This is a genomic window from Amazonocrinis nigriterrae CENA67 (assembly GCF_016056305.1).
Taxonomy (GTDB): Bacteria; Cyanobacteriota; Cyanobacteriia; order Cyanobacteriales; family Nostocaceae; genus Amazonocrinis; species Amazonocrinis nigriterrae.
In genome coordinates this window covers 1-57671 of record NZ_JAECZC010000012.1, presented here as the reverse complement: position 1 = coordinate 57671, position 57671 = coordinate 1, and the positions used below count along the sequence as shown (strand labels likewise).

40 protein-coding genes and 1 pseudogene (1 of these 41 running past the window's edge) are annotated in these 57671 nt (G+C 40.8%); 13 read left to right on the top strand and 28 right to left on the bottom strand.

Annotation, left to right across the window (positions count from 1 at the left end; all coding sequences use genetic code 11):
• Positions 1 to 1012, top strand: partial view of a GumC family protein gene (locus tag I8748_RS09390; RefSeq protein WP_198124341.1) — the 3' end only. 1202 nt of this gene lie to the left of the window's left edge; the window shows 1012 of its 2214 coding nt (coding positions 1203-2214); its start codon lies beyond the left edge, outside the window; its stop codon occupies positions 1010 to 1012.
• A gap of 202 nt (positions 1013 to 1214) precedes the next feature.
• Here I8748_RS09390 and I8748_RS09385 read toward each other — a convergent pair whose 3' ends face one another.
• The 4 genes from I8748_RS09385 to I8748_RS35010 form a co-directional block, all read right to left on the bottom strand.
• On the bottom strand, positions 1215 to 2657 hold the full coding sequence (locus tag I8748_RS09385; protein WP_198124342.1) for an alpha-L-fucosidase: 1443 nt from the start codon (positions 2655 to 2657) through the stop codon (positions 1215 to 1217).
• Between the two features lie 114 nt (positions 2658 to 2771).
• Entirely contained in the window at positions 2772 to 4988 is a 2217-nt protein-coding gene (locus tag I8748_RS09380; RefSeq protein ID WP_198124343.1) for a pentapeptide repeat-containing protein, read from the bottom strand.
• A 193-nt stretch (positions 4989 to 5181) separates the two neighbouring features.
• Complete coding sequence (locus tag I8748_RS09375) at positions 5182 to 6189, bottom strand: zinc-dependent alcohol dehydrogenase family protein (RefSeq protein WP_198124344.1); 1008 nt, start codon at positions 6187 to 6189, stop codon at positions 5182 to 5184.
• An 841-nt stretch (positions 6190 to 7030) separates the two neighbouring features.
• The gene (locus I8748_RS35010) at positions 7031 to 10282 is read right to left on the bottom strand and encodes a CHAT domain-containing tetratricopeptide repeat protein (protein WP_225896368.1); all 3252 of its coding nucleotides are present in this window, start codon (positions 10280 to 10282) and stop codon (positions 7031 to 7033) included.
• Between the two features lie 248 nt (positions 10283 to 10530).
• Here I8748_RS35010 and I8748_RS35005 point away from each other — a divergent pair, with 248 nt between their 5' ends.
• The 4 genes from I8748_RS35005 (at position 10531) to I8748_RS09340 (ending at position 19598) form a co-directional block, all read left to right on the top strand.
• Entirely contained in the window at positions 10531 to 13782 is a 3252-nt protein-coding gene (locus tag I8748_RS35005) for a CHAT domain-containing tetratricopeptide repeat protein (RefSeq protein ID WP_225896368.1), read from the top strand.
• Positions 13783 to 14623: 841 nt separating this feature from the next.
• The gene (locus I8748_RS09350) at positions 14624 to 15631 is read left to right on the top strand and encodes a zinc-dependent alcohol dehydrogenase family protein (protein ID WP_198124344.1); all 1008 of its coding nucleotides are present in this window, start codon (positions 14624 to 14626) and stop codon (positions 15629 to 15631) included.
• A gap of 193 nt (positions 15632 to 15824) precedes the next feature.
• Positions 15825 to 18041: a pentapeptide repeat-containing protein gene (locus tag I8748_RS09345; protein WP_198124343.1), complete on the top strand. Its 2217-nt coding sequence runs from the start codon at positions 15825 to 15827 to the stop codon at positions 18039 to 18041.
• Between the two features lie 114 nt (positions 18042 to 18155).
• Positions 18156 to 19598: an alpha-L-fucosidase gene (locus I8748_RS09340; protein WP_198124342.1), complete on the top strand. Its 1443-nt coding sequence runs from the start codon at positions 18156 to 18158 to the stop codon at positions 19596 to 19598.
• A gap of 202 nt (positions 19599 to 19800) precedes the next feature.
• Here I8748_RS09340 and I8748_RS09335 read toward each other — a convergent pair whose 3' ends face one another.
• From I8748_RS09335 to ilvN, 18 genes are all read right to left on the bottom strand, one after another.
• Entirely contained in the window at positions 19801 to 22014 is a 2214-nt protein-coding gene (locus tag I8748_RS09335; RefSeq protein ID WP_198124341.1) for a GumC family protein, read from the bottom strand.
• Positions 22015 to 22149: 135 nt separating this feature from the next.
• Positions 22150 to 23316 (bottom strand): DegT/DnrJ/EryC1/StrS family aminotransferase, encoded by a 1167-nt coding sequence (locus I8748_RS09330; RefSeq protein WP_198124340.1) that lies wholly within the window; start codon positions 23314 to 23316, stop codon positions 22150 to 22152.
• Between the two features lie 28 nt (positions 23317 to 23344).
• The gene (locus I8748_RS09325) at positions 23345 to 23605 is read right to left on the bottom strand and encodes a hypothetical protein (RefSeq protein ID WP_198124339.1); all 261 of its coding nucleotides are present in this window, start codon (positions 23603 to 23605) and stop codon (positions 23345 to 23347) included.
• A 102-nt stretch (positions 23606 to 23707) separates the two neighbouring features.
• Positions 23708 to 25243 (bottom strand): Rieske 2Fe-2S domain-containing protein, encoded by a 1536-nt coding sequence (locus tag I8748_RS09320; protein WP_198124338.1) that lies wholly within the window; start codon positions 25241 to 25243, stop codon positions 23708 to 23710.
• Between the two features lie 94 nt (positions 25244 to 25337).
• Positions 25338 to 26411 carry a peptidoglycan bridge formation glycyltransferase FemA/FemB family protein gene (locus tag I8748_RS09315; protein WP_198124337.1) on the bottom strand — a complete coding sequence of 358 codons (1074 nt, stop codon included), beginning with the start codon at positions 26409 to 26411 and terminating at the stop codon, positions 25338 to 25340.
• A gap of 78 nt (positions 26412 to 26489) precedes the next feature.
• Positions 26490 to 27362 (bottom strand): phytanoyl-CoA dioxygenase family protein, encoded by an 873-nt coding sequence (locus tag I8748_RS09310; RefSeq protein ID WP_198124336.1) that lies wholly within the window; start codon positions 27360 to 27362, stop codon positions 26490 to 26492.
• Positions 27363 to 27434: 72 nt separating this feature from the next.
• On the bottom strand, positions 27435 to 28547 hold the full coding sequence (locus I8748_RS09305) for an aspartate aminotransferase family protein (protein ID WP_198124335.1): 1113 nt from the start codon (positions 28545 to 28547) through the stop codon (positions 27435 to 27437).
• A 65-nt stretch (positions 28548 to 28612) separates the two neighbouring features.
• Positions 28613 to 29266, bottom strand: coding sequence for a sugar transferase (locus tag I8748_RS09300; RefSeq protein ID WP_225896367.1), 654 nt, complete (start codon positions 29264 to 29266; stop codon positions 28613 to 28615).
• A gap of 193 nt (positions 29267 to 29459) precedes the next feature.
• Entirely contained in the window at positions 29460 to 30656 is a 1197-nt protein-coding gene (locus tag I8748_RS09295) for a glycosyltransferase family 4 protein (RefSeq protein WP_198124333.1), read from the bottom strand.
• Between the two features lie 193 nt (positions 30657 to 30849).
• Entirely contained in the window at positions 30850 to 31800 is a 951-nt protein-coding gene (locus tag I8748_RS09290; protein ID WP_198124332.1) for an NAD-dependent epimerase/dehydratase family protein, read from the bottom strand.
• Between the two features lie 256 nt (positions 31801 to 32056).
• The gene (locus I8748_RS09285; RefSeq protein WP_198124331.1) at positions 32057 to 33310 is read right to left on the bottom strand and encodes a glycosyltransferase family 4 protein; all 1254 of its coding nucleotides are present in this window, start codon (positions 33308 to 33310) and stop codon (positions 32057 to 32059) included.
• Positions 33311 to 33342: 32 nt separating this feature from the next.
• Entirely contained in the window at positions 33343 to 34521 is a 1179-nt protein-coding gene (locus I8748_RS09280) for a hypothetical protein (protein ID WP_198124330.1), read from the bottom strand.
• A 115-nt stretch (positions 34522 to 34636) separates the two neighbouring features.
• The gene (locus I8748_RS09275; RefSeq protein WP_198124329.1) at positions 34637 to 35935 is read right to left on the bottom strand and encodes an O-antigen ligase family protein; all 1299 of its coding nucleotides are present in this window, start codon (positions 35933 to 35935) and stop codon (positions 34637 to 34639) included.
• Positions 35936 to 35957: 22 nt separating this feature from the next.
• Positions 35958 to 37115, bottom strand: a complete 1158-nt coding sequence (locus I8748_RS09270; protein WP_198124328.1) for a glycosyltransferase family 1 protein — start codon at positions 37113 to 37115, stop codon at positions 35958 to 35960.
• Positions 37116 to 37314: 199 nt separating this feature from the next.
• Positions 37315 to 38427 carry a glycosyltransferase family 4 protein gene (locus tag I8748_RS09265; RefSeq protein WP_198124327.1) on the bottom strand — a complete coding sequence of 371 codons (1113 nt, stop codon included), beginning with the start codon at positions 38425 to 38427 and terminating at the stop codon, positions 37315 to 37317.
• A 26-nt stretch (positions 38428 to 38453) separates the two neighbouring features.
• Entirely contained in the window at positions 38454 to 39725 is a 1272-nt protein-coding gene (locus tag I8748_RS09260; protein ID WP_198124326.1) for a lipopolysaccharide biosynthesis protein, read from the bottom strand.
• 123 nt (positions 39726 to 39848) lie between these two features.
• Positions 39849 to 41888: a polysaccharide biosynthesis protein gene (locus I8748_RS09255; RefSeq protein ID WP_198124346.1), complete on the bottom strand. Its 2040-nt coding sequence runs from the start codon at positions 41886 to 41888 to the stop codon at positions 39849 to 39851.
• 1520 nt (positions 41889 to 43408) lie between these two features.
• Positions 43409 to 43930 carry an acetolactate synthase small subunit gene (ilvN, locus tag I8748_RS09250; RefSeq protein WP_096560378.1) on the bottom strand — a complete coding sequence of 174 codons (522 nt, stop codon included), beginning with the start codon at positions 43928 to 43930 and terminating at the stop codon, positions 43409 to 43411.
• A gap of 269 nt (positions 43931 to 44199) precedes the next feature.
• On the opposite strand from ilvN, the gene I8748_RS09245 reads away from it, so the two are divergent.
• Positions 44200 to 44553 (top strand): BON domain-containing protein, encoded by a 354-nt coding sequence (locus I8748_RS09245; RefSeq protein WP_198124325.1) that lies wholly within the window; start codon positions 44200 to 44202, stop codon positions 44551 to 44553.
• A 92-nt stretch (positions 44554 to 44645) separates the two neighbouring features.
• Here I8748_RS09245 and I8748_RS09240 read toward each other — a convergent pair whose 3' ends face one another.
• Positions 44646 to 45563 (bottom strand): alpha/beta fold hydrolase, encoded by a 918-nt coding sequence (locus I8748_RS09240; RefSeq protein ID WP_198124345.1) that lies wholly within the window; start codon positions 45561 to 45563, stop codon positions 44646 to 44648.
• A gap of 566 nt (positions 45564 to 46129) precedes the next feature.
• Here I8748_RS09240 and infC point away from each other — a divergent pair.
• Both infC and I8748_RS09230 read left to right on the top strand, forming a co-directional pair.
• On the top strand, positions 46130 to 46663 hold the full coding sequence (gene infC / locus I8748_RS09235; protein WP_015111888.1) for a translation initiation factor IF-3: 534 nt from the start codon (positions 46130 to 46132) through the stop codon (positions 46661 to 46663).
• Positions 46664 to 46961: 298 nt separating this feature from the next.
• The gene (locus I8748_RS09230) at positions 46962 to 49964 is read left to right on the top strand and encodes an MFS transporter (RefSeq protein WP_198124324.1); all 3003 of its coding nucleotides are present in this window, start codon (positions 46962 to 46964) and stop codon (positions 49962 to 49964) included.
• Between the two features lie 110 nt (positions 49965 to 50074).
• Here the strand turns inward: I8748_RS09230 and I8748_RS09225 are convergent, their stop codons facing one another.
• Together I8748_RS09225 and I8748_RS09220 are read right to left on the bottom strand one after the other, a co-directional pair.
• Complete coding sequence (locus tag I8748_RS09225; RefSeq protein WP_198124323.1) at positions 50075 to 51796, bottom strand: SulP family inorganic anion transporter; 1722 nt, start codon at positions 51794 to 51796, stop codon at positions 50075 to 50077.
• A gap of 296 nt (positions 51797 to 52092) precedes the next feature.
• A complete protein-coding gene (locus I8748_RS09220) occupies positions 52093 to 52839 on the bottom strand; it encodes a ferritin-like domain-containing protein (protein WP_198124322.1) in 747 nt (248 codons plus the stop codon).
• A gap of 89 nt (positions 52840 to 52928) precedes the next feature.
• On the opposite strand from I8748_RS09220, the gene I8748_RS09215 reads away from it, so the two are divergent.
• From I8748_RS09215 to I8748_RS35000, 4 genes and pseudogenes are all read left to right on the top strand, one after another.
• Complete coding sequence (locus I8748_RS09215) at positions 52929 to 53492, top strand: thermonuclease family protein (RefSeq protein WP_198124321.1); 564 nt, start codon at positions 52929 to 52931, stop codon at positions 53490 to 53492.
• A 39-nt stretch (positions 53493 to 53531) separates the two neighbouring features.
• Positions 53532 to 53735, top strand: coding sequence for a hypothetical protein (locus I8748_RS09210; RefSeq protein ID WP_198124348.1), 204 nt, complete (start codon positions 53532 to 53534; stop codon positions 53733 to 53735).
• Positions 53736 to 53946: 211 nt separating this feature from the next.
• Positions 53947 to 54429, top strand: a complete 483-nt coding sequence (locus tag I8748_RS09205) for a hypothetical protein (protein ID WP_198124320.1) — start codon at positions 53947 to 53949, stop codon at positions 54427 to 54429.
• Positions 54430 to 54647: 218 nt separating this feature from the next.
• Positions 54648 to 54875: pseudogene (locus tag I8748_RS35000) on the top strand (SAM-dependent methyltransferase); the annotation flags it as partial.
• Positions 54876 to 54926: 51 nt separating this feature from the next.
• Here I8748_RS35000 and I8748_RS34555 read toward each other — a convergent pair.
• Both I8748_RS34555 and I8748_RS09195 read right to left on the bottom strand, forming a co-directional pair.
• Positions 54927 to 55085 carry a hypothetical protein gene (locus tag I8748_RS34555; RefSeq protein WP_214662486.1) on the bottom strand — a complete coding sequence of 53 codons (159 nt, stop codon included), beginning with the start codon at positions 55083 to 55085 and terminating at the stop codon, positions 54927 to 54929.
• Positions 55086 to 55177: 92 nt separating this feature from the next.
• Positions 55178 to 55756, bottom strand: coding sequence for a hypothetical protein (locus I8748_RS09195; protein ID WP_198124319.1), 579 nt, complete (start codon positions 55754 to 55756; stop codon positions 55178 to 55180).
• 598 nt (positions 55757 to 56354) lie between these two features.
• Between I8748_RS09195 and I8748_RS09190 the strand changes: the two genes are divergently transcribed.
• Complete coding sequence (locus I8748_RS09190; protein WP_198124318.1) at positions 56355 to 57317, top strand: toll/interleukin-1 receptor domain-containing protein; 963 nt, start codon at positions 56355 to 56357, stop codon at positions 57315 to 57317.
• Positions 57318 to 57560: 243 nt separating this feature from the next.
• Here I8748_RS09190 and I8748_RS09185 read toward each other — a convergent pair.
• On the bottom strand, positions 57561 to 57671 hold a 111-nt coding region (locus I8748_RS09185), incomplete at its 5' end, for a photosystem II protein D1 (RefSeq protein WP_198124317.1).

The window sequence follows — 57671 nt, the reverse complement described above, 5'->3', positions numbered from 1 at the left end:
AAGTCATATTGCTGAAAATCAAAATGTTGGTAATGCTAGTATCATATCTCAAGCTGAAGTTCCAAACAAGCCAAGCTCTTCACGTTTATTGACCTATTTAAGTGCTGTTTTATTGGCTAGTATAGCAAGTTTTGCTACTATATATCTGTTGGAAGCAAAAGATAAATCTATTAAGACTGTTGATGAGGCTAAAGAATTACTAGGATTGACTTTATTAGGAGTAATTCCTGTTGTTGGCAAGTTGAAAAAATATATTGGTAGCGATGAAAAAGCAGAGTCTTATAGCCAAAGGCTTATTGTTAGGGATGCTCCGCGATCGCCTATCAGTGAAGCTTACAGAATGCTCAGGGCAAATCTCAAGTTTATCAGTGCTGATAATGAATTAAAAGTGATTGTTGTCACCAGTTCTGTACCCACAGAAGGTAAGTCAACTGTATCTGCTAATTTAGCTGTGGCAATGGCTCAAACGGGGCGTAAAGTTTTACTAATAGATGCAGATTTGCGCCGTCCAGTTCAGCATAAAATTTGGGAACTGATGAATAGTAAAGGTTTGAGCAATTTGATTATTGGGCAAGCTGAAATCACAACAGCTGTCAAAAATGTGATGGATAATTTGGATGTCTTGCCTTCTGGAGTATTGCCTCCTAATCCAGGTTCTTTGTTAGACTCGCTACGAATGGCAACGTTGATGGAAACTTTTGCTAGCAAATACGATTTTGTAATTGTTGATGCTCCCTCAATCAATGTTGCTGCTGATGCTGCTACTCTAGGTCAAATGGCTGATGGTGTTTTGTTTGTGGTTCGTCCGGGAGTAGTTGATTCAGTGAATGCAGATTTTGCTCAAGAACAGTTGAAAAAATCTGGTCAGAATGTGTTGGGACAGGTAGTAAATGGTGTGATTGTGAATAACGAACCTTACAGCTACTACTATTATTATGAGGAAGAGCGATCGCACCTCACTACTACAGGTGTGAACAATACAAAAGCGGTGGCTGGAAGCAGTAACAATTGAAATGCACCCCACCCTCAACCCACTCGTGATAGGTTAAGGTAAAGTACATTTTGTCAATCAGTTAAAATACTCAAAGCTTCCTTAATAAAAAGGTAGTTGAGGAACTAGAGCGATCGCATTAACAACCCCAAGCAGCTGGGACTGATATTCACAAGTTAGCTGCTGGGGTATTGTTATTTATCCCGGCTGAATCTAAAGAGCATCAACTGGGTATATTACTGATTTTTAACGTGTAGGCTGGTGATTTTTTTTGCCTACAGCTAGACGGTAAAGTTATAAACAAGTTCTGTCCGTACTGCTCCCACTTTAGCCGTCCTCGTACACCCAACATCGTGATTGTCGTATTTCTCGACAAAATCAAACCCGGAATCGTTATCCTTTCAGTAGTTGGAGTATCAAGCAACACGGCGTACAAGTTTCCCCTGTTTGTGGTGTAGCGCACTCGCAAGCCTTCAGTAGTTACATCTTCTGAACGAATCCAGTACCGTGAACCAAATATAGCTTCGCCGTTTACATCTAACCACTTACCCAAACCAAGCAACCGTTCGACTTGCACTTTAGGTATTGAACCATCCGCAGTAGGCCCGACATTAAGCAGCAGATTCCCGTTTTTGCTGACTACATCAACAAACAAATCAACGAGTTCATCCACTGAAATCATATTTAAATCGGTATCGTTTTGATTATAGCCAAACGAATAACCTAGACCTCGTGTCGCTTCCCATTTTTTAGTCTGGATTTCCTGAAGTTGGCTATATTCTGGTGTCGAAAAATCGTAATGCAAACCGAATTGCCCACCCAAATCAAAGCGATCATTTACCACGCCGTCTCGTACATGATTGTAAAAATAGGCGATGATATTATTCGCTTCGCCAACAGGATATCCTAAATCATTCCACAGAATTGACGGTTTGTAGCGATCAATCAATTCTTGCCAATGGGCGTTAGCATATTCTGCGTAGGCTTTATCTTGAATAATTGCTGCTATCAAGGTATTGAAATCTGTGACTGTAACATCTTTCTGTGACCAATCTATGCCACCGGAGTAGTACAGCCCCATTCGCATCCCCTCAGTACGAACTGCTTGGGTCAATTCACCAACAATATCCCGCGAAGCTATACGTTCTGGCTGGGTTGTAGTTTTACTAGGCCACAACAAAAAGCCATCATGATGCTTAGTCGTTAACACAACATACCGCGCACCCACCCGTGAAAAAAGTTTCGCCCATTTTTGCGGATTCCAGTTTCTAATAGCTGCGTTGAATTTTGGGATAAAGTCATCATAGTTGAAGTTTTCGCCATAGGTTGCACGATGATAATTGTAGGTGTCGCTACCCTCAAGTTTCATCGAATTGAAATACCATTCCGCGTAGGGATTGTGCAAAAACCAATATTCCCAACCACGTTCTGCAACCACCTTATTAAATTCGCCGGTTAGTGGTGCCCAAGCAGGTACAGAGTACACACCCCAATGAATGAAAATACCGAGTTTTGCATCTGAAAACCAGTCTGGAACTTCATGCTTTGATAACGACTCGGTGGTGGGTTCGTATGACTTTTGTGCAAAAGCAGAGTTAGCTTTCATGCTCCAAAATGCACCGAACGATACTACCACAAGCAGCAAACGCACAAAATACTTGAACATTACAAGCTTCTCTATAGTTTTATTTTACTATCAATATACTTCGAGAAGTACAGTCATTAATTATACCTAACAATAATCGCCTATTTTGTTGCTGATAGAAGTCAAGTACAAGAATTACTTCAAATAAATCAGCAAGTTCAACCCTGGAATGGTGCGCGAGAGTGTCCACAAAACCAGGGTGATGTAAAGTAAACCCAGACTCCACTGATACCAAGCAAGTGTGGCGATGATACCTGGTAAATGTTCATCTCGCAGGCGAATGTCATTAAATCCCAATTTCACCAGATTATTCAAGCTAAAGTCATAATAATTCAGCCAGTTCCAACGGCGATCGCCCAACAAAGGCATATATCTTTCGCGAAATGTCGCATTTCTCGGTATCACTGGCAAACGTCCAATTAACAATCGCAACTGCCGAAAGGTACCATCTTCTGTAAAATAAGACGTGTCCATCAAGTCGTGATAACGTCCTTGTTGGTAAAGTCGAATCAATAAAGCTACGGGTACGGGGATAATAATCATTAAAAGACACCCCAGCGTCAGCCAAGGTTGTTCAGCATTGCGAAATATAGCTAACAAGCTCAAGAATTCCAAAATGCCAAAACTCACTAATATAGATGTAGTTTCGTAAAATGTGGGAATAATTGCCACAGGAAGTAGACGACGGTAGCGATCCACTAGCCAAAATAGTAAACCAAAGTAAGCGATCGCAACTCCCCCCACGCCAAAGACTAACCAAAAGTTCGTACCGTAGCCACTCAACAGCAACAGTAAACTCAACGCTAAGCAAATCCAAGCTTGCAGTAACCAGCCTCCAATAGAAAGGGGTGCAGCAACAACCAAGCGATCGCGTAATTGCATATATGTTTTTAAATCTATATCTGGCAAAGTCAGTAACTCACTACTGCTACGAAAAAATTTAATTTTACGACTTTTGGCTATTTCTTTAGCCTGAGTCGCAGAAAAACCTAAATCTATTAAACGTGCAAGATTTGCACTATTAATATTTGTCGCCACTAAACGCTGACTTAACTCTCTTAATCGCAATTTTTGTTTAATGTATTCTAGCTGATTGGCATCGGCTACTTGCTGTTGCTGACGAAAATTTTGCCCCAAATTCCGCAAAACATTTTGATTACCTTGTAAAGTTGACACCCAAAACATTCTACCAATCTCGCCGGGATTACCTAAAATTCTGGCTTTGTTAGAATTAAAAGTGAGACCACCTACCTTTAAATCAGCTTCTTTAGCAAACCAAGCATCACTAAAATCTGCTTGGTTGAGAATGCTAGCACCTTGAAGATTTACACTTTGGTTAAACTGCACTTCTCGAAAGCTGACAGCTTGCTCAAAAGTCGTTTCTATCAACAAAAGTGACTGATTAAAACTTGCTTTTGTAAACTGTACTTGATTGGCAAAACGTACATCAGAAAAATCTGTATTGCCTTGCCACTGCACATAATTAAATTTAGCCAATTGTTTAAAACTAGCTTCGTTGAAATTGCCAGTGTTTGCAAATATACTGCTCCGAAAATCAGCAGCTTCCTGAAATTGCGTTTGTTTAAAATTAGCTTTATTAAGAAAAATACTACCTTGAAAATTACTCAACTGCTGAAAAATTGCATGATTGAAACTCAAAGAACGGCTGAATCTGGTATTAGTCCAGTTAGTTGGTTGCACAAAAATAGCGCTTTGGGCATCTACAGATTGTAAAAACAACGTATTGGGAAACTCAACTTTGCCATTAAAGCGAGTTTCCACCAATGTTAAAGAACCACGAAACACAGTGATATCGCTAGATGGCGTTGCTTCAGTTGCCAAAAGCGATCGGCAGTCTTTAGAATTGGGTAAAGCGTAAACGCCTTGAGACTTGCCATCAGACATCGCCAGTGATTGCAAACATACTAAACGCAGACGTTGCAATTGTTCTAATTCCGTTGTTGTAAAAATAGGAGCCACAGCTTGAGCATACAGAGATATTCTCAAACCCAAATCACTACCCACAAAATCTCCTTGAATCAGAGAATGGCTGAGGTCTAAACCCAAAGGTTTTGCACCACTCTTTTGCAGTTCTTTTCGCAGCAATTGGTAAAAAGCATCACGGAAAGCCGCATTTTCTGGTCGCAAATCAATCACCATTCCCCGTAAATCCACTGTCAAATTACCTTCATGCAATGTCGGTGTCCGAAGTCGTTCTTGCAACAGTTCTACAGTTAAAACAGTCGATTCTACCTGTATTTCCCCAGCCCAAACAGATAAAGGTAAGCACAGAGTAAACAGAACTAATAAAACGCAGAGTAACGCAAAGATACCCACAGCACTTTTGAACATAATCTCTGCAATACTCCACCTTTAATATCAAGTTCCACTAATTACTTACGATATAGTCGGTTTGGCTGGTAATGGGTAATGGGTAATGGGTGATGGATGAGATGTGATGACTAATAGTAAAATCCAATTACCAATTACCAATTCCCAATTCCCAATTCCCACAGGTATTATAAGTGTTTAAGCGAACATGATATCATTCATCCCTAACCAGCAGAACAATTTTACCCGCGATCGCTCCACTTTCAAGTAATTGATGTGCCGCCGCTGCTTCTTCTAAGCGAAACTGATGATTAACCTGAATTTTCAACTTACCCTGATCAATCCATTTAGCACACTGTTCCAGAATATCTGCATGGTGCTGAAGACTTTCCTCCAATCCTAGCAACATCGGTGTTAACATTAATTCCAACCCAATGCGGAGATTACGCGTTCTTGCGGATTTCCAAACAGTCTTAGGATCTGGTTCCAGAATCGTCACAATATCACCATACACTCGCACAGCCGGAAACGTTTGATAAAAAGTTTCACCGCCTACAGTGTCAAAAGCTAAATCCACCCCTTCGCCATCAGTCCAATCTAAAACTGCTTGCACAAAGTTTGTTTGTTTGTAAAAAATTACATGATCAGCACCGAGTTGTCTGACAAAATTCGCCTTTTCTTCAGTACTTACAGTAGTAGAGACAGTAGCACCTTTGAGTTTTGCCAATTGAATCGCTACATGACCGACACCACCAGCACCAGCATGAATTAAAACTCGTTCTCCAGGTTCCAGTCGTCCCCGTTCATACAAAGCTTCCCAAGCGGTGATTAACACCAAAGGCGCTGCGGCTGCTTCTGCAAAAGAGATTGAAGCGGGTTTACGCGCCACAAACCTTTCATCAACAACAGTATATTCAGCATAGTTACCTTGGTGTGCGCCCAAGCCGCCATAACAAAAATAAACTTCGTCTCCCGGACGAAAACGCTCTACCCCAGCACCCACCGCCTCAACTATACCAGCACCATCACATCCTAAAATAGCAGGCATTTGCTCAGGGTAGAAAGTGCCTCGACTACGAAGTTTGGTGTCAATGGGGTTAACACCAGCTGCTACCAAGCGGACTAAAAGCTCAGTATTTCCTACGGGAACAGTAGGATTTACTACTTCCTGTAGTTGCAGAACTTCAGGACTACCAGCCGCTGTCATTAAGACTGCTTTCACGATTCTTTCCTCCTGACACTAGATGCACATTCATTTGTCATTCACTCTAACTAATTACTGGGGACTGGGGACTGGGGAATCTTAATAACTTAGAGTTACAGGAGTTGAAGCATAGTTTAGGACAGTGCTGATTGCTCAAAGCCAATAAACAACTAGGTTTATACTCAGCACTCAGCACTCAGCACTCAGCACTTTGCTATAAAATAAACCCTGTGGTTATGAATGAACAAGCTGTGGTTACCACAGAATATCCATTGATAAGGAACCTTTAAGCTGTCGTTACCACGGCTTAAGCTGTGGTTATGGATGAATAAGCTGTGGTTACCACAGAATATTCATTGATAAGGAACCTTTAAGCTGTCGTTACCACGGCTTAAGCTGTGGTTATGGATGAATAAGCTGTGGTTACCACAGGGTTTAATTAATAAGTAAACGTGAGTTTGACAAGTGCTGTTTTAACCTCTCCCCCGGCCCCTCTCCTACAAGGAGAGGGGAGTAAAACCCTTATTTTTTCGTTCCTCCTCCCTCGCCTTTTAGGAGCTACGGTGTACACACAAGTCAAAAAACCTTGTCCATAAAAGATTTCAGCCAGTAGGGTGCGTTATGGACTCTTGTCCTAACGCACCGAAAATCTCTGGCGGTGCGTTATTGCGCCAGCATAACGCACCCTACAAAACTTGATATAAAAGTCTCCCCTCCCCGTTCACGGGGAGGGGTTGGGGGTGGGGTGCAATGACAGTGGGAATTATAACTATTTATCCGAACTTGATATACTTAATATAATAGTAAAATCCAATTCTCTTTTTCCCAATTACCAATTACCAATTACCAATTACCGACCTCATTTACCAGAAAGTGGAGTCCAATCACCAGAGGGAACAAAGCTTGCCCAGTAGAAGGGGTGTTGATATTTGGGGTTAGAAAGAAATTCAAGCTGTACCTCTCGTAGTGCTTCATGTCTGCCTTTGCCTGCTTTTAACTTTTGGTAATACTTCACCATCAGTTCTTTAGTCCCACTATTGTCTACCTTCCACAGACTCAACAGTTGGCTTTGACTCCCTGCAATCACTAAAGCACGGCGCAACCCATACAACCCATCACCAACTTTCACATCTCCTAGTCCAGTTTCGCAAGCAGATAGCACTACTAACTGTGTTCCACGTAAATTCAGCCCTGCTATTTCCAAAGCTGTGAGTACACCATCATCATAGCTGGAGACTGCTTTGGAGCGATTGTTAAAACCTGCTAAAGCTATTCCTGAACGCAACAAGGGATTTTCCAGGTTTAAGATTTTTGGCTGTTGTAAATCAAACTCGTTTGGCAGTAATTTTACTTCTTGATCTGGGAGAAAGAAGCCGTGAGTTGCTAAGTGCAAGATACTGGGGGCGGAAAGTTGTTTTATAGCTGTTTCTGTGGCTAGCTTTTGTGATATGATTTGTGTTTGCGGAAAAACTGCTTTAATACTTTCTGCTTCTTGAATTGTGGCTTGCAGTGAACTAACATGCAAACTAGCTAAGTCAGTGGAGCGTCGGTTATCAAAGCTGCGTGTGTCATCAGATTTCGGCTTAACAGCGATCGCATTTTCTTGTTGATTGTAATCGATGTTAGCAAACACCACAGGAGCCGAGGTGCTACCAGCATATAATTGTAGCCTGAGCAAATCTCGCCCACTGCTGAAATAAGAGAAAGCATAATGCCCAATCAGGTATTTACCTTGTTCATCTTGTAAGGCTTCAAAAGGAATCAATGACAACTGTCCATCGGGTGAAATCAACAGATGACGCGTATCACCCAACAGTGGACGAATAGGTGCCATGACTTGCTGATCTAATGTCCGCGCGAGTTTTTGCACAGATGCAACATCGCTAACAGGCTCAACTTTAAAGATTGAGCGATCGCTTTCTCTTCTATCATTTTCTTTAATGGCATTATTTTTATTCTCCTGATTCGTTTCTAAAGGAGACTTGGTTGCCAAAGCTTCTCGCAGATTCGTCACAGACTTGTCAATAGCCGCAGCATCACCCAAGTCAACCCACTTTGGTTCACCAGAAGAACGCAGCACCGCCGCAGCATAACGCGGTTTGCCGTATTTTTCAGTCAATTTGGCTTTGGGATTAAAGGGTTTATACAACACAATTTCTACCAAAGCTGCATCTGGTGGTATCTTAGCTTGGATAGCTGCTAACTCTACTGGCTGGGTGGTGGTGCGGAACTCGCCACTAAGAGCGCTGATAGCGTCTTCTAAGCGTTCTTTCTCTGCTTGTAGTTGTTGAAATTGCGCTTGATATTTTTCAGGTGTTTGTTTTCCCAGTCCCCTGTATACCAGTGCAGATAACTGTTGCAGTACATTCAACCATTCATCTAATAATTTTTTCGTTTCTGGCTTAATAGCTAGTTGACTGCGTAGCGTTTGTATGTTGTCTGCAACGGCATCTAGTACCAGCCCTTTACGGCGTAACACTGTTGTTAGTGCCAGGCGTGATACTGTGGGATTATTGGCAGCTTTTTGGAAGGCGAGAGAAGCAGCAAAGTAAGTTGATCCTGCGAAGGTTTTAGCGTAGTTTTGTTTTCTCTGTTCTGAACCGACAGCAAAGATGAGTGGCAAATTATGCTTTTCAACTTCTAGCCCGCGATTAAAAAAGTCAGTAGTACGAGTAATGTCACCTTGCGCCCAATACAGTACTGCCAAATTGTTGAAGCTAGCGGCGATAGAGGGATGTTCTTTACCCAGTACTTTCTCTCTAATTGCCAGAGAGCGCAGATACAGAGGTTCTGCTTTTTCATAGCTTCCCTGTACTCGGTAAAGTTCTGCCAAATTGTTGAGGCTATTGGCGACATCAGGATGTTCTTTACCCAGTACTTTCTCTCTAATTGCCAGAGAGCGCAGATACAGAGGTTCTGCTTTTTCATAGCTTCCCTGTACTCGGTAAAGTGCTGCCAAATTGTTGAGGCTTTGTGCGACAGAGGGATGTTCTTTACCCAGTACTTTTTCTCTAATTGCTAGAGAGCGCAGATACAGAGGTTCTGCTTTTTCATAGCTTCCCTGTACTCGGTAAAGTTCTGCCAAATTGTTGAGGCTAGTGGCGACAAAGGGGTGTTCTTTACCCAGTACTTTTTCTCTAATTGCTAGAGAGCGCAGATACAGAGGTTCTGCTTTTTTATAGCTTCCCTGTTCTTGGTAAAGTGCTGCCAAATTGCTGAGGCTAGTGGCGACAGAGGGATGTTGTTTACCCAGTACTTTTTCTTTAATTGCCAAAGAGCGCAGATACAGAGGTTCTGCTTTTTCATAGCTTCCCTGTACTTGGTAAAGTCCTGCCAAATTATTCAGGCTAGTGGCGACATCAGGGTGTTCTTTACCCAGTACTTTCTCCCAAATTGCCAGAGAGCGCAGATACAGAGGCTCTGCTTTTTCATAGCTTCCCTGTTCTCGGTAGAGTACTGCCAAATTGTTGAGGCTAGTGGCGACATCAGGGTGTTCTTTACCCAATACTTTCTCTCTAATTGCCAGAGAGCGCAGATACAGAGGTTCTGCTTTTTTATAGCTTCCCTGCTGTTGGTAAAGTTCTGCCAAATTGTTGAGGCTAGCGGCAACATTAGGATGTTCTTTACCGAGTACTTTCTCAAAAATTGCCAGAGAGCGCAGATACAGAGGCTCTGCTTTTTCATAGCTTCCCTTTGCTCGGTAAAGTTCTGCCAAATTGTTGAGGCTAGCGGCAACATTAGGATGTTCTTTACCGAGTACTTTCTCAAAAATTGCCAGAGAGCGCAGATACAGAGGTTCTGCTTTTTTATAGCTTCCCTGCTTTTGGTAAAGTCCTGCCAAATTGTTGAGGCTATCGGCAACATCAGGATGTTCTTTACCCAGTACTTTCTCTGTTATTGCTAAGGCGCGTTCTGCTAGGGGGATGGCTTGACTGTATTTACCTTCGTTATATAACTGAATGACTTGTTGATTCAGTCGCTCGGCTTCCTCCAATTCTGCTGACTGTTGTGCTGAGAGTGGCGGCTGAGGTTGTCCTGTCACTTCTCTTGGAATGCTCACCAGCAACCCTAATGCCATTGCTGCTGTCATTGACCAGCAAAGCAATTTCATCCTACCTGAGATTTGAGTTTTTGACTTTGAGAACCGTCGAGACACTTACCTAAGCTCCCTGACTAAGTTGGGTAATAATGATTTTTTTAGATCTTGCTTCTTCCCCTGAGTACGCCTTGAACTTAAGTTCAAGGCGTACTCAGGGGAAGAAGCAAGATCTAAAAAAATCATTATTACCCAACTTAGTCAGGGAGCTTAGGTAAGTGTCTCGACGGTTCTCAAAGTCAAAAACTCAAATCTCAGGTAGGATGAAATTGCTTTGCTGGTCAATGACAGCAGCAATGGCATTAGGGTTGCTGGTGAGCATTCCAAGAGAAGTGACAGGACAACCTCAGCCGCCACTCTCAGCACAACAGTCAGCAGAATTGGAGGAAGCCGAGCGACTGAATCAACAAGTCATTCAGTTATATAACGAAGGTAAATACAGTCAAGCCATCCCCCTAGCAGAACGCGCCTTAGCAATAACAGAGAAAGTACTGGGTAAAGAACATCCTGATGTTGCCGATAGCCTCAACAATTTGGCAGGACTTTACCAAAAGCAGGGAAGCTATAAAAAAGCAGAACCTCTGTATCTGCGCTCTCTGGCAATTTTTGAGAAAGTACTCGGTAAAGAACATCCTAATGTTGCCGCTAGCCTCAACAATTTGGCAGAACTTTACCGAGCAAAGGGAAGCTATGAAAAAGCAGAGCCTCTGTATCTGCGCTCTCTGGCAATTTTTGAGAAAGTACTCGGTAAAGAACATCCTAATGTTGCCGCTAGCCTCAACAATTTGGCAGAACTTTACCAACAGCAGGGAAGCTATAAAAAAGCAGAACCTCTGTATCTGCGCTCTCTGGCAATTAGAGAGAAAGTATTGGGTAAAGAACACCCTGATGTCGCCACTAGCCTCAACAATTTGGCAGTACTCTACCGAGAACAGGGAAGCTATGAAAAAGCAGAGCCTCTGTATCTGCGCTCTCTGGCAATTTGGGAGAAAGTACTGGGTAAAGAACACCCTGATGTCGCCACTAGCCTGAATAATTTGGCAGGACTTTACCAAGTACAGGGAAGCTATGAAAAAGCAGAACCTCTGTATCTGCGCTCTTTGGCAATTAAAGAAAAAGTACTGGGTAAACAACATCCCTCTGTCGCCACTAGCCTCAGCAATTTGGCAGCACTTTACCAAGAACAGGGAAGCTATAAAAAAGCAGAACCTCTGTATCTGCGCTCTCTAGCAATTAGAGAAAAAGTACTGGGTAAAGAACACCCCTTTGTCGCCACTAGCCTCAACAATTTGGCAGAACTTTACCGAGTACAGGGAAGCTATGAAAAAGCAGAACCTCTGTATCTGCGCTCTCTAGCAATTAGAGAAAAAGTACTGGGTAAAGAACATCCCTCTGTCGCACAAAGCCTCAACAATTTGGCAGCACTTTACCGAGTACAGGGAAGCTATGAAAAAGCAGAACCTCTGTATCTGCGCTCTCTGGCAATTAGAGAGAAAGTACTGGGTAAAGAACATCCTGATGTCGCCAATAGCCTCAACAATTTGGCAGAACTTTACCGAGTACAGGGAAGCTATGAAAAAGCAGAACCTCTGTATCTGCGCTCTCTGGCAATTAGAGAGAAAGTACTGGGTAAAGAACATCCCTCTATCGCCGCTAGCTTCAACAATTTGGCAGTACTGTATTGGGCGCAAGGTGACATTACTCGTACTACTGACTTTTTTAATCGCGGGCTAGAAGTTGAAAAGCATAATTTGCCACTCATCTTTGCTGTCGGTTCAGAACAGAGAAAACAAAACTACGCTAAAACCTTCGCAGGATCAACTTACTTTGCTGCTTCTCTCGCCTTCCAAAAAGCTGCCAATAATCCCACAGTATCACGCCTGGCACTAACAACAGTGTTACGCCGTAAAGGGCTGGTACTAGATGCCGTTGCAGACAACATACAAACGCTACGCAGTCAACTAGCTATTAAGCCAGAAACGAAAAAATTATTAGATGAATGGTTGAATGTACTGCAACAGTTATCTGCACTGGTATACAGGGGACTGGGAAAACAAACACCTGAAAAATATCAAGCGCAATTTCAACAACTACAAGCAGAGAAAGAACGCTTAGAAGACGCTATCAGCGCTCTTAGTGGCGAGTTCCGCACCACCACCCAGCCAGTAGAGTTAGCAGCTATCCAAGCTAAGATACCACCAGATGCAGCTTTGGTAGAAATTGTGTTGTATAAACCCTTTAATCCCAAAGCCAAATTGACTGAAAAATACGGCAAACCGCGTTATGCTGCGGCGGTGCTGCGTTCTTCTGGTGAACCAAAGTGGGTTGACTTGGGTGATGCTGCGGCTATTGACAAGTCTGTGACGAATCTGCGAGAAGCTTTGGCAACCAAGTCTCCTTTAGAAACGAATCAGGAGAATAAAAATAATGCCATTAAAGAAAATGATAGAAGAGAAAGCGATCGCTCAATCTTTAAAGTTGAGCCTGTTAGCGATGTTGCATCTGTGCAAAAACTCGCGCGGACATTAGATCAGCAAGTCATGGCACCTATTCGTCCACTGTTGGGTGATACGCGTCATCTGTTGATTTCACCCGATGGACAGTTGTCATTGATTCCTTTTGAAGCCTTACAAGATGAACAAGGTAAATACCTGATTGGGCATTATGCTTTCTCTTATTTCAGCAGTGGGCGAGATTTGCTCAGGCTACAATTATATGCTGGTAGCACCTCGGCTCCTGTGGTGTTTGCTAACATCGATTACAATCAACAAGAAAATGCGATCGCTGTTAAGCCGAAATCTGATGACACACGCAGCTTTGATAACCGACGCTCCACTGACTTAGCTAGTTTGCATGTTAGTTCACTGCAAGCCACAATTCAAGAAGCAGAAAGTATTAAAGCAGTTTTTCCGCAAACACAAATCATATCACAAAAGCTAGCCACAGAAACAGCTATAAAACAACTTTCCGCCCCCAGTATCTTGCACTTAGCAACTCACGGCTTCTTTCTCCCAGATCAAGAAGTAAAATTACTGCCAAACGAGTTTGATTTACAACAGCCAAAAATCTTAAACCTGGAAAATCCCTTGTTGCGTTCAGGAATAGCTTTAGCAGGTTTTAACAATCGCTCCAAAGCAGTCTCCAGCTATGATGATGGTGTACTCACAGCTTTGGAAATAGCAGGGCTGAATTTACGTGGAACACAGTTAGTAGTGCTATCTGCTTGCGAAACTGGACTAGGAGATGTGAAAGTTGGTGATGGGTTGTATGGGTTGCGCCGTGCTTTAGTGATTGCAGGGAGTCAAAGCCAACTGTTGAGTCTGTGGAAGGTAGACAATAGTGGGACTAAAGAACTGATGGTGAAGTATTACCAAAAGTTAAAAGCAGGCAAAGGCAGACATGAAGCACTACGAGAGGTACAGCTTGAATTTCTTTCTAACCCCAAATATCAACACCCCTTCTACTGGGCAAGCTTTGTTCCCTCTGGTGATTGGACTCCACTTTCTGGTAAATGAGGTCGGTAATTGGTAATTGGTAATTGGTAATTGGGAAAAAGAGAATTGGATTTTACTATTATATTAAGTATATCAAGTTCGGATAAATAGTTATAATTCCCACTGTCATTGCACCCCACCCCCAACCCCTCCCCGTGAACGGGGAGGGGAGACTTTTATATCAAGTTTTGTAGGGTGCGTTATGCTGGCGCAATAACGCACCGCCAGAGATTTTCGGTGCGTTAGGACAAGAGTCCATAACGCACCCTACTGGCTGAAATCTTTTATGGACAAGGTTTTTTGACTTGTGTGTACACCGTAGCTCCTAAAAGGCGAGGGAGGAGGAACGAAAAAATAAGGGTTTTACTCCCCTCTCCTTGTAGGAGAGGGGCCGGGGGAGAGGTTAAAACAGCACTTGTCAAACTCACGTTTACTTATTAATTAAACCCTGTGGTAACCACAGCTTATTCATCCATAACCACAGCTTAAGCCGTGGTAACGACAGCTTAAAGGTTCCTTATCAATGAATATTCTGTGGTAACCACAGCTTATTCATCCATAACCACAGCTTAAGCCGTGGTAACGACAGCTTAAAGGTTCCTTATCAATGGATATTCTGTGGTAACCACAGCTTGTTCATTCATAACCACAGGGTTTATTTTATAGCAAAGTGCTGAGTGCTGAGTGCTGAGTGCTGAGTATAAACCTAGTTGTTTATTGGCTTTGAGCAATCAGCACTGTCCTAAACTATGCTTCAACTCCTGTAACTCTAAGTTATTAAGATTCCCCAGTCCCCAGTCCCCAGTAATTAGTTAGAGTGAATGACAAATGAATGTGCATCTAGTGTCAGGAGGAAAGAATCGTGAAAGCAGTCTTAATGACAGCGGCTGGTAGTCCTGAAGTTCTGCAACTACAGGAAGTAGTAAATCCTACTGTTCCCGTAGGAAATACTGAGCTTTTAGTCCGCTTGGTAGCAGCTGGTGTTAACCCCATTGACACCAAACTTCGTAGTCGAGGCACTTTCTACCCTGAGCAAATGCCTGCTATTTTAGGATGTGATGGTGCTGGTATAGTTGAGGCGGTGGGTGCTGGGGTAGAGCGTTTTCGTCCGGGAGACGAAGTTTATTTTTGTTATGGCGGCTTGGGCGCACACCAAGGTAACTATGCTGAATATACTGTTGTTGATGAAAGGTTTGTGGCGCGTAAACCCGCTTCAATCTCTTTTGCAGAAGCAGCCGCAGCGCCTTTGGTGTTAATCACCGCTTGGGAAGCTTTGTATGAACGGGGACGACTGGAACCTGGAGAACGAGTTTTAATTCATGCTGGTGCTGGTGGTGTCGGTCATGTAGCGATTCAATTGGCAAAACTCAAAGGTGCTACTGTCTCTACTACTGTAAGTACTGAAGAAAAGGCGAATTTTGTCAGACAACTCGGTGCTGATCATGTAATTTTTTACAAACAAACAAACTTTGTGCAAGCAGTTTTAGATTGGACTGATGGCGAAGGGGTGGATTTAGCTTTTGACACTGTAGGCGGTGAAACTTTTTATCAAACGTTTCCGGCTGTGCGAGTGTATGGTGATATTGTGACGATTCTGGAACCAGATCCTAAGACTGTTTGGAAATCCGCAAGAACGCGTAATCTCCGCATTGGGTTGGAATTAATGTTAACACCGATGTTGCTAGGATTGGAGGAAAGTCTTCAGCACCATGCAGATATTCTGGAACAGTGTGCTAAATGGATTGATCAGGGTAAGTTGAAAATTCAGGTTAATCATCAGTTTCGCTTAGAAGAAGCAGCGGCGGCACATCAATTACTTGAAAGTGGAGCGATCGCGGGTAAAATTGTTCTGCTGGTTAGGGATGAATGATATCATGTTCGCTTAAACACTTATAATACCTGTGGGAATTGGGAATTGGGAATTGGTAATTGGTAATTGGATTTTACTATTAGTCATCACATCTCATCCATCACCCATTACCCATTACCCATTACCAGCCAAACCGACTATATCGTAAGTAATTAGTGGAACTTGATATTAAAGGTGGAGTATTGCAGAGATTATGTTCAAAAGTGCTGTGGGTATCTTTGCGTTACTCTGCGTTTTATTAGTTCTGTTTACTCTGTGCTTACCTTTATCTGTTTGGGCTGGGGAAATACAGGTAGAATCGACTGTTTTAACTGTAGAACTGTTGCAAGAACGACTTCGGACACCGACATTGCATGAAGGTAATTTGACAGTGGATTTACGGGGAATGGTGATTGATTTGCGACCAGAAAATGCGGCTTTCCGTGATGCTTTTTACCAATTGCTGCGAAAAGAACTGCAAAAGAGTGGTGCAAAACCTTTGGGTTTAGACCTCAGCCATTCTCTGATTCAAGGAGATTTTGTGGGTAGTGATTTGGGTTTGAGAATATCTCTGTATGCTCAAGCTGTGGCTCCTATTTTTACAACAACGGAATTAGAACAATTGCAACGTCTGCGTTTAGTATGTTTGCAATCACTGGCGATGTCTGATGGCAAGTCTCAAGGCGTTTACGCTTTACCCAATTCTAAAGACTGCCGATCGCTTTTGGCAACTGAAGCAACGCCATCTAGCGATATCACTGTGTTTCGTGGTTCTTTAACATTGGTGGAAACTCGCTTTAATGGCAAAGTTGAGTTTCCCAATACGTTGTTTTTACAATCTGTAGATGCCCAAAGCGCTATTTTTGTGCAACCAACTAACTGGACTAATACCAGATTCAGCCGTTCTTTGAGTTTCAATCATGCAATTTTTCAGCAGTTGAGTAATTTTCAAGGTAGTATTTTTCTTAATAAAGCTAATTTTAAACAAACGCAATTTCAGGAAGCTGCTGATTTTCGGAGCAGTATATTTGCAAACACTGGCAATTTCAACGAAGCTAGTTTTAAACAATTGGCTAAATTTAATTATGTGCAGTGGCAAGGCAATACAGATTTTTCTGATGTACGTTTTGCCAATCAAGTACAGTTTACAAAAGCAAGTTTTAATCAGTCACTTTTGTTGATAGAAACGACTTTTGAGCAAGCTGTCAGCTTTCGAGAAGTGCAGTTTAACCAAAGTGTAAATCTTCAAGGTGCTAGCATTCTCAACCAAGCAGATTTTAGTGATGCTTGGTTTGCTAAAGAAGCTGATTTAAAGGTAGGTGGTCTCACTTTTAATTCTAACAAAGCCAGAATTTTAGGTAATCCCGGCGAGATTGGTAGAATGTTTTGGGTGTCAACTTTACAAGGTAATCAAAATGTTTTGCGGAATTTGGGGCAAAATTTTCGTCAGCAACAGCAAGTAGCCGATGCCAATCAGCTAGAATACATTAAACAAAAATTGCGATTAAGAGAGTTAAGTCAGCGTTTAGTGGCGACAAATATTAATAGTGCAAATCTTGCACGTTTAATAGATTTAGGTTTTTCTGCGACTCAGGCTAAAGAAATAGCCAAAAGTCGTAAAATTAAATTTTTTCGTAGCAGTAGTGAGTTACTGACTTTGCCAGATATAGATTTAAAAACATATATGCAATTACGCGATCGCTTGGTTGTTGCTGCACCCCTTTCTATTGGAGGCTGGTTACTGCAAGCTTGGATTTGCTTAGCGTTGAGTTTACTGTTGCTGTTGAGTGGCTACGGTACGAACTTTTGGTTAGTCTTTGGCGTGGGGGGAGTTGCGATCGCTTACTTTGGTTTACTATTTTGGCTAGTGGATCGCTACCGTCGTCTACTTCCTGTGGCAATTATTCCCACATTTTACGAAACTACATCTATATTAGTGAGTTTTGGCATTTTGGAATTCTTGAGCTTGTTAGCTATATTTCGCAATGCTGAACAACCTTGGCTGACGCTGGGGTGTCTTTTAATGATTATTATCCCCGTACCCGTAGCTTTATTGATTCGACTTTACCAACAAGGACGTTATCACGACTTGATGGACACGTCTTATTTTACAGAAGATGGTACCTTTCGGCAGTTGCGATTGTTAATTGGACGTTTGCCAGTGATACCGAGAAATGCGACATTTCGCGAAAGATATATGCCTTTGTTGGGCGATCGCCGTTGGAACTGGCTGAATTATTATGACTTTAGCTTGAATAATCTGGTGAAATTGGGATTTAATGACATTCGCCTGCGAGATGAACATTTACCAGGTATCATCGCCACACTTGCTTGGTATCAGTGGAGTCTGGGTTTACTTTACATCACCCTGGTTTTGTGGACACTCTCGCGCACCATTCCAGGGTTGAACTTGCTGATTTATTTGAAGTAATTCTTGTACTTGACTTCTATCAGCAACAAAATAGGCGATTATTGTTAGGTATAATTAATGACTGTACTTCTCGAAGTATATTGATAGTAAAATAAAACTATAGAGAAGCTTGTAATGTTCAAGTATTTTGTGCGTTTGCTGCTTGTGGTAGTATCGTTCGGTGCATTTTGGAGCATGAAAGCTAACTCTGCTTTTGCACAAAAGTCATACGAACCCACCACCGAGTCGTTATCAAAGCATGAAGTTCCAGACTGGTTTTCAGATGCAAAACTCGGTATTTTCATTCATTGGGGTGTGTACTCTGTACCTGCTTGGGCACCACTAACCGGCGAATTTAATAAGGTGGTTGCAGAACGTGGTTGGGAATATTGGTTTTTGCACAATCCCTACGCGGAATGGTATTTCAATTCGATGAAACTTGAGGGTAGCGACACCTACAATTATCATCGTGCAACCTATGGCGAAAACTTCAACTATGATGACTTTATCCCAAAATTCAACGCAGCTATTAGAAACTGGAATCCGCAAAAATGGGCGAAACTTTTTTCACGGGTGGGTGCGCGGTATGTTGTGTTAACGACTAAGCATCATGATGGCTTTTTGTTGTGGCCTAGTAAAACTACAACCCAGCCAGAACGTATAGCTTCGCGGGATATTGTTGGTGAATTGACCCAAGCAGTTCGTACTGAGGGGATGCGAATGGGGCTGTACTACTCCGGTGGCATAGATTGGTCACAGAAAGATGTTACAGTCACAGATTTCAATACCTTGATAGCAGCAATTATTCAAGATAAAGCCTACGCAGAATATGCTAACGCCCATTGGCAAGAATTGATTGATCGCTACAAACCGTCAATTCTGTGGAATGATTTAGGATATCCTGTTGGCGAAGCGAATAATATCATCGCCTATTTTTACAATCATGTACGAGACGGCGTGGTAAATGATCGCTTTGATTTGGGTGGGCAATTCGGTTTGCATTACGATTTTTCGACACCAGAATATAGCCAACTTCAGGAAATCCAGACTAAAAAATGGGAAGCGACACGAGGTCTAGGTTATTCGTTTGGCTATAATCAAAACGATACCGATTTAAATATGATTTCAGTGGATGAACTCGTTGATTTGTTTGTTGATGTAGTCAGCAAAAACGGGAATCTGCTGCTTAATGTCGGGCCTACTGCGGATGGTTCAATACCTAAAGTGCAAGTCGAACGGTTGCTTGGTTTGGGTAAGTGGTTAGATGTAAACGGCGAAGCTATATTTGGTTCACGGTACTGGATTCGTTCAGAAGATGTAACTACTGAAGGCTTGCGAGTGCGCTACACCACAAACAGGGGAAACTTGTACGCCGTGTTGCTTGATACTCCAACTACTGAAAGGATAACGATTCCGGGTTTGATTTTGTCGAGAAATACGACAATCACGATGTTGGGTGTACGAGGACGGCTAAAGTGGGAGCAGTACGGACAGAACTTGTTTATAACTTTACCGTCTAGCTGTAGGCAAAAAAAATCACCAGCCTACACGTTAAAAATCAGTAATATACCCAGTTGATGCTCTTTAGATTCAGCCGGGATAAATAACAATACCCCAGCAGCTAACTTGTGAATATCAGTCCCAGCTGCTTGGGGTTGTTAATGCGATCGCTCTAGTTCCTCAACTACCTTTTTATTAAGGAAGCTTTGAGTATTTTAACTGATTGACAAAATGTACTTTACCTTAACCTATCACGAGTGGGTTGAGGGTGGGGTGCATTTCAATTGTTACTGCTTCCAGCCACCGCTTTTGTATTGTTCACACCTGTAGTAGTGAGGTGCGATCGCTCTTCCTCATAATAATAGTAGTAGCTGTAAGGTTCGTTATTCACAATCACACCATTTACTACCTGTCCCAACACATTCTGACCAGATTTTTTCAACTGTTCTTGAGCAAAATCTGCATTCACTGAATCAACTACTCCCGGACGAACCACAAACAAAACACCATCAGCCATTTGACCTAGAGTAGCAGCATCAGCAGCAACATTGATTGAGGGAGCATCAACAATTACAAAATCGTATTTGCTAGCAAAAGTTTCCATCAACGTTGCCATTCGTAGCGAGTCTAACAAAGAACCTGGATTAGGAGGCAATACTCCAGAAGGCAAGACATCCAAATTATCCATCACATTTTTGACAGCTGTTGTGATTTCAGCTTGCCCAATAATCAAATTGCTCAAACCTTTACTATTCATCAGTTCCCAAATTTTATGCTGAACTGGACGGCGCAAATCTGCATCTATTAGTAAAACTTTACGCCCCGTTTGAGCCATTGCCACAGCTAAATTAGCAGATACAGTTGACTTACCTTCTGTGGGTACAGAACTGGTGACAACAATCACTTTTAATTCATTATCAGCACTGATAAACTTGAGATTTGCCCTGAGCATTCTGTAAGCTTCACTGATAGGCGATCGCGGAGCATCCCTAACAATAAGCCTTTGGCTATAAGACTCTGCTTTTTCATCGCTACCAATATATTTTTTCAACTTGCCAACAACAGGAATTACTCCTAATAAAGTCAATCCTAGTAATTCTTTAGCCTCATCAACAGTCTTAATAGATTTATCTTTTGCTTCCAACAGATATATAGTAGCAAAACTTGCTATACTAGCCAATAAAACAGCACTTAAATAGGTCAATAAACGTGAAGAGCTTGGCTTGTTTGGAACTTCAGCTTGAGATATGATACTAGCATTACCAACATTTTGATTTTCAGCAATATGACTTTCTTGCAGCTTTTGTAGCAGAAGCGAGTAAGTAGATTGAGCAGCTTGTAATTTACGTTCTAACTGTCGTTGATATTGCTCTAATTTTGGCATAATATTCAAGCGTTCCTTGTAAGCAGCTTGCAACTTTGATAAAGTAGCAGTTTGGTTTGCCAAACCCAAACGATTAGACTCTAATTCCACAAGCTTGGCAGCAAGTTGTTGCTGCAAAGCTCCTAGTTGCATGTTGTTATTGAATTGTGGTTGACTTGTGTCTGCAACTATTTTAACCCGCTGTTGCAATAGCCCATTTAAAGACTTTAATTTCTCTTGTAAATCTATGATTTGTGGATGCGTATCTTGTAAAACAGTCCGCCTACCTGCCAGTTGTGATTCTAGCTGTTGGATTTCTTTAAGAATATCTTGCACCCCTGGAGTTTGGCTAAGGGAAGCCATCATGAGTGCCTGCTGAGAATTCATATCCAATTGCTTGCGAACTGCTAGAGACTGTGCATCAACATTGGCAAGATTAGATTGAACATCACTCATTTGTTTTTGTAACTCTCCCATGACTGCCACAGACTGAGTTACTTCTTCTTGTAAAGAAACAAGTTGATACCTTTCTTTAAACCTGGCTAATTCTGCTTCTGTTTGTTGAACAACTGCTTCTGCATTTGGCAGTTGTTTTTCAATGAATTTGCGGGCTGTTGCTGTTTCGATTCTGAGTAAATTTACATTTTGCTCTAAATAAATTTTTATCAGAACATTAACAACCTTTGCAGCTTGGACTGGATTGGTATCTTTATAAGATATACTTAAAATATCTGTTTTATTGACATTTTTTACCGTCAAATTATCCAAAAAGTCTTCAGGTGTTATGATTAAACCACTATTATCTTTAAGCTGGAGTATACTGATAGTCTTTTGCACAACAGGGAGAGAACGTATAACTTCTGCTTCTGTATTGAGAGGATTAATTTGATTATCCTCCACTACTGGTTCTAACTTTCCGATTTCTGTTCCTACTCCTGTTAATGTCGAAGTTGCATTATTTCTTTGAAACCGTAGTTTTGCTTCTGCTACATAAGAAGGCTTTTGCAGCACAAACGCAGCCATAATTGAAAGCAATAATACAGAGAAAAAGATGTTTATGGCAGGTATGTAACGTCGCTTCCAAATTTGCAAATATTTATTTGCTTGTAAAGAGTTTTCTTGGGATTCCATAATTACCTGTTTATTTTTGAGGAATTGAATTTGGAAAATAATTTTTCTGATACTAAGTTGCAGTTTGAAGTAGTACGATTTCTTCCCCCTGCTTCCTCTACCCCCGAAACTACTCTCTCTGGCTGAGTAAGCTAACTATTTAAGATGGTGTAGAGAAAATTGATATTTTTCACTCTCATAGTGAATTTCAGTAATTGCATTAATAACTCTCTCTAAATCTTCTGTTGTAAGATTTGATCCGGAAGGCAAACAAAGACCGTATGTAAATAAATTTTCAGCCACCGTTCCTTTGATGCGTTCACACTCAGAAAACACAGGTTGGAGATGTAAAGGTTTCCACACCGGACGAGTTTCTATTTGTTGTTTGGCAAGTGCAATGCGGACTTGTTCTCTATCAGCACCAAAAGCTTTTGGATCGATTGTTAAACAAGTTAACCAGCGGGTTGCACGCCCATAAATAGCTTCTGGCATAAATTCTATGCCTGGCAGATTTCCTAAAGTCTTTTGGTAAATTTCAAAGTTATGCCGTCTAGCTGCAACTCGCTCATGCAAAACACATAATTGACCGCGACCAATGCCAGCCAAAACATTGCTAAGGCGATAGTTATAGCCAATTTCTGAGTGTTGGTAATGGGGAGCTAAATCACGTGCTTGAGTTGCTAAGAAACGAGCTTTTTTCACTAATTCTGCATCATGGGAAACTAACATTCCCCCACCAGATGTAGTGATGATTTTATTACCATTGAAGGAGTAAATGCCAATGCGCCCGAAAGTGCCAGGAAAATGTCCTTTGTAAGTAGCGCCTAAAGCTTCAGCTGCATCTTCAATTAAGGGAATATCGTAGCGATCGCAAGCTTTGAGAATTGGCTCAATATCTGCACTTTGCCCATATAAATGTACAACTACCACAGCTTTGGGTAATTTGCCAATACGGGCGCGGTGTTCTAAAGCTTCTTGCAACAATTGGGGGTTCATATTCCAGGATATGCGATCGCTATCGATAAATACTGGTTTTGCCCCTAAATAAACCACCGGATTTGCAGTAGCTACAAACGTCAAAGTAGAGCAAAAAACTTCATCCCCAGACTCTACACCTACTAATCGTAAAGCCAAATGTAAAGCTGCTGTTCCAGAACTAACAGCAGCAGCATAACCAGCCCCAGTTAGTTGACAGAATTCTTGCTCAAAAGCATCTACATGTGGCCCTACTGGCGCAATCCAGTTAGTATCAAAAGCTTCTTTGACGAATTCTATTTCTTGCTTTCCTATATGAGGAGTTGAAAGGAGAATTGGTTTTGTCATTGTAGCTTAAGTTATAGAAAATATAAATTTAGTAGCGTCCGGTAAAACGATAGTGTTTGTGTGGATATTTCCAACGCAGGAAATTTTTAATCACGGGATTCATCTCAACCTTGGCTGGAATTTGTACGACTGGAAAACCCATTGCTTCTTTGTAGGCAATTAATCCTGGATCTTCAGGAATATGTGGGCTATGGACAACTTCACAAATTTGACCGGAACGACGACAAGCTTGAACAAACTCAAAGGTTAATCCATGACTGATGTAGTTTGCTAATGCCTCGGTAGTCATATGAATATATTCAAGATAAGCAGTCCTATCTATAGACGTTATTGCAATTTTTACAAATTACGTTGAACGATATTGCCAGCATAAATAGTTCAGTTGCATAACCTAAATCCGCTTAGTATTAAGTAACTTACATTTACCGTTAAGGCATTTTCCTGTCTCCAGGTCGAACTCATAATGATGACTAAGACAGCGCAGAATTCCTCCTGGTAAAATCTCGCCTACTTCTTGTAAGTCAACGCCAGCATGAGGACAGTAGCGCTGTACTTTATAAGTCTGTCCCTCAGAGTGAATCGTAATTTGCTGTTGAGCATCTATTGAATTTTCATAATCTTCTACAGCTTGTAAAGATTGGGGAGAAGCGAATTTCAGTAATCCTAAAAGATGGTCGTTGTAAATATCTGGATTGCGCCAAGCAACAAATCGCAGAGATAAAAAGAAGTCTTCCCAAAGCAACTTTCCATCTAATAAGGGTGGAAGCCATCTTGATGCAAAACGATAACCGTAGCTGCATTCTCCTATCTCGTTATATACGCCTTCCCAACCCGGTCGAAAATCCACTGCCCATTTTCCACCACCTGCTCCTGTAATATCAAACCCAACTCTCATCCCAATTTTTTGGTTGAAGTAGGAATTCATTGCTAAAAGACTTTGGAAATATTCGCAAAATGGTTCCCAAAGAGATTTTTTAGGTTCTGGATAATGAGCTTTGAGGTTAGCAATGTGAGTTGTTCTTTGCTGGGCATAATTTTCAATGTAAGAGTTGCGATCGCTAAATGAAAAATCACTCCAGATGGGATCGGCCTTTTTAGATTCTTGCGTGACATCGAATACATCTCCAGGCAACAAAATCTCAGTGTTATGCACACCCTGGTGATGCAGCCAGTCTACTACCTGCTGTTGGTCTGGAAAAATGCCATTTTCCATTTCCGAATTAATTGCAGCCAGTTCTGGATCGAGAAAGCAAGGAGGCCCAGCAAAGGGAATGGCTGTTACTGGTTTTACAGATGCGATCGCTCGTTCTAGGTAACTGAATTTAGCTATGCGCTTGCGCTGGGAAAGTTCTTGTTTGCGCTCTGGGGAATATTCATAGCACATAGGATACCAAGAAGCTCCAGCCCCTTGCAAGGCTAACACATCGATTACTCCACCTACTTTGGTGCGGATGCTGCAAAGTTGCGCTACTGACAACCGCGCATCATTGAGGTCTAGCAATATCTCCCCATCACCAACAATCACCACAGCAGAATCCTGGTTCATGGGTGACTCTTCTGATACAAAAAATATACTGATTTCTTCCCCTAGTTGTACTGTTTCCCACTGCGGCACTTCAATAATTTTTTTTAAACCTGTAGCAGTAATTTTCTGCTTGAGAATTGGCGAGGGATAGCGCGGGATAATGATGGGTGTCTCTGGCGGTACTTGGGCTAAAAACCAAGGGTCAAGGTGGTCTAAATGTTCGTGAGAAATAGCGAGCGCAGTTGGTTGCAGTAATGCGGGTGTCACCAAATGTTCATTACTGGGATACTGAAACCATGACGCCAGAAATGCTCCTTCTGGAGATAGCCACGGATCTACAAGTAATGTAATATTATTTGTTTCTACTTTTAAACCTGCGTGACCAAGAGAAGTAATCTTCATAGTTGTTTATCTAATAATTCATCAGTTAAATTTGCTTATTTTTGGTGGTCTACAGTTTTGTACAAATCTTAGATAATTGCTTGTTAGTTATTCCTTAATGAGGAGAACGATAGGCAGGAAAAAATTTTGATTCCATCATTTTTTCAGGTGGAATATTTAAATATTTTGCCCGTAATTCAACTAAATAACGATATTTCTCTTCATCTAAAATTAACCGTAGTGTCATGAAATTATGCTTGAGTTGAGAGAAACCAGCTTTAAATGCATAAACACTATCTTTTGACGCACCAACTCCACCTCCCAAATGCAAAAATTCATTGCCACGTTCCTTAGCCCAATATCGAGCAAAATCTGTTTCTAAAGTGCTAGGAGATAAGCTAACAAACTTATTTTTAGTCCCCCCCAAAGTACTTTGTACTATGCCACAAACTTCTGTATATAAGCCAACACAGGCAACCTCATTTTCATACTCAACAATACATAAATGCAGTTTTTCTCCTAACGCCTTATACATTTCGTAATAATATGTAAAATCAAAGCTGTAAAATCCTTCGGTAGCATCAACTCGATCCATAGTTTCTTGATAAATAGCAGTAAATTCATCAAGATATTCTTCGATACTAACCATTTTTGGGATCATTCCCAATCGCTTACATTTATTAATTGTGCTTTTATGACCTTTCCTGGTATTTGTCCAGATTTGAGACTCAGAGATTCTTAAGTCAACAGAAACAGTTTCTCCATTGACTAAAAATGTATTTGGTTGAAAAATATCACAAAAGTTTTCGTTTAAAATTGGATGTAATCTAATAAAAGCTGAACATACACGCTTGTCACATAATATACGCTTAAATTCACTCATGGCTAAATCAGGAAAACCAGGCGTATTCACAGCTGCTTCGCTTAATAAAATTCCTGTATAGCCATAAGGAGACTTAATGTCAAAAGTTTCTATAATCGTTTCATCAACGACATCATCACATTTCGACAGCAAATAAGGCACGAAAAATATTTTGTCACCATCAGTTATAACAATCGCTTCGGGAATGCCTTTAATTCTACTTCTCTCTAATAAAATATACTCCGGTAATTGATAAACATCATGTCTAATTTTATGCAGTGTTTCCATCCATAAGGGATTTGATAGATCAATTACTTGAGTCTTCATTAGTTTAATCCTTATTGAAGTAACAGAACTTTCTCACACAAATTCATCATTAATCAAATTAATTGATGAATCTCCCTATTACTCTGTCCACAAAACAGGAAATATTGCTGGATCGCTATAGTCTGGATAGCCGTTTGGCAGTTTGCGACACATACGGTCAAGAAAGTGATGAATTTGTTTTCCGTTATTCCAGAAAGGTTGATATCGGTTGTCATAATCTTGTAAATATAAAGCGAATGCTAAGCGGGGTAAATTGCTGTGATTAGGATAACTACCGTGAATAGTCAAACTATGATGAAAACTAACTTGACCTTTTTTCATAATTATGGGTACTTCCACAATCTTTCGCCCTTCTTGAGCAAATGTGTTTTCTATCTCTTTAAGATTCTGATTATTGAATGATCGCATATGTTCAGTACCTGACCATTTATGACTACCATCAATTACAACTAATGGTGATCTATAAACATCAGTATCGTGGAAGGGAATCCAAGCAGAAAGCATTTTATTAGAGGTGCAGTTAGAAGAGTAAGAGTAATCAGTATGCCAACCAACTACCCCCTCACCTTCATTAATTGTTGGTGCTTTGTAAACTAGCGTATCTTCAAACAGCCGAATTCCTCTAGTCCTAGCTAGTTTAGCAGCGATCGCCCCAATCATTGGGTGCAAGAGCTTACGTAGTTCTTTCTTACGATAAGAAACATGTTGATTATTGCGTACAGCGTTCCCATCTCCAGGTTGCCAATCACTATAACCAGTTTTGTAGGGAAGAGTTGCATCTCGTTCTCCACGATAAAATTTTTCACTACCCAAAATTGCTTCATCAATAATTTCGTCAGGAATCACTTTTTGAGAAATATACCAACCGTGTTCCTCATAAAAAGCAACATCCTCATCTGTTGGTAAAAGAGCCATTTGCTCTTGTGATAAACGCTGAGTTAAAGCTTTCATGTAATCTCAAATCTCCTTGCTTCCAAGCTTGAAAATAATTGGGCGATCGCTAAATATAATAGACTTCTTGAGTTACTTCCCAATCAGAGAGTAAGTCAGCTTGCCAGATTGTTTAAAAAAATCAGTAATTTTTGCTGCCACACGAGCAATATCATCCAAGGAATAACGTTGATCTGTGGGAATTGTCAGAATTCGATTTGACAATTCTATTGCTAAGGGATCATTGGATGATTTGTCTGGTGTAGTTTGTAACCAATGAATTGCTGGAAAAATATTTTGAGCTATGAGATATTTACGTAAATTATCGCGGATGTCTTGACTTTGACAAACTATTACACTGTTAAATGGTACAGAACTGATAGGCCATGAACTAAACAGAGGCATCCAATTCGGATGCTTTTCAGTTAAGCTCCAATTTAAAAAATGTCTAATGTTAGTTTCCCTTAGTTGCCTAAATTTTGCAATGTTCAAGCAACTCAATATCACAGAAGTGAAGGTTGAAGCTACACAATTAGTTTCATCATCAAATTCTTCCTCACTTTCAATTTCTAGCTGTCGAAATATATCTTTCGAGATATTGGCACCACTAAGATAGGCTCGCTTTAATAGCATTGCAGTCAGTCTTTTATCGGCAGCCTGTGACTTTGAAGAAGAAGCTTTGGGCAGCTTCATATTTTGCGGTGACCAGATAATACCCCCATCTGGAATTGGCAGAGTTTTTCGCAAAGATGCTATAGCATAGTGAGCTGTACTCTGCTGCGCCCAAGAAGAAAAAGGATCGTGGGTATGGTCTTCAATTAAGATAATATCATCATGCTGAAATAGCCAATCTTGCCAAACTTTCCCTTGCCTGATGCCAAATAAATTAACTGCTAGTACTAAATCACCAGGTAAAGTATTAAGCGTGTTAAAATCTGGGGATTCTTGAGTAGGTAAATCTCGATACCAACATACATCAAAAACTGTTTTGAGTTTGGCTACAAAATGCATACATAAGAACGATGGTATATGCAGCCTTAAGCGATGTATTTGGTGCTGTTGCAACAGAGTTGCCATAGAGAATAAGCAAGCTGTGCCAGTGGAAAATAACTCGTAAGATTCAGGTAATAAAGTTTTTGCCGCTGATAGCATTACCATATCATTTGACCAATCAAATTGCGAGCCTACTTCCCATCGATTTTTCATGTGTATTTACCTCAAACACAGCTGCTTTTGCGATTAATTGCCATCATCTAACAAAGCGTGACAGTTCATTGTCCAGTTTTACTGCCTTTAAATTCTTCGCCTGTAGCATGACCTGGTTGGCTAATTGCTTCTTGTTGCAAAACTTTCAATATCGTGAGCAAAAGAATTTTGAAATCAAGCCATAGACTCCAGTTATTTACATACCAAACATCTAATTTGAATTTCTTTTCCCATAATCCATCTAATATTCGGCGACCATTAATTTGTGCCCAACCTGTAATACCTGGTTCAACTTCATGGCGACGTGCTTGTTCAGGGGTATAACGGTCGAGGTACTCTACTAGTAAAGGACGCGGCCCAACAAAACTCATATCTCCTTTTAAGACATTCCAAAGTTGTGGGAGTTCATCGAGACTAGTTTGGCGCAGGAATTGCCCAAAGTTTGTGAGACGTTCTTCATCAGGAAGAAGGTTGCCTTCAGCATCGCACTCATTTGTCATAGTGCGGAATTTGTAGAATTTAAAAATTCGAGCTTTTTTACCAGGACGTGGTTGAGTAAAAATTACTGGACTACCCATTTGGAAATAAATAGCTATCCCAATTATTAGCATCACTGGAGATAGAATCAACAGAGCGATCGCTGCTACAACTCTATCTAAGACAGACTTAACTACTCTGCTATATTTTGTGTGATTAACTTGCAAATTTTTAGCATTCATACACACATATCTCATTATGAGTGAGCCAAAAAACTCTAGTCAATATGATATTGTTACGGAATAAATTTACCTACAGAAATGTATGCAGGGTAAACAGCAAATTATCTATTAGTGATAACTCTATTGCCGTATTCCACACCCATTTTTATGAAGAGTATTTTGGGTGGTTAATCTTAGCTAATTATAGCTACATTTAAAAATTATTAATTGCCAAATTGGTACTTGTTTCATCTAAATGAATACCTAATTTCTGATAGAAACTTGCCAGTCTTTTAAAAACTAGTTCTTCATCATATTCAGCTTCAATGCGCTCACGTCCTGCGTTACCATAGGCTTGCCTTAATTGATTATTAGACAGGAGTATTGCCAAGGCTTCAGCTAACTTATTACTATCTTGAGGTGGCACAATTAAACCTGTTTGTTGATGCACCACAGCTTCTCGACAGCCTCGAATATCTGTGGCTACAACTGGTAAATTCATTGACATTGCTTCTAGAATAGACCGGGGTAATCCTTCATGAGTAAACGTAGGTAGGGTAAAAATATCTAAAAGCCCCAAAATCTCTGGTATATCTTGACGTTCACCTGTCAAGGTAACGTGTTGCTCAATTCCCAGTTTGTGAATTTTTTCTATAAGTTCTGTATGGAAAGGTTCAGGGTCTGTGCTGAGTTGACTGCCAATCACTAGAACGTGCAAATTAGGAAATTGAGGTAGTAGTTTGGCTGTGGCTTCAATTAAGTATCCACTTCCTTTTTTACGAGTTAAACGCCCAATTGTGCCAATTATTAAGTTAGCAGTTTCAGGAATATCGAGGGCTTTACGTAATTGGCTTTGATGGCTCGGATCAAGGCGATCGCGATGGAAACGATAAGTATCTACTCCATTGCCCAGGTAACGTAATTTATCTGATGGACAAAGACCTAATTTTTTTGCTGTGGCTATATCTTCATAATTTTGACTGAGAATCAAATCAGTGATGAAAGCAACGAGTTTCTCAACAGTAAAGTAAAAACGATACTGTATTGGAGATGATAAATCGTGGAATGGCAAACCGTGGGAAGTATAAACAATACGTTTAGTACCTGCAATTTTAGCCGCAATACGTCCTAAGACAGCAGCAATTGGTGTATGTACATGAACAAGGTCATATTGATTATTCCGGATTAGTCTTGCCAGATTATAAATACTTCTCACATTAGAAATCAAAGAAATTTTCCGGTCAATTTGAATTGAATGAACTATGTATCCCTTCTCTCGTAATTTTTTTGTTTCTACTCCTGAAGAACAAGCTATTTCTACTTGGAGATTACGAGACAACAAATATTTAATTTGTGGAAGTAAAAGTGTTTGTGCTGTGTCATCTACTGCACAAATATGCAAAATTTTCATTTGATTTCTCTACTTAGAATGATTTGATTTTGCTCAGTAATTAGATACCAAATATCTGATGTGATTAAGTAGGTAGCTAAAAATAAACATGACTATGTTACGAAACGTAAATATGCCTGAAACTCTTACAACTGACAACTGACAACTAACAACTGACAATCCTCACTAGTCACCTTTATTCGCATCAACCTACTTATGTATACAAAGACTTAATCCACTGCCATTCTTGAGTTAAGCCGTCTCTGAGAGAAACCCGCGGCTGATATCCTAAAATTTTCTGCGCCTTAGACACATCAGCAGCCGTGTGACGTGCGTCTCCCATGGCCTTTTCTATATAGTTCTTTTTGATTGGTTTACCAATGATTTCTGCCATTGTGTCTAAGATTTCTGCTAAAACCACTCTGCTACCGCCACCAATATTGAAGATTTCGCCTACTGCTTGGGGTACGGTAGCGGCAGCTAAATTTGCAGCGATCGCATCACTCACAAATGTAAAGTCCCGCGTTTGTTGTCCATCACCGTAAATGGGAATTGTCTCATCTTGTAAAATAGCTTTGAAAAACTTATGAAACGCCATATCGGGGCGCTGTTTGGGGCCATAAACTGTGAAATAGCGCAATGCTACAAAAGGCACACCAAAGTTTTTGTAATACAGTCCACATAACTGTTCAGCGGCTAGCTTAGTAATTCCGTAAGGAGAAACAGGTTGTGGACAAATCTTTTCGTGGGTGGGTAATGTTTCTGCATCACCATAAACACTAGAAGTAGAAGCAAATACTAACCTTTTTAAGTGTTTAGCATCCTTGGCTGCTTCCAGCAAAATTTGTGTTGCATTAATATTTCGTTCAGTGTAAGCGCAAAAACCTCGGCCCCAACTTGCTCTTACCCCCGCTTGTGCTGCTTGATGAAAAACAACATCAACATCCTTAAGAAGAATATGCCAATCTAAAAACTGTATATCTCCTGTGATTAAATTAAAGCCAGGATAATTTTGTAAATGGGCAATATTCTTATACTTTAAAGCAGGGTCATAGTAATCATTGAATTCATCAATACCGATAACTTCTTGACCTTGTTTTAATAACGTTTCTACAAGGTGAGAACCAATAAAACCTGCGGCTCCGGTAACGATGGTTTTAATCATAAATACTGAAATTAGTAAGGTTTATCAAACTAGACCTCAAATCACAAATTATTCTAGGAGTAGTACTGCTACATTCACCAAGGAGTCGAGTTTTTCAGCAATACAGTCTGCTGATTACTGTTGTTTAACGTGAGTCTCCAACGCAGGCGCACCTACGGGAATGGCGAAAGAAAACTGCGTTTTCTTAGAAGTTCGATGAATACTGTTTCGACCTCTCCCCCAACCCCTCTCCTACAAGGAGAGGGGAGTAAAACCCTTATTTTTTCGTTACTCCTCCCTCGCCTTGTAGGAGAGGGAGGCCGGGAGGAAGAGGTCTGTCAAACTCAGGTTTGTTTAACCAAAGTTCTGTCTGATTACGCACATATTTATAAAAAGCGATGCGCTGCTCAGACAAAATTTCATCTATATACTCTTTAGCTGTCTCTAAGTTGCGAGCTGACATGGAAGCCATACGTTCTGCATCAGTTACTACCTCTCGAATTTTTTGAGCTAAAGCAGTCACATCACCAGGAGGTACCATATCCTCAGGAGGTAGTAGTTCAGGTATGCCGCCCACTGTTGATCCGATGCATGGTAGCCCCCGTGCCATTGCCTCAATCATCGCCCTCGGTAAACCTTCTTGATAGGATGGCAAAACAAATAAATCGGCTTGATCTAAATCAGCACGAACAGCATCGCTAGATGAAAGTTGACCTCGAAAATAAATACGTTCTTTCAAACCTAGCGCCGTTGCTTGCGCCTCCAATTCTGTACGATGCTTACCATCTCCTACCATAATTAACTTCAGGTCTAAACCCTCTTGTACGCAAGCTGCAACAGCCTTAATGAGGATATCTGGAGCTTTATATAGTTGAGCCATTGTACCAACAAAAACTAGCCGAAAACTCGTAATTCCTTGACGAAGAGGACGGGGCGCACTTAGGACTATTTCTTTTGGTAGGCATACATCTGATACTCCATCTGTATAGTTAGGGCAAGGATATCGTTGCTGCAAAGCTTTTTTAGTTACATAGAGTGCAGCAGGTGCCTTAAAGCATTGTTGCTTCAATTCGTGAGAAAATAACCGACGGAATATCGGACTCAAGGGATGTTGGACAGAACCTGGTGCAAAAACATCGTAAGGATCGGCAATAATCTCAACACCGTATGGTCTTAGTGATGGTAATAAACGCCAAACTTCTGAACCTATTGTGCAAGGTAGACGTAACTGTATAGCTTCAGCGTTTTTGACTGCCTCACTAATAGTTTTTCTGACGCTGATGTATTTTTTGATAAACTCCCACGGCCCTACAAAATAAGGTACTGGAACCGCCTTGATTCCTGGCCCGGTTACTTTTTTCCATCCACTTGGTGGAGTTAAATGTAATTTGGCACGTACAAGTATATGAACTTCATCATAAACATTTAGATATCTGCTCCACAATTTATAAGCTTGCGACTCACTTTGAGACCATAGATTCCCGTCACTGGTTAGGGCAAAACGAGCTGGTGCTGAAACTAAAACTCGCATTTATGATTTCCTCAATTTTTTATTTGCCTACTCTATCTGCACCACGGGGCTTTCACGATTTTCTTACACTTCTTCAGCGCTTTGTCTATAGCAGAATCGATATTGAATTGGAGTGATTCTCCTTTTTGAATCTTGGCTTTGGCGCGTCGGATAGCGTCTTCTGCACCTTTGGGAATTCGATTCTGCCACCAATCCATATTTTCGCTACGTATCCACACATACTGATCTGCCGTGCGGAGTCCGTGGTAAGTGTTGTGTTCTAACAACTTTAGTCGCTCATTGGGTGAAAGAAAGTGTGGCATTCGGACACCATACCAGTTGTTATCAGTACTATTTGTAGGCTTTTCAAACAGGTCAAGTACGAGATCAACATAGACTGCTTGACCAATCTTGACGTGGCGATCGTATTTCGCCTGATTCACTTTATCCACAAGTACCCGTGCATCTTTGCGGATAATCTCGCGTATGCCATCAAACCAAGCAGCACGGTATAAGTAGTATGCTTGTTCATGTCCATCAATAATATCGGAGTCTGACTGAACTGCATCTAACATCCCATTGACGAAAGCTGGCCATAGCCCATAATCATCATTGACGAGTCGCGACTGCAACTTAATTGGGTCAGTTGTCTCTGCTAGCAAACCCTTCATCCAACTCAATAGACCAAGGGCGAACACTTCCATATGAGGTTGCGTTGTTTGTAAAATTCTCATAAATTGGGCACCACGTTTTCGTACCTGCTTTTGATACTCTTCAAACGTCTTGCTGTCATGTTGGAGTTGATCTTTGTAATACCAAGGACTCTCGCCGTATGTTTCTGGATCTAAGGCAATGCCTTTAAATCCAGCAACTTTGGCTGTTTTAGCAAAGTTACGAATGTTGCTTTCAGCAGTTGTCCAATCAGTATCGTTGAACCAGTCCCACCCTTTCTCCATAGTTGACCACATCAACACGAAATTATTAGTAAGTTTAGAGGTAGTAGTAGCAGCAAGGTCTTTTCGGTTTTGGGTAAAAGCTGTTTCTGGATAAGACGTTTTCCTAAATACTTTTTTCCCCGCATCGAGTTTAATAATTATGCCATCAAATGGAGATTTCTCCATCTGCTTAATATGCTGCTGAAAAAATTCAGGAGTCGGTGCATCCCAGCCGTACTCGATCAATTTCTTAGTGCTTGATTGGGGTTCTGCTGGCTTGATTAGCAAGTGCATCATTAGTGTAACTATGAGGAAGGTGCAACCTAAAAGAAGTTTTTTATTGATTTTTTTATTTATCCTACGCATTTTTTTAAAACTTTCAAATTAGGAGTATATATTTACTTGTCAACAATTATCTTTGATAGCTAATAATTTTATGTTGCCGCTGAGATGCACTAACACCATAATTCAAACATAAAGCACCGAATAAGAACATCCACCATAGGGTACTAACTGTTGTAGCCTTAAAAAGAAAAAAATCAAAAAACATTGAAAAACCTGATGTAAAAATTGCACAAAAGAAAATTGGATATCGTGCGCCTCTAAAATTTTCAAATAAGAGCTTAACTAGAATAAACCATATAAATGCAAAATAAATTAGGCCAGGAAGTCCTAATTCAACAATACATAAGAGAAAGGTAGAATGAGGATGGTATAAAAGAGAGCCATAAGGATTCCATACTAAATCAAAATATTGACCAGTTTCACGGGGATTTTGAGTATCAGGAATATACCAAGGCCAATAAGAACCATAACCAGAACCAAAAATATTAGTTAGTTCGCTACGATTTTCAATTATTTGAAAAGATGTTAAGTATGTATCTTGACGACTTGTATCTTCTAGAGACTGAAGACGATCTGTCTTAGCTCTGGAATAAAAGAGTAACATTGTAGATGTCGTCACAATTAACACTATCGCTAAAGAAATAACAGCATACTTTCTGTTTTTGATAAACAGAACTAAACATGTAAGCAAAACACTAAGAAGTATAAACGCACTACGTGAGCCTAAACTGATAATAGTCAGTAAAAGTGAGAAAACAATGCTGAGTTTTAATAAACGTTTGCTTGGATTTTGAAGTATTTCATCAATAGCAAATCCTAACGCTGGCACTAACATAAAATATCCAGTGGTGGAACCAAACAAAGGCCCGCGTACTCGCTGTATACCGAAATCGTTTCCTTGGGAATCATTGAGGGTTGTCCATCCCAAAGAAAAGAAGGACTGTGCTGTGTATAATAACCCTACTAATGCCACAAAAATAGTTAGTCTCCATAAAAAAGAATGCAGTGATGTAAATTTAATTTTTGCAATTAAATAATAAGCAAGCAAACATGCTGAACCTGTCAAAACTAGTGTGTAAAGCATTGCCATACAATTGCTTTTATCCATGCCGCTCCATTGTATAGATGTTGCTGCATAAATTAGCAAAACAACTGTGAATAGAGGTAAGTAATGATGCCAATGTTTTAAACGAGTATTAATCGGATGCTTGTTTTTCACTTGCAGTAAAAAGTAGAAACCAGCTATTGGAATAATTAATAAATCTTTGAGACTAATTGGTATAGATTCAATTGTGAACAAAGAAGTTTGGGTGGAAGGTAAAAACGACCAAGATAGAAGAATTAACCAAAATGGTAGTTCTAACATAAATTATGAAAAATTATTTATTTTATTGCTTGGATAGACTTGTCTGATAGATTTTTTCTAGCTTTCTCACACCTACTTCAATGTTGAAAGGGCTTTTTTCTACAGCAAGTAAAGCATTGGCTTGAGAGATAGTTGCAGCTGATGCTTTTGCAGCCAAAACCGTCTTTGCCCAGGTGGATGCTGATTCTGATAAGGACATTCTTTGCATTAGAGGTTTAACTACATCTGCCTCATCGGGAACAACATCTGAGAATACACAGACTAACCCTGCAGCTTGTGCCTCGATTAGCGCCAATCCTAGACCTTCGTGCAAGGACGGAAACAGAAATATATCCATGGCTCCTAACATGAGTCTGGGTACATCAGGACGAAGACCAGTGAAGATGACACGATCTGCTAAGCCCATCTGAATGACTTTCTGTTCTATATCTGGGCGTAATAATCCGTCACCTATTAGTAAGAGGTGCATTTTTGTTTCTTGCTTAGCTATCTCTGCGACAATATCTAACAAAAACTGATGATTTTTTTGTTGCTCAAATCTGCCGACATGACCAATTACAAAAGCTTCTGGGGGTATACCTAGCTCAGCGCGAACAGCTTGCCGATCAGTTTGGTTGTGAAATGGCAGCAAGTCCATGCTACAGCAAAACGTCTGCCAACGTTTGTCAGTTTGCCAGCTTGAACCAAATAGATTAACTGCTGCTTTACGGCTAGCTGCTAAGCCCAAGGTGGCATATTGAGTAATCCACCGTTTCATCAAGATTAAATATAATTGTCGATATAATCCTGCAACAGCTTCTTTTAAAGATGTATCGTTATGAGAATGGGCTATGCAAATAGGTACACCTGCTTGCCGTGCTAGACGGAGAACATAGCCACTAAAGTGATGAACATGACTGTGAACAATATCATAAGAACCATACTCGTCTAGTATACGTTTGAAATTGTTAGCGTAGAACCAGGGTCGTGATGGATGAAGGCAGGGAATAACTTTACTACCAAGGGCACGAATTTCTTCATCGTAAGCACAGGGCTGGGTTGTGTGAACTAGGAAATCCATGTGGAAGCGATCGCGATCAATGTGTCGCAAAATGTGCATTAGCCAAGTTTCAATCCCTCCCCGATTCATTCCCCCAACAACATGAAGGATACGTATTGAAGATTTGTCACCTAATGTCATGATTTTATTTTTCTCCCTATATACTCATGGCGCTTTGCAGTGCATAAAAAATAGACCTCTTTCATAAATCTTTTTTTGCCTCACGCATAAAACTGTAGTGGTGAGCCAGTAGGGTATTGGGGGTTCGTTTTTTCGTTAATTTAGCTTTAGCTCAAGATAAGAATAAGTATCTAGTTATCATTAACCTAATTTTTTATTACTAACTGATGGTAGCTAATACTTGCGATACTTTCTTACCTATTACATCCCAGTTTAATTGAGTTTTGACTTTGTGTTGTGCATTTAATGACATAGCTTTTAACATAGAAATATTACTCAGTAAATTGATAATTTTTACAGCCAAAATATCAGCAGTCGGTTCTGGAATCACAATACCATTTACTCCATCATCAACAATGTCTGGCATCCCATCATTATCTGAAACAATGCAGGGAACTCCATAATTGAAAGCTTCTACTAAAAACAAACCATAAGGTTCACAATAAGCAGGTGCTACTACTAAATCTGATTTGAGAAAAAGATTTTGCTTTTCATCTGCTGATGAAATATATCCCGGATTCTCAACACCATTTTCACGGATCGCTAATTTTTCGCCGATAATTACTAATTTGGCTTCAGGTAATACTTTTTTTACCTGCCTAAATGCTGCTAAAACCAAGCTTCCACCCTTTCTTTCAAATTCTGAACCATTAAATAAAATTTGCTTGCTCCCGAAACTCTTTTCTCCTTGATAAAGTTTTTGAGAACGACTTGAAGAACCAACAACAGTAATTTTTTCAGATTGGATTCCATAGTCTTCTATCAAGGATTTCTTGACAATATTACCCAAAGTAAAAATATGAGTAGCTTGTTGATAAGCTACTTTTTCACAGTCTAACCAATCAGTAAATTCTTTTTCGTCCTTAAAAGGTGCCCAAGGAGACCAATTTTTTTTAGCTAAACCCATCGTGTAATCTAAATAAATCACATAAGGGATATCAAATTTATCCCAAAAGGGGCAAAACATACAAAAGACATGAAATACTAAATCTGGAACATATTCTAGTTGCCTAATTTTACGCTCTGTATTACGTGATCTAGTGATAAACGTCTTTTGATTTTTCGCAAATCTATCAGCTGTATTAGGTGAAATACGTTCTAAGATTTTGTTGTAATAGCCTCTAGCTAGTATATCTAATACTTTGAATTGAAATAATTCACCCGATGGCAGACATTCTACACGCTCAAAGTATAAAGACATTGCTTGAAATAAACCTTGACGGCGATTTATATATTCACTAGCACCTGTGACTAAAATCCTTTTAATTACCATAGTGGTTTATCCTTGCTTAAAAGATATTACTTATTTTCAATTAATTTAATAGATTGGGGGTGTTTATGCAGAGCATGAATAATTACTACTGAACTGAAAACGACTTGTACAATTGCTGCGATAATTAGTGCGATCGCTGCTCCTATCAATCCCATTCTTGGTAGCAACCATAGACAAGCTATGGCTGAGATAGTTACTACAGTACTAAACAAAGGCATTTGAATCCGAAAGTACCTAGCAGCCGTCATTCCATACCCTAAGAAAGACGATATGTAGTTAATGCCAGCAACAACCATCAACCAAGTAAATAGATTGGTCTGTTCAGCATATTCAGGTCTATATAAAAAAGTCAGGACATGCCGTCCACCAATTACAGCTATTAAGACACCAGTTCCACCTAATAAAGCAGCTATTCCTACCAACTTGAGTAAGAGTGTGCGAAAAGCTATGTAATTTCCTACTGCATAATACTTGGCTAGTCTAGGGCTAGCTGACTGCCCTAAAGCACTCACTACCATACCTCCTGCCACCATCAAATAGGCTAAAGCTGCAAAAATTCCTAGTTCTCTCTCCCCCAAATAATGCTCAATAAAGTAGCGAGGAATATTGGTATTGAGTGAAATTAGCATCATCACAAATCCTAAAGGCAAACAAAGCCATACCAAGTTTGTGAGAGTCTTCAGCTGCCAAGATGGTTGTAATTTTGACCTCTGCTTGAGTATTAACAGACCACTACCAATGTCATAACTAAACAACACAATAGCCCAAGCAAAAACTAACCCAACTGCACCCCACAAAACACTACCGGATATATATACTCCAATGCCTAGTAGTAGCAGTGATAGAGAACCCTTAATCATCAGCGACACTGCAATTCTATCCATGCGTTCGTGCTGCTGAATTAACCCATAAAATACGTCGCTAATAGACTCAAATGTCTTTGCCAAACCAATTAATAAAATAACTAGAGATGTTTCCCACCGATATCCTCCTGATAAACTGATGACTACAATAATCAGCAGTGCTAAGGCTACCGAGGTTAGTCTTAAACCTAGATAATCGCTGAAAAAATACTGTTTTTTGGCATCTGTTGCTTGGACAGTTCGTAGTTGGAGATTTGTAAACATAATAACGGGAGCTGTTACCGCCAGTCCCAAGGTAAATTGCCCTACCATCTCTGGACTACCGAGTTTAGCCAAAACTACAAGCATTCCCCACTGACAACCTGCATAAACAGCATTACCAATGAATGTCCAGGAAAAGTTGCGACGTAGTGTTAGTGCCTTACTTTCTTGCATACACTTAATTGGGAATTGGGAATTGGGCATTGAGAATTGGGAATTGGGAATTGGGAATTGGGAATTGGTTATTTATTCTTCCTCATCTTTCCCTGCTCCCCTGCTTCCCCTGCTCCCCTATGTCTAACTGATTGTGCCTTTTGCCAAAACATTTATATTTGAATTTGTGAGAACTACACTATTTGTTGTGGCGTGTATTGCCAGATTATTTTCTAAATATTTTGGTTTGTATCCTGCTACTACTTGTGCTAGCAAAAATAAGATAGAATTTGCATCATTTTTAGCTGCTACCGTACATAATTGTTCTACAGTTATAGCTAGGTTATCTGGAATAATTCGGCTGGCATTTTTGACAACTAATAGCTTTTTATGTTGGGTCGGTTCATACTCTTCACCTTCAACAAAAAGTTCCTCAAATAACTTTTCTCCAGGTCTTAAACCTGTAAATACAATGTCAATGTCTTTGTTGACTTCATACCCCGAAAGGCGAATTAGTTCTTCGGCTAGGTCAACAATTTTTACAGGTTCACCCATATTCAGCATTAAAACTTCACCACCACGACCAAGGACTGTTGCTTGTAAAACAAGTTGAACTGCTTCGGGAATAGTCATGAAATAACGACAGATATCGGGATGGGTAACGGTTACTGGCCCACCTGTGGCAATTTGTTTTTTGAAAGTCGGAACTACACTACCACGACTACCCAAAACATTGCCAAAACGCACAGCAACATAATGATTTCCACTTTCTTTAGCAGCTTGCAAAACTAACATTTCGGCAACTCTTTTACTAGCTCCCATAATATTGGTAGGATTAACTGCTTTGTCAGTGGATATCATGACAAAATGTTTGACATCGTATTCTAGTGCGAGTTCTAGTAGGTTTTTTGTACCAATCACATTATTGGTAATTGCTTCTGGTGGATTTAATTCCATTAGGGGGACGTGCTTATGAGCCGCAGCATGAAAAATCACATCTGGTTGAAATCGCTCAAAAGCATGTTTTAATCTAGACTTAAACCGAATATCAGCAATAAAAGTGTAAATATGAGGAATGTTTCTCAGGGATGTGCCATCTTTTTTGAGTAGTTGGACAAGTTGTTCTAGTTCTTGTTGAATGCTAAATACAGAATTTTCTCCATGTCCAATCAGTATGATTTTGGCAGGATGGCATTTGAATATTTGACGACAAAGTTCACTACCAATTGACCCACCTGAACCTGTGATTAATACTGTTTTACCGTTGAGAAATTGAGATACTCGTTCAATCTCTGTCTGTATGGGTTCTCGTCTGAGTAAGTCTTCTATCCTGACATCCCGAATACTATCTACCCGCACACGACCATTGAGAATTTCATGTATTCCAGGTAAGGTGCTAGTTTGGACTCCAGTAGCTTTGCAAATATCGACGATTTCTCGAATGACTTTACCAGTAACTGTAGGCATGGCAATGATCACTTTCTGGATATGTAGAGATTGGACAACATCAGGAATTTTGTAGCGATCGCCTACTACAATAATCCCACGAATGGATACATTTAATTTCCGAGGATCGTCGTCAATGAAAGCAATAGGGTGAAACCCTAGCTGGGGATTTCTTTGCATTTCTTGAATTAGGGATACTCCCGCACTACCAGCACCAACAATTAGAACTCGTTCCTGTGGTTTAAATACTAATTGCCGTTGGTTGACTCTTTCTACAACCCGAAAACTGAAACGCAGTGCGCCAATGAAAATACAAGAAAGTAACCCATCAAGAAGTGGTAGCGATCGCGGCAATGTTTCAATAACTGGATACAATGTATTATCAATTCCCTCAAATAGCATGGTTTGGATAGCTACCGCACCCACCATTAACATAGCTATATATATCAGTTCTTCAATACTGGCATAGCGCCAGTAACGCTTATAAAAACCATAATTCCAAAATACTGTTAGTTTGACTGCTAAAAACAGTATTGTTGCGATTCCTAATTCTAAGATATATTCTTGAGGCTCAACATTGCCATCTAAACGCAGAAGCAAAGCTAAGAATGGTGTGATTGAAAAAACAATCATATCACAAATAAACAAATGTCTATTTCTCAGCTTCAGCAATTTACCCAATAAACGATTAATCACTTGTTTAACGATTTTGTGAAGAGTAAAGGATAAGAGATTCACAACTGTAAAGACCTCCATGTCAATCTACAGAATTATCTCAATTACGAATAATTTACCATTATTCAAAGCTATTAAATGAAAGTTGATAGCTTTGAATAATATTAGTACGTCAATTTTGTTTTATGAAATACCTATTTTGAGGTAAATTAAGCACGGCATTTTTAATTAAACTCAATTCCACTAAAATTTACCCAAGCAAGCTAAACGTTGTTTGGTTTCAAAATTAATATAGTGGAGAATCAATCAGCATAAATTACCTATTACTAAAGGTATTTAACTTCTATCAAACAATGGATATTCAGCTAAATACAACAATTGTCTTGACTAATCACGAGATATTGACAAGAGTATAAAAGTATATGATTGTGGGGTGAATTGGATAATTATTTTTATTCAATTTGGATTTGGTAACTTTTCCAATTCCTCATATACTCTTACCAATCCACACTTTGATACCCTATTTTTAACAGAGTTAACAGATACTGTAAAAAGTCAGCAATCGTCAGGTAACATATATATCTCTGAGTGTCAATGCTGGAGAGAATGATTTTCCAGACCAACGCAATACCTTGATCTTTGGAAATACTTGTATTGATACTTAACTGGAATGAAGGAATTTTTTAACTTTTACCCTTTTCCTTGAAACTTACGGGTAATTGATAGATTCAAAAATCATTCATTAGAACTAATGCGTTATCGTAGCGAACATCACATAAGAGTTTCGATTGTTTGTTTCGCCAATCAGTGATGCCATTATCATCTTCCGTAAAACAGATATCATATGAAACAATGCACCCTTTCATAAAAAGACCTTTGTAATTGGTCATAGTTCAAATATGGTATTTGTCAAAATTGAGTTGATCTATTATTGAAAAATCTCATTTTGAGCAATAACATATTTTTGCTGTACGAGTGATATACATCTCGTTTTGAGAACCTAACACTTCAAGCCAGGTAATCAACTTGTTAATGCTATGACCTGCCGTAGTGTTATTACTATTGTATACAACCATAAATTTTGTAGCAGCTTTTTACTGCTGATGTCACGCCAATTTGTCATTTTTTCTTGAGTAGAGAAAAATCTCAAAAAGGATTGACATACACTGGTATTAAAAATTAATTTTTTTTCAAGATTTCTGCTAGTATATCTACAGCTTTATCCAATAGGTTATACTCAAGTTAAAAGCTAAATTTTGTAGACAATATATAGGCTTTATTGGTAACCTAAACCAAATTGCTATAGTAACTATTTTTACAATTTAAAAATTTGACTTTCACCCCAGTTTATATCCCTAAGTTTTTACAGCAAATAGAAAATTTTTTTGAAATAGGGGTGTACTAATACCTTTTGCTTAAGGGAAAATAGCCAATGAAATCTTATCTAAGACTTATTATTTGAGGAATTATCCTTCATGATTTATTGAGATAATAATAGACCTCTTGGTAAGAGGTCTACAGTTCCCTAGGTAAGGAAACGCTATCTTTGAGCGCCACCTCACCGCTGCGTGTCTACGCGTCCTTTAACTAACCTTTGCTTGTAAAGACTTGAGTAACTCAGTATTAACACCCGACTCACGAGTTAGGGCAATTTTGCCAGTGCGGGCTATTTCCCTCAGACCAAATTTTTGTAGCACCTGGACGATCGCCACCATCTTACCAGGGTCTCCAACAACTTCCAGGGTTAGAGAATCTTCTGCTACATCCACAACTCGCGCCCGGAAAATCTGAGCCAGTTCGATCACTTCTGAGCGGTTGCTGCTAGTAGCGTTCACCTTCAGGAGCATCAATTCTCGCTCTACACAAGGAGTTTCAGTAATGTCCTGTACTTTGAGGACGTTGACCAGCTTATAGAGTTGCTTAGTGAGTTGTTCGATGACGCGATCGTCACCAGGTACAACCATAGTAATGCGCGAAACTCCTCCCTGCTCAGCGGGGCCAACAGCAAGGCTTTCTATATTGAAGCCGCGACGGGCAAATAAACTAGAGATGCGGGACAGAACACCCGCCTCATCTTCTACAAGAACTGAAAGGGTATGTTTCATGTTCGCCAACACAGGCTCAGGCAACATTTCACTAATGTAAACACTAGCTGATGTTTGCCCTACACGTACTGCTTTAAATTGCTAAATTGTGAGTTTGATCTCCTATTGTAAACTTAATCTCTGCACTCATTACACTTTCTACAGAGAAGTTATCTACAAATCTGAAAGTAGAGTCTGGCGTGAGTGCATATCTTTTCCACGGCAGATGTTGATTGTCTGTAAAACACTTATGCTTAGATGTTATGAATCTTTGATACAAGGAAGTGTTTATGGGTTGGTTAAAAAGACTTTTTGGTTTAGAAAAACCTCAAGATGCACAAGTAAATCCCACTCCCCAACCAGTACCGCAAGCTGCTACTACCGCTACTCAATCAATTCCGCCAGAACGTCTAGGATTAAACGGAGAATATGACCAAAGTGGTTTAGCCAAACGGGTAGCTTTGGCCTTTGATCAAGACCAACAACTGGACGATGTTAATACCCTCTGGGTTGCTCAAACAGGCAGTACTGTAGTACTGAAAGGCAAAGTTCCCAGCCAAGACATTCTCAACAAAATGACATCTGTGGCGCGATCGGTTAATGGTGCTACAGATGTAGACACTAACCAAGTTACCATCGGCTAGTGTTGAAGGCAGCTTTTGAGCAGGGGTGCAGGGGGGATGAGGGAGATGAGGGAGAAATAAGTTTTAACTCCTAACTCCTAACTTTTAACTCCTCACTCAGCATTCAGCACTTTTTGATTAATCCACTCTAAAATAGCTTGGTTAACTTGTTCTGGGCATTCATCGTGGGGACAATGCCCCACATCCTCTAACTTCAGTAATTGTAATTTTTCGTTGTACTGAGTAAATCTATTAGCAAGTATGGGTGGGACAAATCGGTCTTTTTGCCCCCAAATTAATAGCATCGGGATTGTTAAGGTTGGTAACACTGCCTTGACACTGGGACTAAAGTTAACAGCGATCGCAGCTTTGAACAAGGCACTAAAAGCACGGGCAGAACCACGGTCTTGGGGAGGGCCAGCTAAAATCTCTATGAGTTCATCAGTAATTGCCTCTGGATTAGCATAAGCAAGGCTGGCCCAGCGACGCAGGATGTTAGGTCGGCGCACGAAGTGAAACACTGGTTTCAACAAAATTGGGGAAGCAACTATATTTTTGATGGCTTTGACCACAGGTCGCAAAACAGCAGGAATAGCTTCTTGTTCTAGCGACGGGTCGGGCAGACTCATCATTACAATACCTTGCACCATATCCGGATGGGCAGAGGCAGCCGCTAAAGAAATCAGTGAACCATTGGAATTCCCCACTAGCACTGCTGGCTGACGGATAAAGGCTTTCCAAAAGTCGTACACCTGTTCTACCCACAGTTCTATACTGTAATTTATCGGCGCTTTTTCAGAAGCACCAAAACCCAGCATATCTAAGGCGTAGATTGTGTGGTGTTCGCCTAACACCTCTAAATTATGTCGCCAATGACCAATAGAAGCACCAAACCCGTGTAGCAAGATTATAGGTGTTGTTTTTTCCTGGTCTTTGGCAGGTCGGATGTAAGTATAGCGAGTTTGCCAGCCCCGCCACACCCAGTCCCTTTGATTACCAACCCGTTGCTGCCAGTGTAACGTATTGGTCACCCCTTCCTCCGATTCATTAAGCATTAGTCTAATTCCAATATAGGGAATTGGGAATTGGGAATGGGGAATGGGGAATGGGGAACTCGGGGTTCCCTCTGGGGATAAGGGGCAATGGGGAATGGGGAAAACAACTAACCACTGACCACTGACAACTGACAACTGACCCTTACGGGTGACGCTCCTGCGTCGCTAACGCTGCGCTAACGTCAGTTGTTCATGGGGGACTCGGGGCCCCCACGACCGCTCGTGAGTGGGGATTGGGGGAGAACCCCCAAGACCACACTGACTCACCACTGACAACTGACAACAAAAATAATTGTTACAATATTTAACGCTTGTCTAGGTTGTGTAATTTAGATTAACTATTGCAGAGAAATTCTCTAAGAGTGAGTAGAATGACAAATACAACAACCACTAACTGCTCATGAATTAGCTACCCTAGAACTATACACTCATTTTGAAGTCCTCAGTTATTTTTAAGTACTGTGCTTCTGAGGCATCCCAAACAAAACCAAGTCAATCAAGTCCAATCTACATACTTAACTAAAGAGCTCCCAATAATCATAATGCCTGTGATTGAGAAGAAAAGAACTCGCGATCTGCCCCAAATTAACGAACGTATCCGCTTCCCGAAAATTCGAGTCATTGATACCGATGGCTCGCAGCTGGGAATCATAACTCCACAAGAAGCACTACAACTAGCTGAAGAAAAAGAGCTAGACTTGGTGCTTTTGAGTGACAAGGCTGACCCGCCGGTTTGTCGGATCATGGACTATGGTAAATACAAGTTTGAGCAAGAGAAGAAGGCGCGGGAAGCCCGGAAAAAGCAGCACACAGCTGATGTCAAGGAAGTGAAGATGCGCTACAAAATAGAGGAACACGACTATAACGTGCGTGTCAAGCAAGCAGAGCGCTTTCTTAAAGATGGTGATAAAGTCAAAGCAACTGTGATGTTCCGGGGTCGAGAAATTCAACACAGTGATTTGGCAGAAGATCTGCTCAAGCGCATGGCAACTGATCTGGAGCCGTTTGGTGAAGTGCAGCAAGCGCCTAAAAAAGAAGGCAGAAACATGATGATGCTGATTTCACCTAAAAAGTAATCTCTAGATTTTCTAGACACCAAGCATAATCACAACTGAAAAGTTTGCAACGATCCCCCAATCGTTGAAATTTATACAAAACTGATAGTCCTGAGCGCTGAGTGGGAAAAATAATACTCAGTTGCTCAGGACTTTTGTTATTTCTGGGGAATTGGGAATTGGGAATTGGGAATGGGGCATTGGGAATTGGGCATTGCTTATTTATTCTCCCTCATCTCCCCCTGCTCCCCCATCTCCCCTGCTCAACAGATCCCCTGCTTCACTCACGTTATGCGGTGCCGCCGGAAAGTAAGACTGCATGGAACTAAAAAATTACTCGTTTGCTCCAAATAGAGACACTTTGGCACGACTGCTACAGTGGGTGAATCTACGGCCTGAAGAAGGCGATCGCACTTGGCTCATGTTTGCCTTCTATACAACTGTCTCGGTAGGATTACGGTGGGCAGAGGACAGTACAGTCGCCATGTTTTTAGACGAATATGGAGCTGGTTCACTGCCTTTGATGTACATTGCCAGTGCAGCAATGGGTGCAGGAATAGTTTTTGTCTATTCTTGGCTGCAAAAGATTTTCCCTTTGCGCTGGGTAATTGTGGCGATCGCCCCCTGTATGGTCGCACCATTGATGTTATTGGTGTTGTTGCGTTGGGGAAGCAATTTTTCCTACTTGTCTGTAATCATCGTATTTCTGATGCGGCTATGGGTAGATGCACTTTATGTAGTCAATGACCTCAACACCTCGATTGTTGCTAACCAACTATTCAACATTCGTGAGATTAAACGTACTTACCCATTGGTTAGTAGTGGTGTGTTGGTGGCAGATGTAATCAGCGGCTTTAGTTTGCCTTGGCTACTACAATTTGCCCAGCTCAATAGAGTCCTCATTATCGCTTGTGGAGTGATTATCTTGGGGGCGGGAATCCTATCCTATTTAAGCCATCAGTATCAAGCAGCTTTTCCTGATGCCCCACAACGACTAATTCCCCAAGAACAAGCCTCTCGACATCGCCGCCTGCAAGCCCCCATTAAGCGCTATACATTGCAACTGTTTGCCTTTGTTGGTTTTTTGCAAGTGATTGGGCTATTGGTAGATTTTCAATATCTCCAAGAACTGAAGGGGAATTTAGGCGATCAAGAACTCGCCAGTTTCTTAGGCCTATTTGGTGGCATTGTGGGACTGTGTGAGTTAGGAACTCAGTGGTTTGTCTCCAGCCGACTAATCGAACGTATAGGAGTGTTCTTCACTGCCGCCCTTTTACCCATCATTGTAGGCTTTGTCGTTCCAGGAGCGATCGCCCTACTCAATTTAATCCCAGCAATGCAATCGCAAAGCTTGTTTTGGGGGCTAGTAGTTCTGAAATTCTGTGATGAACTTCTGCGTTACACATTTGTGGTCAGCAGCAGCCCAGTGCTATACCAACCAATCCCTGAACGCATTCGCAGCCGTACACAAACATTATCTGGAGGAACTGCCGAAGCCATCGCCACAGGGTTTACAGGAATGATTATTCTTGTAACTTTATTTTTGTGCGGGCAGTTTGTGCCTAAATCACTACAACAGTGGATATTAATGGCAGAAACAGTAGTAATAGCTGCTGCCTGTTTAAAAGTAGTTTGGGTATTGCGATCGCGCTATGTTGATTTGTTAGTCTTGAGTGCGGAACGAGGTGAACTCAGTGCGGCTAATGTCGGTCTACGGGTCTTCAAACAGGGGGTAGTCAAAGCTTTAGGAGAAACAGGTAGCACCGCAGATAAACACTCATGTATTGAACTTTTAGCCCAAATTGATCCCCAAGGTGCAGCCCAAGTTTTAGCACCTCTGTTAATTAAGTTACCCCCAGATTTGCAGCGTCAAAGTTTGGAGGTGATGCTGATGGGAGGCGCAAATTCTGTTTATGTGCTGGAAGTACGTTCTTTGTTACAACAGCCCGAAGAAACTGTTGATCCTGAAGTTTTTGCCTTAGCCCTGCGTTACGTTTGGCTGGCTGAACCTAATCCTAATTTGAGCCAACTGGAAGACTACCTACAAGCACGACACCATTCATTGATTCGTGCTACCGCCGCTGCTTTAATTTTACGTCAGGGAACACCCATACAAAAGGTAGCAGCTACCAAAACTATGCGCCGGATGCTAACTCATAAACATGAACGAGAACGGGTAAATGGAGTCAAAGCCCTCAGAGAAGCGATTTATTTACAGGCCCTACGGATTCATATCCCACATTTGTTGCAAGATGAGTCTTTACGGGTGCGCTGTGCAGTATTGGAAATGATTGCGGCTACCCGTTTAGAAGAGTACTATTCGGCTTTGCTAGGGGCACTTTACTATAAGTCAACTCGCACGACAGCTATACGTGCTTTGATTCGATTAGAAAATGAAGCTTTAGAAATGCTGTTGCAACTGGCTAATAATACTTACAAACCCGAAATTGTCCGAGTGTATGCCTGGCGAACTATTGCTCAAATCTCTACTCTAGAAGCGAAGGAGTCTTTATGGCTGCACTTGGAAACATCTTGGGGGGCTACTAGATATCATATTCTTCGCAGCTTACTAAAAATACAGAAACAACCAGAAGCTATTAGTGCATTAGATAGCTTTCAGCACAGTCGGGTAGAAACGTTAATTGAGCAGGAATTAAGGTTTTTAGGTGAGATTTATGCTGCTGACATTGACTTGCAAGCACAACAAACTCTCAAAAATTATCAATCAAATCAAAGAGTTGTGATTGTCTGTGAGTTATTACAACGCGCACTTCAAGAATTAGAATTCGATGTTAAGGAACGGATACTGTTACTATTGAGACTACTTTATTCTCCAGAAAAGATGCAGGCAGCAGCATTTAATTTGCGATCGCAGTCAGTGACAAACTTGGCGCGGGGATTAGAAATTTTAGAGCATACCGTGAATTTACCCACCAAATCTTTGCTGTTGAATATTTTAGACCAGCGATCGCACCAAGAAAAACTGCATTATCTGGCAGAAGCGGGGTTGTTAGAATATCGACCGATGGCAATTAGCGATCGCCTGCGTCGGTTGCTGACATTAGGTAATTTACTTTCTGACTGGTGTTTAGCTTGCTGCTTTCATGTTGCTTTAGTTAGCCGCATCCGATTAACAACCGACGAAATTTTAGTCTCGCTACGCCATCCTACTGGCTTTGTCCGAGAAGCAGCGATCGCATATCTGAGTGTGGTATCACACCGTGTCTTGCTAGAACTTTTACCCAAATTGCAAAAAGATTCACACCCTCTGGTAACGGCTCAAGTCAAGGAGTTAATGAAAAAATACCCAGTTAACAAATAGCCGTTATATCACGTCCGTTTAAACACTTATGATATCTGTGGAGGTCGGGAATTGGGAATTGGGATTATTCAATATGCCCAAAAACTCCATCCACAAGGGAATGGAGTTTTTTATTCGCTTTGAGTAGACTGTTCGTTGAAATGGCGATCGCGGGCTTGAAAAGCGGCAAGGGCAGTATGCAAAGTAAAATAAATATGTTCAGAGCCAATCTTTTGTAAAAGCTGCGATCGCTTTAGTTGTTTGTAAAGATCCTGTTTGACTCGTGTCATGGCAAAGGTAATACCTTTAGCGGCTAGTTCGCTATGCAATTGTGCTAATGCGTCAATGGCAGTGATATCAACTTCAACAATAGCTTCTGTGTTTAGCACAAACCACTCTACGGGAGTTTTTTCTGCCTCAATTGCTGACAATGCCCTTCGTTTGAAATGTTCTACATTGGCAAAGCAAAGCGGAGCGTCATATCGATAAATTACTAAACCTGGGATAGTTTTGGCTCCTTCCCAATCTTCAATGTCGTGTAAACCTGGTAAATCTGGCACTTCACCTAAAACTGCATCGTGTGGTCGTGCTACCCTGGCAAATAAATCAATCACAGATAAACCCACTGCAATACCAACACCAACCAAAATATCTGTGAATAGAACTCCAACGATTGTGGCTACAGCCAAGAATAACTCACTGCGTCGAAATTGTGTCAATCTGAGAAATTCTGGAATTTCAATCAGTTTGGTAGCTGCATAGATCACAATTGCCCCCAATGCAGCTTTCGGAAACTCTGCCAGCAAGGGACGTAGGAATAATAACACCAAGATAACTATAACCAGAGCAACTAAAGAGAACGCCTGGCTTTTGCTTCCTAATGAGTCTGCGATCGCAGTGCGGCTACCGCTACTACTAATTGGAAAACCTTGCATCAATCCGTTTCCTAGATTTGAGGTGCCTAGCGCTAATAGTTCTTGATTTGCGTCAATTTTGTAGTGATTACGACTAGCAAATGCCCTTGCTGTGAGTACATTATCTGAATAGCCGACAATTGCAATGCCAATCGCAGAAGCGACGAGTGTTGATAACTCCTGAGTCGATAATTTCGGTAAAGTCAAATGAGGTAAGCCCGCTGGAATCTCTTTGACTACCGCCACCCCTTGTTGCTCGAGATGGAATAACGCTACGCTAGCCGTTGCTAGTAAAACCGCTAACAAAGGCCCAGGCGCAGTTGGAAAGCGACGCTGAATGATGAATAAAAAAGCTAAGACTATAGCTGCTAAAATCAGGGTTGGCTGATGAATTTGATCTAGCTTGCTGAAGAATTCACCCACTTCCCCAAAAACAGTATTTGCTTCAATTTTAATGCCACCAATTTTACCTAGTTGCCCTGTAATCATAATTACGGCAACCCCTGCCATATAACCAACTAGAATCGGTTTGGATAGCAGGTCTGCGAGAAATCCCAAGCGGGCAATGTAGCCAATTATGCATACAATCCCGACCATGAAAGCTAGTACAGAAGCCAGACTTGCATAATTACTACCATTAGATGCGACTAAAGGAGCGATCGCTGCCGCCGTCATTACCGCCGTTGTCGATTCTGGCCCTACCGATAGTTGAGGTGAAGATCCCAATAAAGCATAAATAATCATTGGCGGCAGAATTGCCCACAATCCTACTACAGGTTGCACCCCTGCTAATTCCCCATAAGCCATGCACTGCGGAATTAAGTAAGCTGCTACTGTTACACCCGCCAGTATATCAGGGAGCAACCATGCTCGCTGGTAAGACAGCAACCGTTTTAACCCCGGTATACCTGGTAAGATTACTTGATGCTTTTTAAACATAGCAAATACAAATCAGGCTTCGATTTAGATTCAGAAGATATTAATTAGTTTAAGAGACAGTTAAGATAAGCACATAAAAAGATTTGTACACAGAAGATAAGGGAGTAACACCATTTCACGAAAAATCTGATACAAATTTTTTCTCCCCTGCTCCCCTGCCCCTCTGCCCCTCTGCTCCCCTGTTACCCCTAATCCCCACTCCCTTCGGTCGTGGGGGCCCCGAGTTCCCCTGCTTGCCTAAATGTATCAACTTTAAAGTGAAACGGTATAAAATCCCCCTCATCCCCCTCATCAAGTTAAGCAACCATCAACTCAGAATTATTTTCAGATGGGGGGCCATCCTGGACTAGAGAACGGGTTTGGCCGTTGCGCTGGAGGATACCACTAATCATGGCTAACATAGCGTTTACCTTGCGGGTGCGCCATTCATCGACTAGTTGCTGGACTTGGCTAGCAGACATCCGTCGCATCATCGCTTCATATAGATAAGCAGCATGACCGGTTTCATCTTGAGCAATACTTAACATGCCTAACTTCAAGTTGCGGCTGGTTGGCTCATGATCGGGTAATACATTCGCCATGCGGGTAAAGTCTTTGCTTGCATCCAACTCTAGAATGTAAGTGCTGGCCATAAACACATCCCAGTCAATGGCAGCAGGTTTTAGCTGTTCAGCAGAGTAACCCTCAAAGTAGGCGACAAAGAAGGGACTGCGCTGTTGTTTTGATTTACTTGTAGATGTTGTTTCGGGTTGACTTTTGAAATCTATAACTTGTTTATTCAGTTGCTTCAAAGCGTGGGCAAATATTTGACCATGCCTAGTTTCATCTAAAGCATGTTTTGCCAGTTTTTCTGCTAGCCATGTATCACCTTCAGCAACTGCGCGATCGCTCAGTGCAGACAAGAACGGTACAGAACCAGACTCTGCCAATTGAAACCCTGCAAGGACGTTGGGACGGGTTTTTAAATCACGGATTTGACTGGCTGAGTAATAAGCAATGGCACCCGAACCCGCTAGATGCATGAGGTAAGTTAAAAAGTTCATTGTGAAGATGGAGAATTAGTTATTTTCATTCTCTATGCTAAACAACGATTTGCTAATATCATGCGTGGGAGGTATTTTGGTGAGATTGGATGGAAAAGTTAACTAAGCATATACTTATCTGGCTGGGCATAGCTATCATTATTTTGGGTTTGATGGGCTGTGAGCGATTTTTTGGTGTTTCTGGTGACTTAGTTGAACGAGTTAGTGATGGCGATACTTTAGCAGTGAAAGATTCTCAAGGCAATAAATTCACTGTGCGCTTTGCTTGTATGGATGCACCGGAAATACCTCATTCCAATAAAGAAAAAAATAGTAAAAGCGCTAGCGATCGCAATCAGTTTAGCTGGGGAGTGAAGGCGCAACAAAGGGTACAGCAATTGGTGCAACAAGGAGGCGATCGCGTCAAGTTGAATATTACAGATAGCGATCGCTATGGTAGAAAAGTGGCAGAAATCCGTTTAAAGGATGGTACTTTTGTACAACAAGTTTTGTTGCGGGAAGGGTTAGCAAAAGTGTATCGCCCCTATTTAAATAAATGTCCCAGCAAAGATTTAGTGCAACAAGCCGAAGCTGAAGCGAAGCAGCAAAAACTTGGGGTTTGGAGTGATGCTAAGTTTATCAATCCTTGGGAGTATCGCAGCTTATATAAATAAAACCAAGTTTGAAATCTCTTACCCCTCACGGGGATGGAAATGTTGAAAAATGTGATGGATGGAGAGGTAGAGAAGAGATGGCGATCGCATTCGACAATGATGATCAAGTATTTACTCATTCACAAAAATAGCGTCATGTCAAGGTATAAAAATCGAACACAGATTTTAAGGGAGGATATCATGAAAGAATCGGTAATTTATCAAGATATTCTAGAACAGGGAAACAAGGAGAACAACGTCTAATTATTCGTCAGCTAAATCGACGCTTCAGTTAATTGCACGTTTTGTGCTTAAGAGCGTCATATCCAAGGGTAGGAGGTAACCTCGCCCTCTTGCAAGTGGCGTTGGAGATTAGGGAAAAGGGTTTTCAGGATTCTGCACGGATACAAGAATAGTGACTAATTAAGCGGACATGGTATTATTATTAGTTTGTCGTTTGTGAATACAGATATTTATGAGGAAAAATGCCATACCATTACTACTCTGTGGAGTGGTTGTCAGTTTTGGACTACCGTCATTGCTAGCTCAAGCACAACAGGTAGTTTCTGATACCCAAGTAGCGGCAATGGTGGAAGCACTACGACAGGCTGCACCACAAACAGGCATCCAAAACGATGGACTTTACAGTCAATGGCAAGTCAAACCAGAAACTCTCAAAGGCTGGTCGAAATATTGCCTGAAACGAGAATTAACACCGACACAATTTGAAAATAGTCCTGTGACAGCACGCTCTGTTATATCTTGTATTACCCGCCGTGAGTTAAATAAGCAATTTGCCGCTACTAGCAATAATGAAACTGCATCTGTGCGTGCTGTAGCTTGTTGGTGGATGACTGGTAACTATACAGGCTGTAACAGCGGCTTTACTGCTGCTTATGTGCAAAAAGTTCTTGGTTTTTATCAACAGCAGCGTTCAAAACCAGCAGTTAGTCGTTGACTTTGAGAGTAGTAGGAAGGAGCCACTTGATGGCAGTCCGTTCAAGTGGCGTTAAGTAGGAAGTGGTGTAGTTAAATTACTTGAAAAGTGAGAATTTTGAGTTTAACAATCAAGCTTCTGCTGTAATTCCAAGTTAATATTTCAATTCTTTTTGCTTTATCCATGACCATTTTAACTGTAGAAGCCCTATGTTCAGAAGCTGCTACATTTTCAAGAGATTTGTTGGTGAATCTACCGTATACATCAAAGATTTTGCTCCTAAAACTTGGAACTATCTTGAGACACATGCACAATACTTAAACAAAAGAAAAAGCAAGATTTATCAGCAAAATCCTCGTTTTTCTATTTTTGGTGTCGGTTCATATACTTTTGCACCCTGGAAAATTGCAATTTGCGGACTTTACAAAAAATTAGATTTTAGATTGATAGGTCAGATAAGTGAAAAACTCAAAACTACTTTAAAAAGTATACCCAATGCCCCATGCCCTGCTCTCATACTACTCCCTCCAGGGGTAGGATGAGCTTAAACATAACTTTCCTAAAGGTAAATTTTGATAACGAGTTTCTGCCCCATCAACTTCCACCACCAAGTTACTTTTGATTTGCTGTATCTTTTGATTGGGATATAAGACAAAGAAATATGCGCCTACAAACATGATTAGAAGGATGATAGTGAGTACCATACTTGTGTTCATTAGAGCCAGTTTTGTGCTTTTACCCAATCGTTAACAGCCAACCAGCTTGTGGTTTAATCTGGGAAAGCCAAACCAGTCATTGGGTCACGGATATATAACCCTAGTGTAAGCGATCGCATCACTTCATCCCAATGAGGTGTCAGCTGTTCTGCTTGATCTGCCCAATAATCGAATGTAATCAAGCACTGAACATTTGACCCCAAACCAATGCAAGTCCGTGAAAATGCTTCTCGTGGTTCTTCTTGAGTGTCAATAAACTTGATCTCTGTCCAGACAATTCTGGCGGTTTGGCGCTTGACGGTGATAATTTCTCCCTTGGCAATGACGTTGCGACTATCGTCTTCCATAATTTTCTTTAAAGTGGGTTTTAGCGGAAACAAACTCCAATCATTGGGTGGCAGACGATTAAAAGATACTTCTAGACAGCAATCATCGTTGGGTGGTTTTTTATCGAGGAACTTGAAGGATTTTTCTTGTGGCTCAAAAACCCAATCTTGAGGAACATTGAAGCGAACAGCACCCCGGTCTGCAACAAAAATTTTGTAGCCTGATGGAGATTCCCAGCGGTGGTCAGGTTTTAGTTCAAGCGTTTCTTTAATCCACTGGAGATTGCTTTTTTTACGCTTTGCCATAGTATTTTTGCCAATTTTCTCAAGAGTGCGATCGCACTTGGTTGAGTCGTAGGCGATCGCCTATTTCGTTAATCGTATCAAATCGCTAGTATCGATAGCCAACGTTGTGGTAAGGTAGCGTGCAAGATGGACAGCACTTGATGCCAGTTGCTACAACAATGAGGCAGTCAGGTCTTGAGGAGCCACTAATGCAGATGGTTTACCGACAGACGCGCGCAATTGGCGTAGTTTCCAGCTAACTAGCTTTTGGGCTTCTTAACATGAATTACGCACGGACTACGATTTTACGTCATTACGAGCTTAGCGTTGTAATCGCAAAAGCTTAGTTTTTCGTCATGAGTGCGTAATTCCTATTTAATATAAAGTTGGTGTTGCTAGATATACAATTTTTGAAATTGCAGTGTTTCAAGTATTCATAGTTTGGCATTGCTAAAATTAAATACAAATTTCACTTTCCACCAAATTTATAACCCTGTTTCTAGAAGAAGTCAGGGGTCTAGCCTTTGCGCGATCGCTTCATAGGTGGAAATGGTAGATTTGCATAAAACTGAGCAGTCAGGATGATATTAATGATGTACTGCAATTCAGTAATAAGGTTATGTCCGTGCAATCTAAATCTCCTAAACCTCTTCAACTGTTTTGTGCCTATGCCCACGAAGATCAAACATTACAACATAAACTAAAAGAAAGCCTGGAGATTTTGAAGAAAGAAGAGGTTATTACTGACTGCTATTACCGAAAAATTGGGCCAGAAAAAGAATGGCACTATCAAGTAGATGATCGCTTAAATACATCTGATATAATTTTGTTGCTTGTAAGTGAAAATTTTATAGCTTCGGGTTATTGCCATAATAATGAAGGCAATACTAATGCTGAATTCAAACAAGCAATGGAACTGCATAATGCTGAAAAAGCGACAGTTATCCCTATAATTCTTGACTCTATTCATTGGATTAATACACCGTTTGGCAAGCTTCAAGCACTACCCAAAGACACCAAAGGCAACAAACCTGTGAGTGACTGGAAGTCCCGTGATAAAGCTTTTAAAAATATTGCTCAAGGTATCCGGGAAGAAGCTAAAAAAATGGTCAATTCTACCTCTAGCAAGGCTTCAAAAAATACGCAAACAGCCACATTTTCCGGCTTAGGAATCATTGTATTAGTAGGTGCTATCTGGATCTACTCTAATTCTCAACAAAGTAACATATCAGAACCTCGTCCTACTACTAATATTTTACCTAAAACAGAAATATTAAATTCTACTGGCTGGATATTGATAGGTAAAATTAACAATACATCAAGTAGCTTGACTACTGAAGAGCCACTGATTGAACCTTTTATTGATCCTCCTGTTATTCCATCACGAAAGTCAGTAGTTACGGTTAAATACGAGATAGATTTGAGGAAAGAAAAACCTCCTTCGTCAGAGTTACTTCAGAAACTTCAACCAGGAGATCAGCTAGTCATATTCCAAGTACAACAGATAGCTAAATCTAATCAGAATTCACCTTTTGAAGTGTGGGCGCAAGTCCGTAAATGTAATCAAAATTGTCAGCAGTGAAAATAATTAACAGGCTATTTACAAACACAATATTAAGTAGGGAAAGCAAAGGCGGTAATCCACCATTTATCTCGGTGCGTTACCCTTCGCTATAACGCACCCTACTGGCTGACTTTGCGCCTTTGCGCCTTTGCGCGAGACAAAAAAAGATTTATGCAAGAAGTCTAAGACCAATACTGACACCAAAAAGCGCCCCCCCAATTGGGAGAGCGCTATTTAATTGATTAGACGTGGCTAGAAGAATTAACCGTTAATCGCAGGAGCAGTTAGTGCAACAGGAGCAACATCACCAGCAGCCAAGTCTAAGGGGAAGTTGTGAGCATTGCGCTCGTGCATTACTTCCATACCCAAGTT

What these genes read in the sequence shown, in the direction of transcription:
- I8748_RS09300 (WP_225896367.1), bottom strand. Translation starts at nt 29,266, where the DNA reads ATGAATGCTAAAAATTTGCAAGTTAATCACACAAAATATAGCAGAGTA.
- I8748_RS09260 (WP_198124326.1), bottom strand. Translation starts at nt 39,725, where the DNA reads ATGCAAGAAAGTAAGGCACTAACACTACGTCGCAACTTTTCCTGGACA.
- I8748_RS34555 (WP_214662486.1), bottom strand. Translation starts at nt 55,085, where the DNA reads ATGTTTGTAGGCGCATATTTCTTTGTCTTATATCCCAATCAAAAGATA.
- I8748_RS09230 (WP_198124324.1), top strand. Translation starts at nt 46,962, where the DNA reads ATGGAACTAAAAAATTACTCGTTTGCTCCAAATAGAGACACTTTGGCA.
- I8748_RS09270 (WP_198124328.1), bottom strand. Translation starts at nt 37,115, where the DNA reads ATGACATTAGGTGACAAATCTTCAATACGTATCCTTCATGTTGTTGGG.
- I8748_RS09340 (WP_198124342.1), top strand. Translation starts at nt 18,156, where the DNA reads ATGTTCAAGTATTTTGTGCGTTTGCTGCTTGTGGTAGTATCGTTCGGT.
- I8748_RS09220 (WP_198124322.1), bottom strand. Translation starts at nt 52,839, where the DNA reads ATGAACTTTTTAACTTACCTCATGCATCTAGCGGGTTCGGGTGCCATT.
- I8748_RS09385 (WP_198124342.1), bottom strand. Translation starts at nt 2,657, where the DNA reads ATGTTCAAGTATTTTGTGCGTTTGCTGCTTGTGGTAGTATCGTTCGGT.
- I8748_RS09280 (WP_198124330.1), bottom strand. Translation starts at nt 34,521, where the DNA reads ATGATGCACTTGCTAATCAAGCCAGCAGAACCCCAATCAAGCACTAAG.
- I8748_RS09265 (WP_198124327.1), bottom strand. Translation starts at nt 38,427, where the DNA reads ATGGTAATTAAAAGGATTTTAGTCACAGGTGCTAGTGAATATATAAAT.
- I8748_RS09345 (WP_198124343.1), top strand. Translation starts at nt 15,825, where the DNA reads ATGTTCAAAAGTGCTGTGGGTATCTTTGCGTTACTCTGCGTTTTATTA.
- I8748_RS09380 (WP_198124343.1), bottom strand. Translation starts at nt 4,988, where the DNA reads ATGTTCAAAAGTGCTGTGGGTATCTTTGCGTTACTCTGCGTTTTATTA.
- I8748_RS09290 (WP_198124332.1), bottom strand. Translation starts at nt 31,800, where the DNA reads ATGATTAAAACCATCGTTACCGGAGCCGCAGGTTTTATTGGTTCTCAC.
- I8748_RS09190 (WP_198124318.1), top strand. Translation starts at nt 56,355, where the DNA reads ATGTCCGTGCAATCTAAATCTCCTAAACCTCTTCAACTGTTTTGTGCC.
- ilvN (WP_096560378.1), bottom strand. Translation starts at nt 43,930, where the DNA reads ATGAAACATACCCTTTCAGTTCTTGTAGAAGATGAGGCGGGTGTTCTG.
- I8748_RS09325 (WP_198124339.1), bottom strand. Translation starts at nt 23,605, where the DNA reads ATGACTACCGAGGCATTAGCAAACTACATCAGTCATGGATTAACCTTT.
- infC (WP_015111888.1), top strand. Translation starts at nt 46,130, where the DNA reads ATGCCTGTGATTGAGAAGAAAAGAACTCGCGATCTGCCCCAAATTAAC.
- I8748_RS09335 (WP_198124341.1), bottom strand. Translation starts at nt 22,014, where the DNA reads ATGGAATCCCAAGAAAACTCTTTACAAGCAAATAAATATTTGCAAATT.
- I8748_RS35010 (WP_225896368.1), bottom strand. Translation starts at nt 10,282, where the DNA reads ATGAAATTGCTTTGCTGGTCAATGACAGCAGCAATGGCATTAGGGTTG.
- I8748_RS09195 (WP_198124319.1), bottom strand. Translation starts at nt 55,756, where the DNA reads ATGGCAAAGCGTAAAAAAAGCAATCTCCAGTGGATTAAAGAAACGCTT.
- I8748_RS09330 (WP_198124340.1), bottom strand. Translation starts at nt 23,316, where the DNA reads ATGACAAAACCAATTCTCCTTTCAACTCCTCATATAGGAAAGCAAGAA.
- I8748_RS09275 (WP_198124329.1), bottom strand. Translation starts at nt 35,935, where the DNA reads ATGTTAGAACTACCATTTTGGTTAATTCTTCTATCTTGGTCGTTTTTA.
- I8748_RS09295 (WP_198124333.1), bottom strand. Translation starts at nt 30,656, where the DNA reads ATGAAAATTTTGCATATTTGTGCAGTAGATGACACAGCACAAACACTT.
- I8748_RS09315 (WP_198124337.1), bottom strand. Translation starts at nt 26,411, where the DNA reads ATGAAGACTCAAGTAATTGATCTATCAAATCCCTTATGGATGGAAACA.
- I8748_RS09210 (WP_198124348.1), top strand. Translation starts at nt 53,532, where the DNA reads ATGTTGAAAAATGTGATGGATGGAGAGGTAGAGAAGAGATGGCGATCG.
- I8748_RS09285 (WP_198124331.1), bottom strand. Translation starts at nt 33,310, where the DNA reads ATGCGAGTTTTAGTTTCAGCACCAGCTCGTTTTGCCCTAACCAGTGAC.
- I8748_RS09215 (WP_198124321.1), top strand. Translation starts at nt 52,929, where the DNA reads ATGGAAAAGTTAACTAAGCATATACTTATCTGGCTGGGCATAGCTATC.
- I8748_RS35005 (WP_225896368.1), top strand. Translation starts at nt 10,531, where the DNA reads ATGAAATTGCTTTGCTGGTCAATGACAGCAGCAATGGCATTAGGGTTG.
- I8748_RS09245 (WP_198124325.1), top strand. Translation starts at nt 44,200, where the DNA reads ATGGGTTGGTTAAAAAGACTTTTTGGTTTAGAAAAACCTCAAGATGCA.
- I8748_RS09310 (WP_198124336.1), bottom strand. Translation starts at nt 27,362, where the DNA reads ATGAAAGCTTTAACTCAGCGTTTATCACAAGAGCAAATGGCTCTTTTA.
- I8748_RS09320 (WP_198124338.1), bottom strand. Translation starts at nt 25,243, where the DNA reads ATGAAGATTACTTCTCTTGGTCACGCAGGTTTAAAAGTAGAAACAAAT.
- I8748_RS09305 (WP_198124335.1), bottom strand. Translation starts at nt 28,547, where the DNA reads ATGAAAAATCGATGGGAAGTAGGCTCGCAATTTGATTGGTCAAATGAT.
- I8748_RS09225 (WP_198124323.1), bottom strand. Translation starts at nt 51,796, where the DNA reads ATGTTTAAAAAGCATCAAGTAATCTTACCAGGTATACCGGGGTTAAAA.
- I8748_RS09205 (WP_198124320.1), top strand. Translation starts at nt 53,947, where the DNA reads ATGAGGAAAAATGCCATACCATTACTACTCTGTGGAGTGGTTGTCAGT.